The following is a 57,671-nucleotide window of genomic DNA, read 5'->3' as shown; positions in this document are numbered from 1 at the left end:
GCTGAAGAGGGTCTGCGCAGCCTGATTCAGCGGCCCCGCGGCATCTTCAATTTTCTTTAAATTTCCGGAGGCTTCATCCACCTCGGCCAGGTTGATTCCGGGGATGCTTTTCGCGCCGTTAATCAGCGTACGAAAATGCGCAATCGTATTGTCGCTGTTTGACTGCAGATCAAAAAACTGCGTTTTCACCTGCGGCTGCGTCTCTGGAGAAACGGACAATAAAAGTGCCGTCTGCTGCGTTAAGTTATCTTTAAGTGTCTGGAGCGTCTGAAGGTCGGTCAGTCGCGCACGCGTTAATTTCTGCTGATCGCTGGCCGTATTAAGTTTAAATCCGGCAAAGGCGGTCACAAAAACCCCCATCAGAATAACGGTCAGAAATGCGGCATTGAGCATGACGCTTAACTTCATTTTTTTGTGCTGTTTCATGGATAGCCCCGAAGTAAGAAAAAAGGATGCGTTCAGCGACATATCCCTGTCTCTGTTTCGCTGTTACCTGAATTTGTTATCGGCAGCCGAAGCGGGAAAAAGAGTGATTAAACACGCAGATGAAATAAATCTTTTTTATTTGTCAGCGCCGGCGTTAACGATCAGGCTTAATGCGCTGAAAAGACGCGTGATCAGAGGACAGACGCGGGCTGAGCAGCGGCTGTGAAGCGTTGCCCTGAACGGACGGTGCGCGCTGTGGTGTCGGGATCTTTTACAGCGAGGCTGCGAAGCCTCGCGGCATGAGTGTTTATCTGCGCAATGAATATCTGACACTTATGCGCCTTTTCATTTTCCCGAGAAAAAAGCCTTTTTCCGGCGGAATAATCATGCCGCGTATTATCAGGCCATTATCATCACGATTCGCCTTTAATTCAGACCGTGCCTCGCATTCCTCACCTCTCTCTTCCGGCGATTTACTGCCACCCGACTCTGTTTACTGACCCGGCCCTGGTATAAAAACGCCAGACCGCTGATTTATCACATTAAAGAAGAGGCGAATCCTTTCTGATGATGGCGAGAAAAAAGGCATAAAAATTTTCTGAGGCTGTTTTGCTTAAGGTAATCCTAATATCCGGCCGCGATAATTCATTCCATACTGACCTGGAGTGAAAAAAATGCTTAAGACTTTACTCAGATCTCTGCCGCATGATTACGCCCCTTTTTTTCGTGGCCTTCATATTTCCATTGCGCTGTTGATCGCACTGCAGATCATCAATTCAGACTTTATCGACGCCGATGCTCTGAGCGAATCGGGCTGGCCGGCGCTGATGACCTGGTGGCATGCCCTCTCCGGTGCACTGCTGCTGATCCTGGGCCTGATCCTGCTGGCCTGGATGATCGGGCAGCGAGGCATCAGATGGTACTTCAGCTGGGCGTTCGTCGATTTCAGGCAGATCAACGCCGATATCCGTCAGCTGATGCAGTTCACTTTACCGGAATCCTCCCGCGGCAGTATCGCCGCCACGGTACAGGGACTGGGCGTCGCCGCCCTGCTGTTGGTTGCGGCGTCAGGCAGCGCATGGTTTGCCGCAGAAAGGTTGCTGCCCTCGCTGGCGCTCTATTCGGGGCTGTTTCTGCACTGGCATAAATTCCTGACCACCTTCATTGAAACGTACTTTTATGCACATGGGCTGATGGGCGTTGCGCATATGTTCCTGCGCAATAAAAAACAGACCGCTGATTTACGCTCCGCAGAGTAAAGGTGACGCAATGAGAATCACGCCGGAATGTTCGCTGAAATGGGTCGCAGGTGCGTCACAGGTCAATATCGCCACCGATTTTATACGCGACCACTATTCACACCATTTTGATGCCCGACTGACGGTTCTGATGCCGTGGATTCTGATGCTCTGTGACGGAGAGGATAATCTGCTGGCCGCCTGTGGCGTGATGCCAGCGTCCCAGGGCCCGATGTTTCTTGAGCAGTATCTGGACAAACCGGCGGAGGCGAGCCTGCCTGAACACGGGTTCACCAGCGTCCATCGCAACAGCATCGTCGAAGCCGGCAACTTTGCGGCGGTTGATGGGGCGGCTGCCCGCGTCATGTATGCCGCCGTCTGCCTGCTGCTTAACGCCTATCGCTATCAGTACATCATGTTCACGGGCACCCAGAAGATCCGCAACATCTTCGCCAGGCTCCATCTGTCACCCGTGTGCATTTCGATGGCCGACCACGCCAGAGTGGCAGGCGGAGAAGCCACATGGGGGCGCTACTACCAGCACCGGCCTCAGGTCATGGCGGGCGATCTCGCTGGCGGACAGAAAGCGCTGGCAGGCAGTTCGCTGCTTCTCAATCTTTTTGGTGAATTACCCCCGGCCCCCTGGGACGTGCAGCAGGAGAACCTTCGTCATGCTCATTGAAACCCTTGATCGTCATGCTAACAGCCAGCCCGATGCCGTGGCGCTGGTCAGCACCGCGCGAAGCTGGACGTGGCGCGAATATGAACAGGCTGTTTCTCTTCTGGCTGCTGAGCTGCAGCAGGCGGGCGTTCAGCGACTCGGTCTGGCGCTGGAAAACGGACCGCGCTGGATCATCGCCGATCTCGCCTGTTTAAAGGCGGGCATTGTCTGCGTGCCCATTCCGGCATTCTTTTCGCCGCAGCAGCGCTCGTGGGTGATCGGCTCAGCGGGCCTCGACGCCATTCTGAGTGAGGCGTCACCGGCTGAGGGTGAATCCGTCCCCGTTTCCGCTGGCCAGTTGCAGCGCTTACCCTGCACGCACCAGCCTGAACTGCACCGGGACACGGTCAAGATTACCTACACCTCCGGCACCACCGGCCAGCCAAAAGGCGTCTGTCTGCGGCAGCGCGGGATTGAGTGGACCGCCTCGGCGCTGGCAACGGCGATGGCCCCGCTGGCGCTGGCGCGTCATCTGGTCGTCCTGCCTCTGAGCACGCTGCTGGAGAATATCTGCGGCGGTTATGTGCCGCTGCTGCTGGGCGTCACCACGGTGATCCCCGCCGCCTCCGAGGTTGGCTTTACCGGTTCGAGCCAGTTCAGCCATGAGGTGTTCGCCGGCGCGCTGCTGCGCTGGCAGCCGCAGAGCCTGGTGCTGGTGCCCGAACTGCTGCGCGTGCTGAGCTTCCTGCACAGCCGGATGCCGTCCGTCACTGCCGCGCTGAAGTTTGTGGCGGCGGGCGGCGGCAAAGTGGCCGTCGGTCTGCTGAACGCAGCCAGAGAGGCGGGCCTGCCGGTCTACGAAGGCTACGGTCTTTCCGAGTGTGGTTCGGTCGTCACCCTGAATCTGCCCGACAATGTCCAGGCGGGCAGCACCGGCCGCCCTCTGCCCGGCGTGGATATCAGCTTCGACGCCAGCGGCAGCCTGCTGGTGGCAAGCCCCGGTAATGCCGCGGGCTATCTGGGCGAAGCGCCGTTCGGCACGCGGGTTAACACCGGCGATCTGGCGGAGCGTGACGCCTCAGGCTTTATCCACATTAACGGACGCGCGCGCAACGTGCAGATCACCGCTTTTGGCCGCAACTTCTCGCCGGAGTGGATTGAGGCAGAGGCGATGAGCTGCGGTGCCGTCCGGCGCATCGTTATGTTCGGCGAAGGGCTGCAGCGCAACGTGGCCCTCATCCACGCGATGGAGGGCATGGAGTCCGCCGCCCGTGAACAGCTGCTGGCGTTGTCCGCCGCATTACCGGATTACGCACGCCCGCACCACCTGATTTTTACCCCGGTCATTTCATCACCTGAGCTGCTGACCGCCAACGGACGCCCGCGTCGCGATGCGATCTTGACGTTGATGAAGCATCAAATACTGAACTGTGAGGAGTACATCTGAATGGCCTTTTATCAGCAATTACAGGATCAAACAGAACAGGCACGCAACGCAATGTTAAGCAGCGTTGTCATCGAACAGAGCGCCCAGGGTAACGTGACGCGTGACATGTATATCGCCTTTCTCAGCCAGGCCTTTTATCACGTCAGCCATACCGTTCCCCTGCTGATGAGCGCAGGCAGCCGCCTGCCCGCCGAGAAAGAGTGGCTGCGGGCGGCGCTGGCTGAGTATATCGAAGAGGAATATGGGCATCACGAATGGATCCTGAACGACATCCGTGCCTGCGGGGGCGATGCGGAAGCGGTACGCAACGGCGCGCCCGGACGGGCCATTGAGCTGATGCTCGCCTATCTCTACTACCGTATTGAGCGCATTAACCCGCTGTGCATATTCGGGATGGTGCATGTGCTGGAAGGCACCAGCGTTAACATCGCTACGCCGATTGCGGAATCGCTGCAGCACGCGCTGAAGTTACCGGAAGAGGCGACAACTTATCTGCGGTCGCACGGTGCGCTGGATCTGGAGCATCTGAAGTTCTTTGCCAGCCTGATGGACAAAGTCACCGATGCGCGCGACCAGCAGGATATCGTCCATACCGCTAACGTCGTCTACGCGCTTTACGGCGACATGCTCCGTGCTCTTGCTGAGGTACCTGATGGAACTGCGCAATAAAAATGTGGTGCTGACCGGTGCCAACGGCGGGATTGGTCAGGCGCTGGCTCTGCGCCTGGCCGCGGCGGGAGCCTGCGTCTGGCTGGTGGGCCGCAACCACAGCGAACTGGAGAACCTGCGTCACCGGATGCAGGACCCCGATCGGCATACCGTGTTTGCCCTGTTTGACTACAGCGACGATGAGATCCTCTCCCTCGGCAGCTGTTTTGAGGGCGGGCGGCAGCTTGACGTACTGATTAATAACGCCGGCACCAGTCGTTTTGCGCGGCTGGAACAGCAGAGTTTTGCGGATATTCGTGAGCAGCTGCGCGTCAATGTGGAGATCCCCCTGATCCTTACGCGCGCGCTGATTCATCAGTTCAGTACCGGCGGCACCATTGTGAATGTGGGATCGATTCTGGGCGAGCTGGGTCATCCGGGCTACAGCGTCTACTGCGCCTCAAAGGCAGCGCTGCATCGCTTTTCGGAATCGCTGGGCCGCGAGCTTGCGGCAACCGGCGTGAAGGTGTTGTACGCCGCGCCCCGCGCCACGCGGACCGGGCTGAATTCGGCAGCGGTGAACGCCATGAATGCCGCGCTGGGTAACCAGAGCGACACGCCGGAAGAGGTCGCCCGGTTTATTACGGACACGCTGATCCAGGGTCGCCGCCGGGCCAGAATTGGCGTGATGGAGGGCATCTTTGTGCGTGTCAATGCGCTCTTTCCTGCGCTGGTTGACCGGGCGCTGCTTAAAAAACTGCCGGTTATCAATCGTTTTCTACAGTCGGACGCTTCAGCGGAGATAAAATAAATGAAACCTCTATTCGCACTGTTAACGCTGTCGCTGACAGCCCTGCCCGGCCTCGCGTCGGCGGAAACGCCACTCTCTTCTCTGCAGAAAGCGTGGTCAGTGTGCCAGTACCGCACGCTGGAAAACCAGAAACAGAGCTGCCTGAGCGATCTCAGCCAGCAGGCCCATCGCGTTCAGGGGCGTGACAGCGATCCTGAACTGCTGATCTGGAGCGCAATCATCGACAGTAGCTGGGCGGGCGCAAAAGGCGGCCTGGGCGCGCTGAGTCTGGTCAAACAGGCGAAGGCCGATCTGGAAAAGGCCATGGCGATTAATCCGCAGGCGCTGCAGGGCTCGGCCTACACCAGCCTCGGCGCGCTTTACTATCAGGTGCCGGGCTGGCCGGTAGGTTTCGGCGATAATAAAAAAGCCGAAGCGATGCTGCAGAAAGCCCTGGCGATCAACCCGGACGGCATCGATCCCAACTATTTCTATGGCGATTTCCAGCTCGAACAGGGCAATAAAGCGCTTGCCAGACGCTATCTGGATAAGGCGCTGAAAGCCGCTCCACGTCCCGGACGCGAAATTGCTGACAGCGGCCGACATGCCGACATCCAGCGCGATCTGAAAAAACTGGATTAACCGCTGACAACGCCCCTCTGTCGGCTATAGTAACGATCCTCATCCTGACGTTCCCGTACAGAAAACAGCGGCCGGGATGAGGTTCGCACAGTGCCAGCCCTGCGGCATTCCCTATCCGATCTGAAAGGAACAGGCTTTTGATACACGGAGAATCGCACAAGATTTCGCGCTCTGGCTGGCTGCGGGCCGCCGTGCTGGGTGCCAATGATGGCATTGTGTCCACCGCCAGCCTGCTTACGGGCGTGGCCGCCGCCAACAGTTCCCCGCACAGTATTTTACTGGCCGGGGTAGCGGGTGTCGTCGCCGGAGCTATGTCGATGGCGACCGGAGAGTATGTCTCCGTCTCGTCACAGGCAGATACCGAACGCGCGGCCATCGCCGAAGAGCAGGCCGAACTGGAAGAGAACTATCAGGCTGAAACCCATGAACTTGCGTCGATTTATGTTCATCGCGGCCTGAGCCGGGAGTTAGCCCACGAGGTCGCTACCGCCCTGATGAAACATGATGCGCTGGACGCCCATACCCGCGATGAACTCGGCATCTCAGATACTTCTAGTGCGCGGCCCCTTCAGGCGGCGCTTTTTTCGGCGGGGAGTTTTACGCTCGGCGCGGTGATTCCGTTTGCGGCGGCGCTGCTGCTTCAGGGCATCGCCGGGATCGTGATTGCGGCCCTGCTTGCCCTGATCATTCTGGGTGCCGTCGCCGCCCGGGCAGGAGGCGCGCCGGTGCTGCGCAGCGTTATCCGCGTCAGCTTCTGGAGCAGCCTGGCCATGGCCTTATCGGGCGTCACCGGCGCGCTGTTTGGGCATTTCGCGGGCTGATGCGCTGCGATAACGCAAGAGAAAATCAGCGCGAAAAGCGCTGAAATGGGCGGTGAAACAACCACTCAACAGATGATACCGGGCGTCTCTGCACGTCGATAAGCTCAGGCCGATGCAGGGCGCATCCAGCTAAGCGTGAGTGACTCGCTTCCCGCCTCCTGAAGGATGCAATTCTCCCCTTTATTGTCTTTTACGCGCTATTCCTTAAACGGAAATACTGCGGATTTTAAGCGATCTTCAGTCTGTGATATTGCGACGCTAACGATGCATAGAGGTATGCCGTTCGTTTATGGCAAATCCTGGTTTTATGGGGGTCCGCTTTGTGGCAGGAGCGGACGTTTCAGCTTACTCGAAAAAATAGTTTTTTTAAGCCATAGGATCTGTCGATTTAGCAAAATTCCTTTAATTGATGGTGGATACATTCTGGTGCTATAAAGAAGTTCAAACGCACCACTATCAGGTTAAAATGCGAATTAAAAATCTAATGGATCACCCTGATTATCTCCATGCAACAACGGAACTACTGTTTAATGAATGGTCACACCTGCCTTCCTGGGCAGGACTACAACAAATTCGTACCCGTCTTATTGAGCGTAATGCTACCGATAGTAGGCAATTCACCTTAGTGGCTTTAGATGCACAGAACACAGTGGCTGCTGCCGGTAGCCTCATCTGTTATGAGCTTAAAGATGTTCCGGCGCGCATTTACTGGTTGGGAGAGGTGATTACACGCTCAACTCATCGAGGTCAGGGGATAGGCTCTGGACTGATTAAACGCATTAGTGAGTTAGCTGCTCAGCAAGATATTACAGAACTTTGGCTTTACACTCCTGATAAGCAGTCTTTATACAAAAATTTAGGATGGGTAGAGCAAGAGCAACGTGTAGTTGCTGGTGAATTGGTAACAGTTATGGTTCGGAAACTGACGTGCCAATGACTCATTTCATCACATGATCTGTGAAATTAAGTAAACCACCCGCTTGAAGTTGCTACTTCAGCAAAATCGCTGTCTGCTGCAGAAATTGTCAAGGTTCGCCTCTCGCTCAAAGCGGACTGACATGTCTCAACACATTACCACTGCTTTTAACAAGCTGAACGACGTTGCCTGAACATGTTTTGGATATCGTCGTCAGCAGGCAAGCCACGCAGCAGTGCGACAGCAGAATTTAATAATTACAATATTCTAATACGATTTAATAACAGAATCAGAATAAGGCCGGCGAACCGGCCTAAGGCATTATCAGATAGCGCAATAAACGCGCGCTTCACGTGGTGTGTAGATACCAAACGTCACCACGCTCAATAAGCCATTAACAAACGTTTGTTGCACTTCAACCCGACTAACTTTTTCCTGGCCGCCGCACACCTGAGCCGCATCAATGCTCTTACGCTGACCGATACCTGAAACAAAGAATGGCTGACTGGTGGTTTTCGTAGCCGCGCCAACTTGATTCTGTTTCATTACGAAAGTTTGCTGCGCACAGCCGGTTAAACTCAGAGCTAACAACGCAGCAACACAAAGCTTGTTCATAAATATCCTTATCACCTAAAATAAAAAAATGCTGAGTGAATCATCACTAAGCCAGCAATCAGGTTATCGGCAACGAAAGCGGAAACATGAGAAAAATTTCAAGTAAGCCTGCCAGATACGTTTTGGTTATCAGATACGTTTTGCTTAATAGTACAGCAATAAAAAAACTCTATACAGCAGGCGCTTTTAATGCTTACCGCAGCGATTCAGCTAAGCTGAGTTAAATCGTCTATGACTTTTTTACGTCATTAAGAAAAGTTTTTTTGAATGCGGACTGTTCTTCTCGCCTGCCGCACGACCAAATCTCTATTCAAGCTTATGCAGCAGCGATTTATGCTGATCTGCTCCCTGTTAACTCACATAGCATGACCTGAGCAATGTCTTTTGTTCGCTCAAAGCCGGTCGTTAGTACTACCGTTCACTGTTTGCTAAAAGCGGAAATATCTTTCATATACTGAAAACCGTATACGCTATGCGTGGACACAAGCACCTGATATTTTATTGTAATAATCAGCCTGAATTATCATTTACTGGCAATATTTTTCGTTAAGTTCATTAAATGACCTCAATTGTAAATGATACTCATTAGCCAGGTATGCATTATCACTTGTATATATTATGGGTCGGCGTGAGTATTTGACATTCAATATCAAGTGATATGGCTCAGCAGAGATAAACCGGGCACCTAATTTTTTATTTATTTTTGTTCGACCAGAAATGATTCCGCATACATAACTAACCCCCTCAAATTCATGAGTACTCATTTCGGAGAATGATATTGGCTTCGAAAAATCAATATCGCTATCACAATAACCTAACATTATTTTTTTATTATTTTCATTTGAAGGGTTTTTAGCTAAAAGCTCCTTGAATAAATCACAACTTGCCGATGAAATCGCTACTCTTTCAAGGAAATTAATAACATTCTGTTGAATTTCATTGTATTCAATATTTTCCTGACCATATGAAACCTGAGTTATGGCTGTCAGAAATAACGCAGACAAAACCAAACTTCTCATGAGCCTTCCTCCGTGAATGGATATCCATGTTTACATCGGCAAAAACACCTGACTTTGATGGCCAGTTATTTCCTACCACATTAGACGCTAAGATTATCTTGTGTTGCAATCAATCTCAACCTGCCCGCTATTCGCTGTGGGTTCAACTGATGGAAACAATACACTGATTGAAACACGCTGCAAGTAATTCATAGTTTGGTATTTTCCCGGCCTCACGTTGAGCTGTCTGGCGACGATGTTAAGTCTTTGATGGCTGTAAACCGGTAAGTCAGCTCCTTTTTAAAAACACGGTCTAAAAAAACTTTTCGTACTTCCATCTGAGCCGCATTGCCTGGGATATCGAGTATGGCAGAAATAAACCTGAATGTTTGTGGCTACAGTAAAGGAATCGAAGAGAGAAATTTTGATGTGGCCTTGTTTCAGGGAAGGAACGCGACAGAATGTATTTCTTTATGCCCTGTCGGCAGCCCGCGACGGCACAGAGGGCTTATTAAAATAATCGCCCGTCACGGTGCATCATTTGTAGCGTCGCACTTTGAGTGATTGCCCTCGTCCTGTCCGGCCAAAACTCAATTGACAGGACGCTTGCAGCGACGTGACGTAGCTGCTTAAAAGAGGATCTCAGACCGTGCTGCCAAGCTCTTCTGAAATGGCGCGGGCGGTCGCGACTACTTTATCCATCAGGTTTTTCGCGCCAATCAGCTGCAGCTTCGCTGTGGGTAGTGAGACCGAAACGGCATAGGGCACGCGCTGCTGAATATCGAACACGGGCGCCGCGATACAGGTCACGCCCAGTTCATTTTCTTCACGATCCATCGCGGTGCGCTGGACAAGAATATCTTTCAGTTCCTGCTGCATCTCAGGCAGCGTGGTGATGGTGTTTCTGGTGAGCGGCTGAATAGTCTCCTGGTGGCTCTGCCAGTACTTCAGCAGGTAATCTTCGCTGCCCCAGGCCAGAAAGATTTTGCCCATGGCTGAACAGTAAAGGGGCATATGCTGACCAATATAGGCTCGGGTGCGCATCATGCCTGTCGTGGGTTCCAGCTTATTAATCAGCACAACATGGTCATCTTCACGGCTGGAGAAGTTTACGGTTTCGCCCACGTCCAGATTCAGTTTTTCCAGATGCGGACCCGCGACGTGAATAATATTGAGTGACGAAAGCGCCTTCTGACCCACCGAAATAAACTTGGTGGTTAAGCGATAACTGCCAGGCGAAGGGGCCTGAGTCACGTAACCACTGCTATGCAATCCCTGTAATAGCCGATGTACGGTGCTTTTGTTCATTCCGGACAGCTCAGCAAGCTGGGCCAGCGGACAACCGTTAGGATAATTACTCAGCAACTCAATTAAATGCAGACCACGAAATAGGCTCTGTGTCCCTGATGGCTTTTCGCTCTTCGTATCCTTTTCTTTATCCATTTTAACCGCCATCCACCTCTCCTCTCCGTTTCTTACAGCCTGAACGCGCTAAGGCGTGATGTTAACCCATGACCTGCATGCTGGGAATCTTAAGCTTTTTTAGTGTGGCTGGACACGCCTGTTACGTCATCGCAGAAGTGCGCCATCCATCACAAATTCAAAACAATATTTTAACCTGCTGTTTCTGTTGAATAAATAAACGGGTGCCTTCTTTGCTTTTCCTCTGCGGCAGGAATAGTATTTTTTGGAATGCTATTTCACATGTTGAAATCAGCGGTGAGCAGCCTCTGCTCCTGCTGCCAACAAACATCAGGCGTTACGGGAGGCAGGAATGCAACCTCATCCGGATAAACCGGTTCTTTCACTCAGCCACATCACGAAGCGCTTCGGCGGTAACGCTGCGGTCAATGATGTGAGCCTGGATGTCTACCCAGGCGAAGTGGTGGCGCTGTTAGGGGAAAACGGCGCAGGCAAATCCACGCTCATCAAGGTGCTGGCTGGCGTATACACCAGCGATGAAGGTCAGATTACCTTTCAGGGCAACGTCACAGCATCCGCCGCCGCGTTGAAAACGGCAACGACGCAGCCGATCGCCTTTATTCATCAGGATCTTGGACTGATTGAGTGGATGACCGTGGCGGAAAATATGGCGCTGGTGATGGGATTCAGCCGCCGTTTCGGTCTGGTTAACTGGCGTGCGGTGCGTGAACGTGCACGACTGGCGCTGGAAGAAGTCGGCATTCAGCTGGACCCCGATGCGCGCGTCTTTGAGCTGTCACGCACGGAGAAGTCGCTGCTGGCTATCGCCCGCGCCGTGGCGGTGAACGCCGAAGTGCTGGTGCTGGATGAACCGACCGCCTCGCTGCCCGCTAATGATGTGCGTCATCTGTTTGGGGTGATTGAACGCCTGAAAAGCCGCAACGTCGGCATGATTTATGTGACGCATCGCCTGGATGAGGTGATTGAAATTGCAGACCGCATCTGCGTAATGCGGGACGGTAAGCGCGTAGCGGAGGGCGTGACGGCAGATTACCGGCTGCACGATCTGGTCGAAATGATTGTGGGCGAAGCGCTGGAAAGCAACCAGCGCCTTGCCCTGCCCGAATCGCGACCGCCTGTTCTGACGCTGGACCAGGTGTGTATCGATGAGGTCGGCCCGGTCTCTTTCAGCCTGCAACCCGGCGAGATGCTGGCGCTTGCAGGGCTGCGCGGTGCCGGTCAGGAAGAGATTGGCCGGATGCTGTTCGGGCTGAAGCAGACCACCCGCGGTCAGGTGATCTTCCGCGACAAACCCTGCCACTCGCGCACCCCGCGCGAAGCGATGGCCGCAGGCATCTCATTTGTGGCGGGCGATCGCACCGGCGAAAGCCTGGTGATGTCGATGAGCGTGCGTGAAAACCTGTTTATCAATCCCTGCGCCAGCGGGCAGCGGCTGCTCTCTCATTACGGCCGCCGCGCGGAGACAGGCGCCAGCTGGTGGAAGGTCCAGCTGTTCGATGTGCGTCCCAAAGATGTGAACCTGGATATCAGCGCCCTCTCCGGCGGCAACCAGCAGAAAGTGGTCATGGCACGCTGGATGCATCTCAATGCGCCACTGCTGATTCTGGAAGATCCCACCGCGGGTGTCGATGTCGGCGCACGCGAAGAAATCTATCACCTGCTCAATAAGGCCCTGGCGGAAGGCGTAGCGGTGCTGGTGATTTCCAATGACCTTGAGGAAATCGCGCACATCTGCAACCGCGCCCTGGTGTTTAACCGGGGTCAGGTGGTCGGTGAACTGAAAAATGAACAGGTTACCTTTGCCGGTTTACTGGAGCTGGCCTCCGCCAGTTCTGCGGCTCCCTTAGCTACCGTCTGAACAGGCCGTCAGGAGAAACGATATGTCTAAAACCTCGGTGAAATCTACCGCACTCGAACAACGGGTCAGCCTTGCACAGCATGGCTTTGCGCCGTGGTCGATGCAGATCCTCACTCGTTACGGGTTACTGCTGTTGTGTGTGCTGCTGGCGTTAATTTTTTCGGCGCTTTCCCCGACCTTTGCCTCGATGCTGACCGTGCAGGCGATTCTGTCCAGTAAGGCGAAAATTGCCCTGCTGGCGCTGGCGGCCACCCTGCCGATGATCGTGGGCAAAATCGACCTGAACGTCGGCTTTGGTATCGTGCTGTGGCACATTCTGGCCATTACGCTGCAGGTGGAATACGGTTTTTCGTGGCAGATGGCGGTGCTGACGGTGCTGATCCTCTCAGCGCTATACGGCCTGCTGAACGGTATCCTGGTGGCACTGGCCGACATTGACAGTTTTGTCGCCACGCTGGGCTCCGGCACGGTGCTGTATGCGATTGCGCTGTGGCACTCCGGTGGCCGGCAAATCGTGGGCGATCTGCCGGACGCCTTCAGCGCGCTGCACAGCACGGAGCTTGCCAGTATCCCGATTGGTGCCTTCTATGTGCTGGGCCTGGCGTTGCTGTTATGGCTGATTACAGAGCATACGCCGCTGGGCAGATGCATGTACGCCGTGGGCGGCAACCCGGTGGCGGCCCGACTCAACGGTATTGCGGTTAACAAATATGTAATCGGCTCCTTTATCGCCTCCAGCGTCATTACCGGCTTCAGCGGCGTGCTGATCGCGGCTGAACAGGGCGTCGGTCAGGCCAGCGTCGGCATGGACTACCTCTTACCGGCCTTAGTCGGCGCCTTCCTTGGCAGCACCACCATCCGTCCGGGCCGGGTTAACGTCTGGGGCACGGTGGTCGGGATTGCGATCCTGGCAATCGGTATTGCCGGCATCCAGCAGTTCGGCGGCGCCTTCTGGGTCGAGCCTCTCTTTAACGGTGCCACGCTGCTGCTGTCGATTACGCTCGCCGGCTACGCTCAGCGTCGCCGCATGTTGAATCAGAAAGCCGTCGTGCGCAGTCAGAGCACGCCAGCGACCACCCCAGACCCCCAGCAAAAAACCATCACACCAGGGAATTCATTATGAAAAATACGGTATCTGGTCTTTCTCTCGTTGCCATGATGGTAGCCTCTCTGTCTGCCCATGCAGAGAGCTATCTGGAACAGGCCACGGCGGCCGTCGCGAAAGCGACCGCCAGCGCAACCACCTGGGACGGCCCCACCACGGGCCCCACGCTCCAGGCGAATAAGAAGTTGATTTTTATCGCCTCCGATATGAAAAACGGCGGTGTGCAGGGGGTTCAGCAGGGGCTGAGCGAGGCGGCCAAAGTGGCGGGCTGGCAGCTGGATACGCTGGACGGCGCGGGATCGGTGAAAGATCAGCTCTCCGCACTGAATCAGGCAATCGCCCGGCGTCCGGACGGCATCATCATTGGCGGCTGGAACCCTAACGTCGCTAAAATGCCGCTCAAAAAAGCGGTCCAGCAAAAGATTGTGCTGATGGCCTGGCATGCAGAACCCGCGCCGGGGCCGATCAGGCAGTATGGCATTACGGATAACATCACCTCGGACTCAAACGAGGTGGCCCGCCTGGCGGCACAGTACGCTGTAGTGAAGTCAGGCGGCAAAGCCCAGGTCATTATCTTTACCGACTCGCTGTATAAAATCGCGCTGGATAAGGCCAATGCGATGAAGCAGGAAATTGAAAAATGCAGCGAGTGTAAAGTCATCGATTTTATCGATACGCCGCTGGCCGATACCGCTAACCGTATGCCGTCGCTGACCTTCAGTCTGTTACAGAAGTATGGCGACCGCTGGCAGTATTCGCTGGCCATTAACGATCTCTATTTCGACTTTATGGCACCGGCGCTGAAAACCGCAGGAAAAGGGGGCAAAAACGCGCCTTACAATGTCTCGGCAGGCGATGGCTCAGTCTCGGCCTTCCAGCGTATTCGCAACGGAGAAAGCCAGGTCGCTACCGTGGCGGAACCGTTAAAACTGCACGGCTGGCAACTGCTGGATGAGTTCAACCGCGCCTTTGCCGGTCAGCCCTCCTCTGGCTATGTGACGCCCGCGCACCTCATTACCCAGGAAAATATCAGCCAGGATGGCGGACCGCAGAATAACTACGATCCTGCTAACGGTTATCAGGCGCATTACAAAACCATCTGGGGCGTGAAGTAAGGGAGGCCAGCAGCATGCAGGTTGAAAAATTGTGTTCCCCTGCCATCTGGGCAGAAGGCCCGGTCTGGCTTCCGCAGGATGATGCGGTGGTCTTCAGCGATGTAAAAGGTAACCGCATGTACTGCTGGCAGCGCAACGGTGAACTCAGCATCTGGCGTCACCACGCGAACTACGCCAACGGTAATGCCCGGGACAGTCAGGGACGCGTGGTCAGTTGCGAACATGGCCGCCGGGCGATCAGCCGGACCGAAGCCGACGGCTCGGTCAATGTCCTGATCGATAAAGTCGAGGGCAAACGCTTTAACTCGCCCAACGATCTGGCGATCCGTTCTGATGGCACGATCTGGTTCACCGACCCGCCCTACGGCATCGTCAACGATCATGAAGGCTACCTGGCCCCCAGCCAGGTGATCGGCTGCTATCTCTACTGTTATGACCCCGGCAGCGGGCAGCTCACCATTGCGGCAAGCGATCTGCAACGCCCTAACGGGCTGGCATTCTCTCCCGATGAAAGCCTGCTCTATGTGGCCGATATGTCCGTAGTGGATTTCCCGACGCTGGGACGCCATCAGCTCCGCGTTTACCGGGTTGAAGGACAGGAACTCTCCGCCGGGCAATTTTTTGCCGATGTGACACCCGGCTTTCCGGACGGATTCTGTGTGGACAGCAACGGCGACATCTACTGCAGCTGCGCCGACGGCGTGATTATTTTTGACGCTCACGGGGCGCGTAAAAGCAAAATCCCGATCCCGGAGACGGTTTCCAACTGCACCCTTGGCGGACCCGACAACAATGAACTTTATATTACAGCCAACACCTCGCTCTACCGGGTAATTCTGCGCTAAAGCGCCCGATCTGGCAGAGCAGTACCCCGTCGCTATCCTGTCAGCGCGTCCGGCGCTGACGGCTTTGCTGCGGGCAAAATCCGGCAAAAAAGCCTGAGATCACAAAAGCCACACATAAAAATATCTTACTGATTTATAACAAATAATTCTGAGGTCATTTCTTTGACTGGCTCTGCTTTTCCCCATAGCATTTAGTTGAAATGACATTCCACATTATGAAACAGGCGGCAACGCCGGGAGTATTAGTCGTATGAGAATCAGCCATCAGCAGTTGTATAGGGAGTTTCTCCGCGTTCTCACGAGTCGCAACGTGCCGCAGGATAAAGCTGAAGCCTGCGCACAGATGTTTGCCGAGACCAGTCTCAACGGCGTCTATTCCCACGGCGTAAACCGCTTTCCGCGTTTTATTCAGCAACTGGACGCAGGCCATATCGTCCCCGAAGCCGATGCACAACAGGTTCTGTCGCTGGGCGCGATCGAGCAGTGGGATGCGCAGCGTGCGATTGGCAACGTCACCGCGCACCGCATGATGGATCGCGCCATGCAGGTGGCCACTGAGCACGGTATCGGCCTGGTGGCGCTGCGCAATGCCAATCACTGGATGCGGGGCGGCAGTTACGGCTGGCAGGCGGCGGAAAGAGGCTTTGTGGGGATTTGCTGGACGAACTCAATTGCCGTGATGCCGCCCTGGGGCGCAAAAAGCGGCGCTATCGGCACGAACCCGCTGATCATCGCCGTACCCGGTGAACCGATCACCATGGTGGATATGTCGATGTCGATGTTCTCCTACGGCATGCTGGAGGTGAACCGTCTGGCCGGGAAAAGCCTGCCGGTGGACGGCGGATTTGATGATGACGGCCACTACACCCGCGACCCGGCCACGCTGGAGAAAAACCGCCGCATCCTGCCTATGGGTTACTGGAAAGGCTCCGCGCTGTCAGTCGTGCTGGATATGCTGGCCACCCTCCTCTCCAACGGTGCCTCCGTCACTGAAGTGACTCACGACAACGGCGATGAATTCGGCATCTCGCAGGTCTTTATCGCCATCGATGTAGACCGGCTGATTGATGGCGAGACGCGCCAGCACAAACTCGACCGCATCCGTGCCTCCGTTATTAACGCGGAGCGGGCGAATAGCGAGCAGGCAATCCGCCTGCCCGGCGATAAGTTTCCGCCGCTGCGTGCCGAAAACCAGCGCCTGGGTATTCCGGTCGATGAACGCATCTGGGCGCGTATTCAGGCGCTGTAAGGAGAAAAACATGATCACCGGACATCTTTCGAACACCGACCCGCGTCACTACCCTCCAGCGATTGCACGGGCGATCGCCTGTCTTTCCCGGCAGGACCTGAGCAGCCTGGCCGCCGGGCGTTATCAGGACAGCGAAACGGGCTGGGTGATGCAGGTTCTGGATCTGCATACCGCCCCGCCTGAAGAGAACTATCCGGAGGCGCATCGCCTGCATATCGATGTGCAGTATCTGGTGGCGGGTGAAGAAGTGATCGGGGTCGCCACGCAGCCCCTTACTCTGCCCGTCCACCAGCCTTACGACAGCGAGCGCGACATCATCTTCTATCAGCACGCGCCGGATGAAACCCAGGTGCGCATGCTGCCAGGCACGTTTGCCGTGTTTTTTCCGCAGGATATTCATCGCCCGAACGGCTCGGCAGGCACTCCGGGGCCGATTCGCAAGGTGGTGATCAAGATCCCCACCCACGAGCTGGTCTAGGCAAGGAGGAATGCCATGAGTCTGACATCGACCGTCGTTAACCGTGAGAAAATCCCCGCCCTGCGCTGGTTGCGGATCATTCCGCCGATTCTCATCACCTGCATCATCTCTTATATGGATCGGGTCAATATCGCCTTTGCCATGCCGGGCGGCATGGACGCCGAACTGGGTATCAGCGCCTCGATGGCCGGGCTGGCGGGCGGCATTTTCTTCCTTGGTTATCTGTTCCTGCAGGTGCCGGGCGGCAGACTGGCCGTCTATGGCAACGGTAAACGCTTTATCGGCTGGTCACTGCTGGCCTGGGCGGTCATCTCGATCCTCACCGGGTTGGCCACCAGCCAGTATCAGCTGCTGGCGCTGCGCTTCGCGTTAGGTATTGCCGAAGGCGGAATGCTGCCGGTGGTGCTGACGATGATTGGCAACTGGTTTCCCGATGCAGAACGCGGCCGTGCCAATGCCATTGTGATTATGTTTGTGCCAATCGCCGGGATCATTACCGCCCCGCTCTCTGGCTGGATCATCACGCAGTGGGACTGGCGCATGCTGTTTTACGTGGAAGGCGCCCTGTCGCTGGTTGTCATGGCCCTGTGGCATTTCACCATCAGTAACCGGCCGCAGGAAGCAACGTGGATCTCGCCGGTGGAAAAGCACTACCTGATCACCACCCTGCACAACGAACAGCTGATGATCAAAGGGCAGAACGTGCGGAATGCCTCCCTGCTTCGCGTAATGCGCGAGCCGGTGATGTGGCGGCTGATTCTGGTGAATTTTTTCTACCAGACGGGCATTTATGGCTACACCCTGTGGCTGCCGACCATCCTGAAAGAGCTGACCCACGGCAACGTCGAACAGGTCGGTATGCTGGCTATCCTCCCCTACGTCGGCGCTATCTTCGGCATGTTTCTGTTTTCGGTTCTCTCGGATGCAACCGGCCGACGCAAGCTGTTTGTGGCGCTGCCGCTGGCGGGGTTTGCGCTGTGCATGGCGCTGTCTGTGCTGCTTAAAGCCCATGTCTGGTGGTCTTACGCGGCGCTGGTGGGCTGTGGCGTGTTTATCCAGTCTGCGGCGGGCGTGTTCTGGAGTATTCCCCCGCGCCTGTTCAATGCTGAAGTCGCGGGCGGAGCCCGTGGGCTGATCAACGCGCTTGGCAACCTGGGCGGCTTCTGCGGGCCATATATGGTGGGGATGCTGATCGCCTTTTACAGCAAAGATGCCGGGGTTTACAGCCTTGCCATTTCGCTGGCGCTGGCTGCACTGCTGGCGATGACGCTGCCTGCCCGTTGTGACACGGCGAAACGGGAGGCCCTATGAAACGCTGGCTGGGACTGGACTGCGGCGGCACCTTTATTAAAGCCGGACTTTACGATATTGCGGGCCGCGAACTGGCCGTTGCGCGGCAAAACCTGCCCGTACAGGTGCCGGAGCCGGGTTATGCCGAACGGGATATGACGCTGCTCTGGCAGCAGGCGGCCGCGGTGATCCGCGAGGTGCTGACCACCAGCGGTCAGGATGCGGCCGACATCGCAGGCCTGGGCATCTCTGCTCAGGGTAAAGGGCTGTTCCTGCTGGACAAAGAGCATAACCCGCTGGGGAATGGCATCTTATCCTCCGATCGCCGCGCCCTGAGCCTGGTCCGGCAGTGGCAGCATGAAGGCATGCCGCAACAGCTCTATCCGCTGACGCGCCAGACGCTGTGGACCGGCCACCCGGTTTCACTGCTGCGCTGGCTGAAGCTGCATCAGCCCGCGCGTTATGCCGCAATTGGCAGCGTGCTGATGGCCCATGACTATCTGCGCTTCTGCCTTACCGATGAGCTGGCGTGTGAAGAGACCAATATCTCCGAATCCAACCTCTACGATATGCAGACGGCAAACTGGTCGCCCGCGCTGGCAGAGATGCTGGGGATCGGCGAGATCCTCTCCGCGCTGCCCCCGATTATCGGGCCGACGCAGATTGCAGGTTATGTGACGGCGCAGGCCGCAGCCGCCTGCGGTTTGCTGCCCGGCACGCCCGTGGTCGGCGGTCTGTTTGACGTGATGTCCACGGCCCTCTGCGCCGGGCTGAATGACGCAACGCGCCTCAACGCGGTGATGGGCACCTGGTCGGTGACCAGCGGCATCACCGACTGCATCAGCGATGAAGCCGGCTATCCCTACGTCTATGGCCGCTATGCCATTGAGGGACAGTACCTGATCCATGAAGCCAGCCCGACGTCGGCGGCCAACCTGGAGTGGTTCTGTGCGCAGTGGGGCATCAGCGACTACCACTCACTGAATCAGTGGGTCGCGGAGCTGGAACCCGCCAGCAGCACGCTGCTGTTTCTGCCTTTCCTGTACGGCACCAACGCCGGTGCCGATCTGCACGGCAGCTTCTTTGGCCTGCAGGCGGGCCATACGCGCGCCCATCTGGTGCAGGCCATTTACGAAGGCGTGGTCTTTTCACACCTGACCCATCTCAACCGTATCCTGCAGCGCTTCCCCCAGGTGACCGCCCTGCGTCTGAGCGGCGGCCCCACGCGATCCGCGCCCTGGATGCAGATGTTTGCCGACGCCAGCGGCCTGACGGTGGAAGTGCCACAGATCAGCGAAAGCGGCTGTCTGGGGGCGGCACTGGTGGCGCTGGCCGGCACCGGCGCTTACGCCTCGCTGCAACAGGCGCAGCAGGCCCTGGCACCCGAAATCGTGATCTGGCAGCCAGACAGCGCACGACACGCCCGCTTTCAGCAGAAATATCAGCGTTATCAGCATCTGATCCGCATCCTGAGTGATGCACAAGGAGCCACCTTATGAGCCTGCCCCTACTCCAGCTGGCGCTGGATCATACCGATCTGGATGCGGCGCTGCGTACCGCACAGCAGCTTCACCCGCATGTGGACATCATCGAAGCAGGCACCCTGCTGTGCCTGAGCTGTGGAGTCGACGCCGTTCGCCGTCTGCGCCAGCAGCATCCTGAGAAAACGCTGGTGGCTGACTATAAAGTGGCGGATGCCGGCGGCACGCTGGCAGACATGGCCTTCAGGGCGGGTGCAAGCTGGATGACGGTCATCTGCGCCGCTCCGCTGGCCACCTTTGCCAGCGCGCTGGAAGTCGCGCAGCAGCACCAGGGCGATATTCAGATCGAACTCTTTGGCAACTGGACACTGGACGATGCCCGAAAATGGCGGCAGCTGGGGCTGAAACAGGCCATTTATCACCGTGGCCGGGATGCGCAGGCCAGCGGGCAGCAGTGGACCCAGCATGACCTGGACACCATGAAGGCGTTGTCAGATCTGGGTTTCGCGCTCTCCATCACCGGCGGGATCATCCCTGAGGACCTTTCGCAGTTTAAAGAGGTTGACGTCAAGGCATTTATCGCCGGGCGCGCCCTCAGCGATCCCGCCAGCGGCATCCCGCGCGCAGCAGCATTCCATCAGGCCATTGCCAGCATCTGGGGAACCCTATGAAACGCCATCATCCGTTAGGTATTTACGAAAAAGCCCTGCCCGCCAACCTCACCTGGCCTGAACGGCTCGCGCTGGCCAAAGCCTGTGGGTTTGATTTTGTCGAGATGTCGGTGGATGAAACCGACGCCAGGCTGGCACGCCTGAACTGGAGAAAAGAGCAGCGGCTGTCGCTGGTAAACGCCATGATTGAAACCGGCGTTACCATTCCCTCGATGTGCCTGTCGGGACATCGCCGCTTTCCTTTTGGCAGTCACGATCCGGTTACCCGCCAGCGTGCGGACGATCTGATCGATCAGGCGATTCAGCTGGCTAAGGATGTGGGTATCCGCACGATTCAGCTGGCCGGTTACGACGTCTATTACGAACCTCACGATGAGGGCACCGTGGCACGCTTCGCCGATGGGCTATCCCGCGCGGTGCAGCGTGCTGCTGCCGCGCAGGTGATGCTGGCGGTTGAGATCATGGACACCGAATTCATGAATGCGATCAGCAAGTGGAAAGTCTGGGAGCAGCAGCAGGGTTCACCGTGGTTTTCGGTCTATCCCGACGTCGGCAATCTCAGCGCATGGGGTAACGATGTTGCCGCGGAGCTGACCCTGGGCATCGACCGCATCGCCGCCATTCATCTGAAAGACACGCAACCCGTAACCGAAAGCTCGCCGGGGCAGTTTCGTGACGTGCCCTTTGGACAGGGCTGCGTCGATTTTGTCGGGGTCTTCCGCACGCTAAAAGCACTCAACTATCGCGGATCGTTCCTGATCGAGATGTGGACAGAAAAAGCAGAGGAGCCGGTGGCCGAAATCGTTCATGCCCGGCGCTGGATTGAACAAAGAATGCAGGAAGGAGGTTTACTATGAGCATCGCCGCAATGAAAGAACAGGTGCTGGCCGCGAATCTGGCGCTGCCACACCATAAGCTGGTGACCTTTACCTGGGGCAACGTCAGCGCGATAGATCGCACGCAGGGGCTGGTCGCCATCAAACCGTCCGGTGTGGAGTATGAAAATATGACCGTGGATGACATCGTGGTGGTGGAACTGGAAAGCGGACGCGTGGTTGAAGGCCGTAAAAAACCTTCGTCGGACACCAGGACTCATCTGGCTCTCTATCGCGCTTTTGAGGATATCGGCGGTATCGTGCATACCCATTCACGGCACGCGACCATCTGGGCCCAGGCGGGTCAGGACCTCCCCGCCTGGGGGACTACCCATGCCGACTACTTTTACGGCACGATCCCCTGTACCCGACAGATGACAGAAGCCGAAATCACGTATGAGTATGAGCACAATACCGGCGAAGTGATTATCGAGACGTTTGCGCAGCGCGGGTTATCTCCTGCGGCGATACCTGCGGTGCTGGTCAATTCACATGGCCCCTTCGCCTGGGGAAAAGACGCCGAAACCGCTGTACACAATGCGGTCGTTCTGGAAGAGATTGCCTATATGGGTATTTTCTCCCGACATCTCTCTCCGGCGATCCCCCTTATGCAGCAGCCCTTGCTGGACAAGCATTTTCTCAGAAAGCATGGGCCGGATGCCTGGTACGGGCAGTAAGTGGGGGTCGGTCTTAGACACGAAACGCAGTGCGCGGGCTTTTCATTGAGCGGGAACGAGTGGATGCACAGCGGATAATAATGGCGTCGGGATTACCCTGATTCACAATCGCTGTCTGAGAACGCGGGATGAGTTAATGAAGGGTTGCCGCAGGACTATTCCCGTTCCTCTCAAACGCGGATGTCAGGTTGATGGCATCCGCGTTACTTTTTCAGGTCAGCGGGGGGGGGGTTATGGGAGCAGCGGCGTTCAGTCAGTGCAGCTCCAGACGCATCATTTGTGTACCCTCAGGGAAATAACAATCTGTCAGGCTGACAGTGATTTCGCAAAACATACTGCCTCTTCGCGATCTACGTAGGGTCCGTAATTATTTATACGTACGTATCCGTTTCTCTGATAAAACTTTACAGCCCTCAAATTAGCATGTCGGGTTTCAAGCCAGAGTTCGTTATATCCCATATTTTTTGCGGCCGTTTCCAAAAAAGTCAGTAAGGCAGTGCCAGTACCGGAATGGCTACGATCCGAAAACATTCTTTTCAGTTCAGCGATATTCTCCGTTAAAGGCCGAATAGCGCCACATCCTATCGCGTTCCCTTTGCTGTCCCTCGCCAGCACCCACAACGATCTCTCCACATTCATTGCGTCAATGGTGAAATTGCTTTTGCCACTATCGCCGGTGATAGAAGCGAGCTCTGCCGACAGCTTTTCAATTAAATGGCGAGAGTCCGCTGAACGGGGATCTGATTTCTCTACTGTCATCATGCCAGTACTCTTCAGTATTAAAGACCTCAGGTCAGAATCAGAAGATATCATGCTTCAGGTTACGATGTTCAGCATGCATCCTTGTCACCCGAATCGTGATGATTTCATGACCGCCTCTGACTTCTGACAGACCTCATTCTGCCTGGCTATTCATCTGTGTGGTTCCTACAGAGTCAGAGGCAGGATGGCTTATCTCACCGTTCACTTAAGACCTGAATGATTTTCATCTGAATAATCCTCATTCCGTCATCTCATCAGCTTTTCCATCCCCCAACCTGCTTCAGCAGGACCGGTAATTATTCCGCCCTCCTGCCGCGCCGGGTTACGGCTAACAGGCATAGCCTTGTCGTTGCCAGCAAGCGCAAAGCGACCCTTCACATGAGATGGTTGGTTATTTTTACAGCGGCCTGACAGCGGATTTCCTGCCGGGGCAGATGACCGGCCGCGAGTCACAGAATCCTACTGTTTCACCGGCGTCACAGCCCCCGGAAAAGAGAGTTTTCGGCCTGAGTTCTGCGTTCAGAACATGCACGCTGAATGCATCAACTGTAATAAATCGATACCAATTAAATTGTGCGCAATTTATTTTTTGCGAACTCTGGAGTTTCCCACTTTTGCCGCCGATAGAGCCTGATACGGATGTCATGTCCGGTGAAACGATGACGTCTGCGACATAGCGGAGGCCAGCGGCTTTGATGAGGTAATCCTTCTGGCAGGACGCCGTCAGTCAGAGGTTGCCCTCCGGCAGCAGGATACGGCTGACAGATCTGAAGCAGACCCGGCTGAACATCAGTTAAGACAACACCAACATATACGGCAGCATTTCTTCATAACGAGAAAAATATGAAAATATCAACCCGCCTGACCGCAGGCTTTGGCCTGCTTATTCTCCTGTTTATTATCTGCACGGGAACCGCACTGCATGCGCTTAACCGTGCCCGCGCAGGGATGGACGTGATCGTCAACATCAAAATGAAAAAGTATCAGATCGCAGAAGAGATGCTGGGTGAAATAAGACAGATGGCGATCGACGTGAGGACGATTGGGCTGCTGACCGATCCGGACGCAATGAAACCGCTGGCAGAGCGCATGCAGGCAACACAGGCGCAGTTTACGGCAAACCGGGAGGCTTTAGGCGACCTGCTGGACAAGGACTCCCTTCCGGCCGGACGTGAGGCATTCAAAAGGCTGACGGAGACAGAGACGGCTTTCTTTACCACTTTCTCGAAAGCCAGCCAGCTCGGGCTGGCCAATCGTGATAAAGAGTTTTTAGAGGCGCTGACCAGAGAAGTTCAGCCTGTGCAGGACACCATGCTGAACAACCTGCTGGTCGTCACCGGAATCCAGCAGAAAACCAGCAGTGCGGAGGTGGCGAAGAACAGCGCTTTAGCCTCACAGTCATCCCTGATCCTGATTTTACTGGCTGCGGCATCCATTATTGTCAGCATCGGGGCCTGCGTTGTCATTATCAGAGTGCTGATGCGCCAGTTGGGCGGAGAACCCGCGCAGGCTCAGGCGCTGGCCTCGGCTATTGCATCAGGTGACCTGACGAGCCAGGTGGTGCTCCGCTCCGGGGATACAACCAGTATGCTGGCCTCTCTTGATGGCATGCAGACAAACCTTCGTGGGCTGGTGTCACAGATTAAGGATACCTCTGCCTCCGTCGCGCTGGCTGCCGATGAGATCGCTCAGGGCAACAGCGAACTGTCGTCGCGGACAGAACAGCAGGCCGCCGCGCTGCAGGAGACGGCCGCCAGCATGGAACAGTTAACCGCCACCGTGAAGAGCAACACCGCCGGAGCCGAGCAGACCGCTCAGTCCGCCCGCGGAACGGCGCAGCTCGCGCTTAAGGGCGGCTCGGACGTTCAGTTGATGTCTGCGACCATGCAGGAGATTTCCGTGAGCGCCACTAAGGTCCGTGACATCACGTCTGTGATCGAAAGCATCGCTTTCCAGACCAACATCCTGGCGCTGAACGCAGCGGTAGAGGCGGCGCGGGCGGGCGAAGACGGTCGTGGGTTCGCCGTGGTCGCCGGTGAGGTCCGCACGCTGGCGCAGCGAAGTGCGACGGCGGCGAAAGACATCAAAGCGCTAATCGAACATGCGGTGGAGCAGATTGAAAGCGGCGTCAGCGTGGCCTCTTCCACCGGCCAGAGCATTGAGGCGGTTGTCAGCATGGTCGGGGAACTCGCGGAAGCGATGGACAACATCTCGCTGGCCTCTTCGGAGCAGATGCAGGGGATTTCGCAGGTCAGTATCGCCGTCAGCCAGATGGATGGCGTGACGCAGAATAACGCAGTGCTTGTGGAGGAGTCCTCTTCCGCGTCGCAGTCGCTTTCTCAGCAGGCGCATGCCCTGCGCGGAATGGTTGAGACCTTCAGCGTCTGACAGACAATCCAGAGAAACAGTAAGCGGCTGGCAGCCCTCCCTCCGGGCTGCTGGCCTCTTTGGTTAGTCTGGCGAGACTGATTGCAGCGCTGATAGCCTGCGTTTTTTTAATGGCCCGCTGCACTCATGCTGCGGCGGGAATGTCTGTTATTAGCGGAGAGCTCAACGGATTGATACAACAAATCGGCACAGGCCGCATCAGGCTACTGCTTCACTGAACAGACTATTGTGGCGTGATCCCACCATTCATTCTCATTCACTGTCAGCGCCTCCACACTGAACTGCGCGCTCTGAATTTCATCCGTTAAATCCGTGAGTGGCATCAGCGTTCGCCAGGGCCGACCCTCTTTCAGTAGATGATGCCGGCGGGGATCATACGTGCCCCTGTCCTCAGAATAACGGGGAGTTCCACACATAGAACCGATCACAAATCGTCCACCGGGTCTGAGCAATCTTTTTACCTCCGCATAAAAACGTCTGCGCGCGTCATCTATCAGGCAATGTAAACAGCTGCCATCAATAATCAGTTCAAACATCCAGTCTGCGCAGGAGTGAATGTTGCAGACATCACCCACAATAAATTTCCCGGTCAGTCCGGCCTGATCAAAACGTTCTTCTGCCCATCGGATAGCCGTTTCTGACCAGTCTACTCCCCACACAGCATATCCTGATTCAGCAAGAGACTGGGCCGCCATGGCTCCATTCCCACATCCCAGTTCAAGCACCGCTGAGCCCGGCTCCGGTAAATACCGCTGTGTGTGAAGCCACCCAAATACTTTCTCCTGCTGTGCTTTGGCTCTGGGAAACCCTTCGCCAGCCCAGGCCGCTGCACCCTCTGCCCGGAGTTGCCTGTAATGTTTTTCATAAGGATTCATCTCAGCGATACCTTAAGTTCATACCCAGCCCATCCCTCAGCGTCCTTTATGCAGTCCGGCATCCGCTAAACAGGAAGTATTTGTCTGTCAGTGAAGCAGTACAGCCATCCCTCACGGTTGATATTAAACCTTTAATCTCTGCGGCAGGATGCAGCATACGTTTTACTTTTTGCATTCTTTTACCGCAGTCCGTTTTGAAAAGCCGTTGCCACAGTAAGAATCTGCTGTTCCGGAGAGATTAAATAAAATGATAACTATCACAATCAGAGTCCGGCAGGTATAAAAGAGGAGGCATTATTCTTACAAGGAAAGGTTATGAGTATTAGCAGAGTCTTACTGGTCCTGGTTTTTGCCGCCTGCCTGGCATTGTTAATTAAAGCGGGCTCCGTTCATTTCACCGACTATCTGGATGGCAGGATTGATAATCAGATAACCAAATGGGCTGAGGGTAAGTAAAGCTTAATGTAATCTGCAAGAAGAGGTCGCACTGTGCGGCCTTTTTTTATTGCTAATGCGCGGATGATTCCGCAACATGCCGCCCTCTGAACGCCCTTCGCTTTCAGGTAGCGGAAGGATTCGTCTCTCTCTTTGGTTTTCACCGTCTAAGATCGGTGATGTGTGACGTTTTTTGAAAAGGACTCCCCTGATGACTCTGACCCTGCTCTATACCCTCTTTCCGGTCACCGCTGCGATAGCGGGTGCGGGTATCGCGCTGTTCCGCCAGCCGGGTGAAAAGGTGATGAGCCTGATCCACCATTTCACCGCAGGTGTCATATTCTGCGCGGCTGCGACAGAGGTGCTGCCCGGCCTCAAACAACATTCAATGATGGCCGTCATCGCGGGGGGTGTCACCGGTGTGGTGCTGATGATGCTCATCCAGCACTTTGGCGAAAAAGCCGCCAGCAGTAAAGGGATGCTGATCGCGATCGGACTGGATATTTTTATCGATGGGCTTGTTTTGGGGATCAGCTTCGCGGCCGGGGCGAAAACCGGCCTCATGCTGACACTGGCGCTGACGCTTGAGATCCTTTTCCTCGGATTGTCGGTAGTGGAGGATTTGCGCGCCATGCTGGGCAGCGCAATTAAAGTATTACTGGCGGTTGCCGCTATCGCCCTGCTTCTGCCTGCTGGTGCGATCGCGGGCGCGCCAGTCGCCGACCTGGGTGAATTCTGGCTGACCTACTTCCTCTCATTTGGCCTGGTGGCACTGCTCTACCTGGTGACCGAAGAGCTTCTGGTCGAGGCGCACAAAGGCGATCGTGACACTCCGCTGGGCACGGCGATGTTTTTTGCAGGCTTTATGATACTGATGCTGATCGAAGAGGGGCTGTGATGAGCGGCTATGCGGCTGCGGGCAATCCTCCGCGTTCGTACCGGCTGCCGCTTCACCGCTGGTAACCCGGTCAGCACGGAAAAGCGTCCTCAGGGACGCTTTTCCTTTTTTCGGCAGCCGTCACCACGATTCTGCCGGGCGCTATCATCCGGCGCAGCACCCCGCCTGCGACTCCCGCGTTTTACCGTTTCCCGTCTGCTTAGGCTGCGACCCTCCCGGAGTTAACCCAGCTCGATGACGATTTTCCCGAAGGGGCCGCGTTCAAGCGCCGCCAGCGCGTCCGGCAACGCCTCCAGGGGGAAGGTGGAATCAATAACCGGTTTCAGTCCGATCTGATCCACGGCCCGGGTCAGATCCTCCAGCGCTCGACGATGTCCCACACCGATACCCTGAACCGTGGGTGATTTGAGCAGCAGTAATCCGCCGGGCGCGGCGGTATCGTGCGCATCCATCATCCCAATCAGAGAGATGCGGCCCTGTGAGGCCACCACGCGAACAGCGTTCGCAAAGTTACGACCGCCCACGGTTTCCACAACATGATCGATGCCGCGATCGTCTGTCAGGCGGTGAATGGCCGCAACCCACTCCTCTTTATGGCGGTTTATCGCGTGATCGGCCCCGAGCGCCAGCGCCGCAGCCCCTTTTTCATCACTGGATGAAGTCACGAAGACTTTTGCGCCGAGGGATTTTGCAATCTGCAGCGCGAATAGCGACACACCACCGGTGCCCTGCACCAGCACGGTTTCACCCGGTCGCAGACCGCCGCGTTCAACCAGCGCAAACCAGGCCGTCAGACCGGCACAGACCAGGGTACTGGCCCCGGCATCGGTCAGCGTCACCGGAGCGCTGACCAGCCAGTTTTCATGCAGGACCACATATTCGGCCAGCACGCCCTGAATCCCGTAACCCAGGGTGTTGTAATGGGGTTCTCTGGCATTGTTCTGAAGCCTGCCGTCGATCCAGTCCGCATTGAATGAGGAAATAACGCGATCGCCGGTGCGGAAGCGGGTCGTGTCCGGTCCGACCGCCTCAACCACGCCGGCCATGTCGGAACCTGGCGTCAGGGGCATGACCATCCCTTGCCCCATCCCGCCCTCAATAATAGCGTTATCACGATAGTTAAGCGCGACGGCTTTCACCCGCACCAGCACCTCGTGGGGGCCGGGCTGCGGAATATCGGTGTCGATCAGTGTCAGGGCAGAACGGCCGATCTGGTTTAACGTCCAGCGTTTCATAGTACGATTCACAGGGAATTTCTCCGGGCTGATAACAGAAACCGCATCGTACCACTGCCATCCAGGCGACAGTGGCGATACTATCTCCCTCAATTGATTCCTGAATGGCGACAATATGAAAAGCGAGATGAACAGCCTTCCGATCTTTGTGGCTGCGGCAGAGTCGGTGAGTTTTTCACAGGCGGCCCAAAAACTTCACGTCACCCGCTCGGCGGTGGCTAAAACGATTGCCAGGCTCGAGGCGCGGCTGGGCGTCACGCTTTTTAACCGCACCACCCGCAGCCAGAGCCTGACGGATGAGGGCACGCTTTTTTATGAAGCCTGCCGCCGGGCGCTGACTGAAATCCGCAGCGCGGAAGAGATCCTGGAGAGCGGAAAACTGCGGGTCAGCGGAAAACTCAGCGTCTCAGTGCCGGTGCTGTTCGGGCATCTCTGCATTTCTCCCCTGCTCTTTGCGCTGGCGAAAACGCATCCCGGTCTGGAGCTGGAGCTCTCTTTCAGCGATCGCCCGGTGGATTTAATTGAAGAGGGATTTGATCTGGCCGTCCGCATCGGCACCCTCTCTGACAGCAGCCGTCTGGTTGCCCGTAAACTCGCCTCGCATAGCATGGTTCTCTGCGCGTCTCCCGACTATCTTCAGCGGGCCGGTACCCCGGCCTCACCGGATGAACTGGTGAAGCATGACGCGGTGGCCTATATCCGTTCAGGGCAGCTGCTCCGGTGGCGGATCAGAAACGAGCACGGCGGGATCACCGAGATCCTGCCGTCCGCCCGGTTCAGAATGGATGATATGCAGGCAGTGCGGGATATCACGCTGGCAGGGGGCGGGATCGCCTGGCTGCCCTACTGGCTGGTGCGGGATGCGCTCATCAGCGGCGATCTGACGCAGCTCTTTGAAGCGTGGCCCTCTGAAAACCAGAACGTCTATGCGGTCTGGCCGCACACGCCGCACCTCTCGCTGAAAGTCAGGCTGGCCGTGGATAAGCTGGTCAGCGCGCTGCCGGCCATGATGAGCGCAGCGGAAAGCCGCCACTGATCGCGCTCTGCGGTCAGCGGCGTGTAAGAAGCACATCCCAGCACGCAGGATAATCATCCGCTAACCGCGGGCGCTGAGGGTTCAGCCGGTGATGCCAGCCAGCGTCACCGAGGCACCGCCGCAGACAATGACCAGAACATTCGCGTCCGGATTAAAGGTTACTTTGCGATCGTACAGCAGCGACAGCGACACACCGCAGGCAGGCTCGGTCAGTACCCGATGATCGTCAAGAAAGCGGCGGCTGGCCCTCAGCGCTTCGTCATCTGAGACGACTCTGCTTCTGACATCCAGCCGGGTAGCCACGTTAAATACGTTTTCACACACCTGACTGGCCGCCAGAGTAGTGGCGATACCGCTGACCTTATCCAGCCGCACAAGCTGACCGGCATTCAGAGAGGCGTTCAGCGAGGCCGTGCCCTCGGTTTCCACCGCATAGATCGGGATGTGGCTCAGCTGGTGATTTTCCAGCCCTTTCGCGATGCCGGATAACAGGCTGCCACCGCCTACGGAGAGAATGACCGCATCCGGTCTGACGCCTTCGCTGATAACCTCATCCACCAGCGTGCTGATCCCTTCCCATAAAAGAGGATGGTCAAACGGATGCACATAAATCTGCTCTTCTGTCGCCAGCGACAGGGCGTAATCGTTGGCTTCACTCCAGATTTTTCCATGAACGATAAGCCTGGCGCCTTCCTGTTCAATCAGCTCTCTGGCTCTGGCGGAGGTGGTTTCCGGCACCACGACGGTGACGGGTAATCCCAGCCTGCGGCCACTGTGCGCCACCGCGATACCTGCGTTACCGCCGGAGGAACTGATAAACCCTTTCGCGCCCTTCTCTGCATAATGACGGCATACATGCCCTGCGCTTCTGAGCTTAAACGAGCCGGTCGGCTGCGACGATTCCATCTTGAGCCAGACGTGAGCGCCGCAATGCTGACTTAACGGCAGAGAATGAATCAGAGGGGTCCGGATAGCGATGTCCATGAATTTTACCCTTATGTTTATACGCGTGACTGCGGGTTCAGGCCTGACCGAGCATTCCTGATCGGCGAGGAAAGCACAAGAGGCATTAACGTAATCGGCCTTTTCTCCCGGACTGTGCCCGGAAAACGGCCGGGGCAGTCGCCGGACACAGTTGCCTGCGGGCCTGCGGGACCAATGAACCGGCAACAGCTGATTCTCATTTGTTGGCGGTGTCAGCAGCGGGAAAATATCAGCGAAGGAATAGGGGGAGTATCCGGCGGCTGCAACGTTCAGGTCGCGTGCCGAGCGCGCCTCTCTGCCGCCAGGCGGGGCCGGAATAAGTGACATCCACACGAGGTGGATGTCATCTTCAGAAACAGACGTCACGCGGTGAGGCGGGCGTGACGATATCGTCACGCCGGGGTGATTATGCGTGCGCCACGTCGGCGTTGATTTTAAAGACGCTGACGCTGGAGAGCAGCATCTCAGCCTGACGCTGCAGCGCCTGCGCGGCGGCGGTTGACTCCTGAGAAAGCGCCGCGTTTTGCTGTGTTGCGGCGTCCATGTGCGTTACCGCCAGGTTAACCTGGTCGATACCGACACTCTGCTCATTACTGGCCGATGAGACGTTTTCAATCAGGTCGCTGACCTGATAGATCCGGGAGATGATCTCCTCCATCGTCGTTCCCGCATTCTTCACCAGTTCATGTCCGTGACCGACAGAGGTCACGGAACGTTCAATCAGCCCGCGGACATCCTTCGCAGCTTTCGCCGAACGCTGGGCCAGCGCGCGAACTTCTGCCGCCACGACCGCGAATCCACGCCCTTCACTGCCCGCCCGCGCCGCCTCTACCGCGGCGTTCAGCGCCAGGATATTGGTCTGGAAGGCGATGCCATCGATAACGGTAATGATCTGATTGATCTCGCTGGAGAACTGCTGGATTTCGCTCATGGTGTGGACCACCTTTTCCACCACGTCGCCGCCCTGTACGGCAAAGTGGCGGGCATCCTGGGCAATCCCGCTGGCATGCTGCGCGTTCTGCGCGTTGTTCTTCACAACCGAGGTCAGCTCCTCCATGGAGGCGGCGGTCTCTTCAAGGGCGCCAGCCTGCGCCTCATTACGCGCCGAAAGTTCCTGGCTGCCCTGTGCAATCTGAACAGAGGCCGACGCGATGGTTTCCGTGCCGCTACGCACACCGGCGACAATGGCCGTCAGGCTGCTGTTCATCTCACGCAGGGCGGTCATCAGCTCGGCCGTTTCGTCACGTCCGCTGGGGCGGATCACCGTCTGCAAATCGCCGGCGGCCACCGTACGTGCGATGCTGACCGCTTCGCGCAACGGATGCGTGATGCTGCGGATCAACCAGAACGTGATCACGATGCCGGAGAGCAGGATAGCGGCCATCGCCATCCACAAAGTCATGCGGGTTTCACGATACTGGGCCAGGTTCTGCGCCGCCATCTGCTGGTTGAGCTTCTGCGCATGCGCCAGGGTGCGGTGAACCACATCATCAATCATCCTGGTGGGCTCACGATCGATGCCGTTCACCTGACGGTCGACCAGCTGGGCGCTGGCGGCGTTATGGATATCGTAAGCCTGCAGCGCTGCCAGATATTTTTCTCTCAGTCCGGCATGCAGTGCGATAGTCTGCCTGACCGGAGCCGTATCCATGCCGAGTTCGGGCTGTAGCACCAGCAGACGCTGGAGCAGTGCCTGGGTTTTATCACTCTGCGCCAGAAAAGCGGTTTTGTACTTATTAAATTTCTCTTCTCCCTGCGCGCCGCGCAGCAGGGTGTTTTTCCACTCCTGCACCTGAATCTTGAACTGAACCTGTGCATTCCGCGCCGTATCGATACTTTCCGCCACGCGCGTTTCACTCGTCATAATGTCAATATTGTTCTGCAGCGCCTCAGCGTTCAGGTTGATCCCCCGCAGACCGACAAACATCGTTGCCAGCAGCAGGATGGCGGCCATCACGCTCAGTCTTTGCCCTATCGTAAAGTGATTAAGTCTCATAATTTTTCCATGATAAAAACAACCCTGCCCCGGTATATCCCGGTACGGCTGTTATCGTCATGCGGTTATGCGGACTTTACGCCGACAACGAGATTTAAAAAAACCTTCATAAAGCGGTCAATCCCCCGGCGGCAGCGCGCTGTATGCGCATTCTTATGAAGAAAAGAGGCGGACGCAGGCCGGTTTTCCGGCTGGCAACCCGGCCGATGATGATGAAGAGAGCAGCGTGAATCCCGCACCGGCAGATCTTCCCACGGGCAGGACGGTGACCGGTGAACTTTACGCACCTGTAAACCAGACTCGAAAAACAGAGTTTACATAAGGTATGATTGCGGGCTCTTTATCTTTCTATCTGTGTGTTATGCAACTTATTAAACTCAAGAGTGTGGACAGTACTAACACTGAAGCCAGACGCCGTGTTCACTCATCAGGCCGGATGAATTTTGCCGTTTCGGCTGAAATGCAGACGGCTGGCCGGGGACGCTTCAACCGGGTGTGGCAGACACCGGAAGGCAATATTGCCGTGACGCTGGTGGTTCCCCGTCCGGAACAGCGTCAGGATATCGCCTCACTGTCGCTGGTGGCGGGCCTCGCTATCCACGATGCACTGAGTCTCTACATCAGCAACGCCGATATCCGCATCAAATGGCCCAACGATATCCTCGTAAACGGCGCCAAAATCAGCGGCACGCTGATCGAAGCCGACAGCAAGGCGCTCTACATCGGTATCGGCATTAACCGCGTCGCCGCGCCCGCCGATGTCCCTTATGCCACCGCCACGCTTGAGCAGTTCAGCAAAAACAGTGCCGATCAGATTCTCGACATGCTTATCGCCCGCTGGCAGGACTACTTTGAACTCTGGTCCGGAATGGGTTTTGCCGCGCTGAAGAATGCCTATGAAACCCGCATGTATGGCCTTAATACGCAGCTCACGATCTCACTGGATGCCGAAAAATCGCTGACCCACACGGGCGTGTGTCGCGGTATTGATGAGCACGGCAATATCCTGCTAGAGGGCGGGAATAAGGGTGTTCAGCCCTACAGCTATGGCGACATACTGGTTCTGGATTAACCTTCACTGACTTCTGCTTCTGATCCCCTTTTTACCGATCAGAACTTCGGGTCAGCAGATACGCTGAATGCCGTTTCGGATGAACAGCGGGTGACCAGAAATAAACGGGCGGATAAGAGGGACAGGCTGGCACCGGGGTCACTGATGTTCGGACTATGAAGTGCAAACAGGCCGGGGCGAACCTCCGCCCCGGCCATCAGGATCACGCCAGTTGCTGATGCTGAATATGCGGGTTCAGGATATCCGCCAGGGTGCCCTGATGGCTGACAGCACCGTCGGGATAAAGATCGCCCTGCTGACCGTCCAGAGCACGCACGCCCTCCGGGTTCCAGACACCGCCTTCTGTGTCACTCAGCATGACCACGTTGCCATCCGCGTCTTTTACCGTCAGTGAATCGAGGGACAGCGCCGGCAGATCGGTCTGCCCCGGTGTGACGCTATGACTGCTGAAGGCTGTCAGATCGAGCGCCGGATGGTTTTCTGCTTTCAGCCCCAGCATGGCAAAGTCCAGCGCATCGTGCGACTCATTCAGCGGTAACCTGTCGTGACCCGCCACGTTCTCCTGTCGGGCGAGCAGATTCGTGAAGGAAAAGGCGTCACGGTTTTCTGTCCCGAAGAGGCGGTCGACGGCCTCCGTTGCGGGCTCCGGCGACAGAATATGCGCGATTTCCGCCTGGCTGCCGCTGTCCGGGCTCTCCAGGCCTGCCGCAGCGGGACGCAGTTGCGGGTTGGCGCTGTCCGAAACAACGTTAACGTGTCCGTCCGCCTCGCCAGCGCTCACCCTGCCCCCGCTCTGTGCAGACTTCTGCGCCTCAGCATTTTCCGGCTGAACGGCATGGGTTGACTGGCTGGTAACAGACGTCTGGCTCAGGTGTTCCCCGGGCTTCACCGTCAGGAGAGCCTCATTCTCAGTCGTTGCCGTCAGCCACTGATCGTGGCTGGCCTCCGCATGAATCGGGGGACTGTCGCTGAGATGTTTAGCCGCCGCTTTCGGCGCACAAGTCTCCACCTGGAAATGGGTCGTCATCACTGCCGTGTGGCCTGCTGCATCCGTCGCGGTGACGACGATATCGTGCTGGCCTTTGCCGAAACCGGTTTTCATCATCACCGGCGTCAGCGTCAGGCTCCAGTGACCATCGTCGCTGACCGTTGCCGCGTGATGCTTACCGCCAATACTGACCGTGACCGTCTGACCGCTGCCGCTGGTGCCCGTGGTGCCGGTCAGCGTCTCAACCTCTTTTTTCTCCGCGCGACTCAGCAGGCCATCGCCAAAGGGCGTATCCATCGCAGGCACGGGCTCGCCGCCGCTGCCTGTAACCGGGGTGGTCAGATCAGCCTTCACGTAACCATCCTGCTCGAACCAGTTGCCGGCACCGTCCAGCACGCCAAACATCAGGTTATTGCCGCCCTCAGAGAGTTCGGCGGCGCTGATCTCCGCCCGCCAGCTGCCGTCCGCCTGAATGACCGCCGTGTTCCAGTGGAAGGTATCGTTAATCTGCACCGAGAACGTTTTCAGTGGCAGCGGTGCCTCCAGCCTACCGCTGAGGACATACCACGTCTCACCATCATGCTGTACGGCATCCGCCAGCGTGACCGGATTAACGGTTACCTTCGGGTTGCTGCTGTTGTAATGGGTGATCAGCAGCAGGTCGTGGCTCAGGCTGGTACTGTTGCCGTTCGCGTCCGCTGCGCTGATCGTGATGCTGTAGTTACCATCCTTTATCGTCTTCAGCTCGCTGTCCGATATCTGAACCTGCCACTGGTCCTGCCAGGTGCTGCCCTGCCAGACCCGGCCATCCAGCGTCAGCTCAATGGTTGTGCCGGAGGGAAGATGGGCCGCGGTGCCGGTAAAGGTGATGCCGTAGATCCCCTCTTTATAGCTGACGGCGTTGTCACCGGTGACAGGATCCAGCGTCAGCGTCGGTAACGCGTCAGAGGCGTAGATTTCCACTCCCGACGAGGCGTAACCGCTGTTGCCCGCCGCGTCGGTGACGGTAGCCGTGGCACGGTAACTCCCTTCCCCCATCGCCTGCAGCGTTTCCGGCGGCACCGTGAACTGCCACTGCCCGCCCTGCCCGATGACGTCACTCCAGCGGAGATCGCCAAAGGTGACCTCAATGGTGCTGCCCGCTTCGCCGCTGCCCGCGATCACCAGCGGCTCACTGATTTCGCTGCGGTCGATCAGCCCGTCGCCCGACAGCGTCTTGATCGTGACAGCCGGATCCAGGGTGTCGGTGATAAACGTCGCCTCAGCGACCCCGGTACGGCCCCAGAGGTCGGTGGCGATCAGGGTCAGGCTATGGCTGCCCTCGCTCAGCTCCGCCTCTGCCAGCTGCTCGCGCGTCAGCGACACCTGCCAGTTGCCCCCGCTGTCCACGGTGCCCGCGTGGCCGACACCGTCCAGGGACAGCACGATGCGCTGACCCGCCCCGGTCACGCCCGTCGTGCCGCGCAGCGTGATCGGCTCATAGCGCTCGTGCGCGTTCATATAGCCGTCGCCGAACGGCGTGTCGAGGGTCGGCTGCGGCACAGGCGCACCCGGAGGCGGCGCGGACGCATCGACGACGATCGCTTTGCTGGCGGTGGTGGTGCCGCCCACGCTGTTTTCAAAGCTGACGCTGAAAGTGCCCGCGCCCACTGGCAGCACCTGCAGATCGGCAGCCGGCAGGGTGACGCTCCAGCTGCCGTCCGCCGCAAGCGCTGTGGTGTAGGTCTGGCCGTTCAGCAGCACGGTCACCGTGCTTCCGGCGGCCATGTTCTCCAGGGTGCCGCTGAAGGTCTGGGCCGAGAGCTTCTCCTCCGCGCTCAGTACGCCGTCCCCGGTGAAACTGTGAATGACGAGAACGGGCGCCGCGCCGACCGGCGTGTCGCCGCCGTCAGGCGGGGGGGTGCCGTCCGTCGGATTCTCCTCGTGAACCGGCGGCACCCGGGTGCCCTCGTCAACCGGCGTGGTCAGGTCGGCCCTGACGTAACCCCCCTGTTCGAACCAGTTTCCGGCGCCGTCCAGCACCCCGAACTCCAGGTTATTGCCGCCCTCAGAGAGTTCAGAGGCGCTGATTTCCGCCCGCCAGGTGCCGTCTGGCCGGATCACCGCCGTGTTCCAGTGGAAGGTGTCATACACCTGCACCATAAAGGATTTGACCGGCAGCGGGGCATCTATCGTGCCGCTGAGAACGTACCAGGTTTCCCCGCTGTACTCAAACGCATCCGCCAGCGTGACCGGATTAACGGTTACCTTCGGGTTGCTGCTGTTGTAGTGGGTGATCAGCAGCAGGTCGTGGCTCAGGCTGGTACTGTTGCCGTTTGCGTCCGCAGCCCGAACCGTGATGCTGTAGTTGCCATCCTTTATCGTCTTCAGCTCGCTGTCCGATATCTGGACCTGCCACTGATCCTGCCAGGTGCTGCCCTGCCAGACCCGGCCATCCAGCGTCAGCTCAATGGTTGTGCCGGAGGGAAGATGGGCCGCGGTGCCGGTGAAAATAACGCCGTAAATCCCCTCTTTATAGCTGACGGTGTTATCGCCATTGACGGGATCCAGGGTCAGGGCGGGTAACGCGTCAGAGGCGTAGATTTCCACTCCCGACGAGGCGTAACCGCTGTTGCCCGCCGCGTCAGTGACGGTAGCCGTGGCACGGTAACTCCCTTCCCCCATCGCCTGCAGCGTTTCCGGCGGCACCGTGAACTGCCACTGCCCGCCCTGCCCGATGACGTCACTCCAGCGGAGATCGCCAAAGGTGACCTCAATGGTGCTGCCCGCTTCGCCGCTGCCCGCGATCACCAGCGGCTGACTGATTTCGCTGCGGTCGATCAGCCCGTCGCCCGACAGCGTCTTGATCGTGACAGCCGGATCCCGAGTGTCGGTGATAAACGTCGTCTCAGCGACCCCGGTACGGCCCCAGAGGTCGGTGGCGGTCAGGGTCAGGCTATGGCTGCCCTCGCTCAGCTCCGCCTCTGCCAGCTGGTCGCGCGTGAGCGACACCTGCCAGTTGCCCCCGCTGTCCACGGTGCCCGCGTGGCCGACACCGTCCAGGGACAGCACGATGCGCTGACCCGCCCCGGTCACGCCCGTCGTGCCGCGCAGCGTGATCGGCTCATAGCGCTCGTGCGCGTTCATATAGCCGTCGCCGAACGGCGTGTCGAGGGTCGGCTGCGGCACAGGCGCACCCGGAGGCGGCGCGGACGCGTCGACGACGATCGCTTTGCTGGCGGTGGTGGTGCCGCCCACGCTGTTTTCAAAGCTGACGCTGAGGGTGCCCGCGCCCACTGGCAGCACCTGCAGATCGGCAGCCGGCAGGGTGACGCTCCAGCTGCCGTCCGCCGCAAGCGCTGTGGTGTAGGTCTGGCCGTTCAGCAGCACGGTCACCGTGCTTCCGGCGGCCATGTTCTCCAGGGTGCCGCTGAAGGTCTGGGCCGAGAGCTTCTCCTCCGCGCTCAGTACGCCGTCCCCGGTGAAACTGTGAATGACGAGAACGGGCGCCGCGCCGACCGGCGTGCCGCCGCCGTCAGGCGGGGGGGTGCCGTCCGTCGGATTCTCCTCGTGAACCGGCGGCACCCGGGTGCCCTCGTCAACCGGCGTGGTCAGGTCGGCCCTGACGTAACCCCCCTGTTCGAACCAGTTTCCGGCGCCGTCCAGCACCCCGAACTCCAGGTTATTGCCGCCCTCAGAGAGTTCAGAGGCGCTGATTTCCGCCCGCCAGGTGCCGTCTGGCCGGATCACCGCCGTGTTCCAGTGGAAGGTGTCATACACCTGCACCATAAAGGATTTGACCGGCAGCGGGGCATCTATCGTGCCGCTGAGAACGTACCAGGTTTCCCCGCTGTACTCAAACGCATCCGCCAGCGTGACCGGATTAACGGTTACCTTCGGGTTGCTGCTGTTGTAGTGGGTGATCAGCAGCAGGTCGTGGCTCAGGCTGGTACTGTTGCCGTTTGCGTCCGCAGCCCGAACCGTGATGCTGTAGTTGCCATCCTTTATCGTCTTCAGCTCGCTGTCCGATATCTGGACCTGCCACTGGTCCTGCCAGGTGCTGCCCTGCCAGACCCGGCCATCCAGCGTCAGCTCAATGGTTGTGCCTGAGGGAAGATGGGCCGCAGTGCCGGAGAAGATAACGCCGTAAATTCCCTCTTTATAACTCACGGTGTTGTCGCCGTTGACGGGATCCAGGGTCAGGGCTGGCAGGACAACCGCGTCGGTTTCAGCCGCCGTGGAGGTGCTCACTAATGTGGCTGTTTCCGCCGCGTGTGCGAACGTTAAGGTTGAGGCCGCATCGCCGGAAGTCCCTTCCGTGCCAGACGCCGTCTTCTCAGACGCCTGCGTCTGGTTTTCTGCAACAGAAACTCCAGATAACGCTGGCTCTGAGGCTGCTGTTACGTTGGCCGGGAAAGGGGTCAGCGCATTCGCCCGATCGACAGGCTGCAGGGCGGGCGTCAGCGTGATGACAGCCTGATCGTCGTCCATTGTTTCTGTACTGAATTGCGCCTGCTGGAGCAGACTGCCCTGCTGAAACAGTAATGTACTTCGCTCACCTGCCACCTCAGTAAAGAAGTGCTGATAGCGGAGCGTGTCGCTCTCCGGCAGATTGAGAATAAGGTCATCCCCCTGCTTCTGATAGGAAGCAATCTGAGACGGTAAGCCCTGCAGCGTAATAATGGCGGGTTCGCTCAGATTAAAAGATGACGAACTTTGTGCCTGCCGGAGCAGTGGCTGACCGCCTGTCAGCGAGACGACCGTGAAACGGTCCGTGCCTGAAAAAGCCATGGAGATTTCCTTATATACCAGGTAGTGAGTCGCAATGCCGTTAAAAATAAAGCGGCGCTTTACTGATTTCAGGCACGCAGATGCCAGCGACCAGATAAAGGTGCTGAGCCAGACCCGATACTCAACGGATTAATCGCAATCCGTAACAAGGATAATGGTTAAGAAGAACAGCCAGATTAAATAATCAGTTCCACGGACAGTTTCTGTCTGCCAATGAGATAAATCAGCACCATTCATTGCAAGAGTTCGAGCGCCGGCTCATTCAACCCCTATCAATCTCAATGACTTATTGCCATTAAAACAGGAATGGTTGACGCTGGATAGACATAAACTATCCTTCGCCCGCCTCTCTGACTACCAGGTAAAATCTGGAATTTCACCAGGTAAATAGTTGATGGTTTCTGTTGTTTTAAATATTTTTTGGCGTCTGAATATGATCCGCCCTCACGCCTCTTCTTCCTGTCCCACAGATTTATTAACGGACAAAATTTATCAGTTAATTTAAATAATAAGGTACAGATGGCATCGGCTCGTCACGGCAAGCGCCGCCTGTCGCGCAGCACTTTCCAGCCCCGGTTGATGCAGAACTGGCCCGTCAGTTGACGGAAAGTCAGCGTGGAGGGATGGACAGATTTCTTTGCAAAGAGGCGCGTGCGCGCAGCATGGCATTTATTTTTGTAACGTTAGCGGTCTGCGGCTGGCTCAAAAACAGACGTGTACGTTAAAACGCCGGTAATGATGGCTGATTTAAACCTGAACGAAACATTCTGTTTATAAATGGCAGCATGATTTAATGTTAACCGGAAAGTAATCATGCATTTAAATAAATATAAGCGTTTATTCAGGTCCGGGCTGACTATTCCTGTCAGTGTTCATGTTCTCAGGGATGTCCTGAATTAATCTGGTCTGCTCATCCCGTGACGTTATTCCCGGAATACCTGTTGTGCCGTTTGTAAGGCATGGCGACCGATGTTCACATTTTATCTGCCACGGACTATTTCGATTTGACCAGCCAGTAGCCGTGAACTGCGCAGAGATTATTCCCCATCGACTTCACTGACCACAAAGGCGTGAAGAGAGAGCCGTATTCGCGGCACATCAGATCGGTTGTGCAGGGAATGCCCCCGCTACGCCGTAAACGCATCAGCCGTCCGCAATCCGGCTCAGTCAGGTTTGATCTCTTCAATAAGCGTCTCGCCCTGATTACGGATGCTGCCTACTCTGGCTGACACAGGATGCCAGCATAAATCCTTTTCTGGCAGCGCCGCATCCTGAGCGATCTGCTGCGCGCGTTCAGGCGTGGTGTCTTCGCTTAACCATTCGCGTACCGCATCCGCTGTCAGAACCAGCGGGCGACGGTCGTGGATATCGACCATGCCCTTGTTACTCGCCGCTGTGACGATAACGAATCCTTCATGCCCGTGATCCTGACCGTAAGGCGCCCTGCCAATCGCCGCAAAAAACAGCGGCACGCGCGTTCGGTGGTAGATGAAATAGGGCTGCTTTTTATTGCCGTCCCGCTTCCACTCATACCAGCCATCGGCAGGCACGATCGCACGACCGTTCTCCCATAGCGGCCTGAACATGCGGCCGGTTGCCGCCGTCTCACCGCGGGCATTGATTAGCGGCTGCTTGTGCCACCACGCCGGGCCGTAGCCCCAGTAAACCGGGTCAAAATGCAACGCATCGTCCCGTTCGTTCAGCAACAGAACCTTAGTGCCTGGCGCAACATTAAAACGCCCGATCGGTTCCGGGTCATAAACAATTTCATCTGCCTTGAGTTCAAGAGCGTCAAAGTAGTCATCTCTGCTGCTGTACTGCGCAAACCGTCCACACATAGATACCTCCTCTGCTAAGGATAGTGTGATATGTGAACGTCAGGGATGTATCCGGCAACCGGCGGCGGGATTTCTGGATTTTGCAGAGATCCGGCATGGGTTTACCCTGAGATGTTTTTCAGATCGGCCGGACAGATTGTGTAATCGGCAATCACACCATAAGGTTAAATGACGTCATACAACAGCAGAGGTAGAGATGCCCGACGTAATGCTATTTGGTGAAGGCTGGAAAGGTGAAAAAAGGTCAGTGAGCGTGGCAGCGCCTGGTGATTACATCAGCTATTTATCGAAAACAGACTTTACCCAGAATCAGCTCGAGATTGTGGCGCCAGGCCCTGTGCGTTTCAATCAGGGTTTCCGGGTTTCAACCTTTCGCTCTCAATCCGGACAGGCCTATCTCATCGCAGTGTCAGGCGACAGGCCATCTGATGAGTGGGTGGAACAGGCTGTTGCGTCTCATCAGCCCGCACCACTTGAGGGATAGCCTCGCAGAAGAAGCCAGCATAAACAGCAACAGGCAGTCAGTGTTCTTTCAGGACAGACGGAAGCGCAGATTTTTTGGCAGTCTGCCTGAACAGAACGCGTAATCGGAAGGAGAAGTGAAAATGGCTTACAGACCGCGAACGTGCCCTTTCTGCAATTTCCGGGGGCCCCGAAAGTGCCCTGACGGCAAGTTTTCCTGTGACATGTGCGGCCTTGAATGGAAGCCCGAACAGGATAAGCGCGACAAAGACAAACCATGAAACCGGCGTCTGTGGCGTTATTTTCTGCCGGCATTCGACAGGTGAAACATGAACAGGGCTGACCTGATCGGGAAGGGGCTGCTCAGATTAGCGCGCTGTGTGATTGCTCAGACCAGACTGCTCCCCCTTCCCATCCGCATCCGGTGCTCACAGAAGCCGAACGTTTTTCACCGCAGACGCGATCCGGTGTGCTGGCAATTTCAGGACCGGACATCAGCAAGTCACTGCTTTTTGCTTCAGGGCGGCCCTGAACGTCATAAATCATCAGCCAGCCAAAAACAGTAACTGAATTGCGTTAACTGCCTACCCTTAAGCAAAACGGCTCACGACGCGTGAAATAAGGTTGCCCTGACATCATGCTGCTCTCAGCGCGTTCGCTTTTTCCATACAGGTTGCGCCCCCATTCAGCAGAGTGAATTGTTCCAGCTAAAGAATAATGAGATTAATGGGGGTGACGTTCACCTCTGCATTTACAATTTTAAGGCGGCTTTTCTGCATAAAAATGCAATCAGATGAAAAGAAAGTTAAAGTTGAGAATGGTAAGGCTTCAGCATGCCTTTTAATCTCAAACCGGATGAATTTGTGGTCTGAAAGCATATTGTGCTCACTTTTCGAAAATTCGACACTCACGCTACCTATCCAGACGGAATACTGTATAGTGCCCTGGTCAGCCCAGGCTGACACTGCGTTTTTTCCTTTTTTGTTCCAGTTTACGCCTGTGTAACGCGGGCTTTTTTACCATCGCTTTACCTCAATTCGAACCCGGAAATAAAAAAGTGTTACATAGCTCAACTTTCGCGATTTCCAGGTTTAATATGTCGAAGCGCCCTGAGTTTTAATCTGGCTATACCTCTTTATCAGCGGCCTGCTTATTGATGACTGTAAACCGGTATTCTGGCTTTATCATCGCCTGCGTTTGGGATTCAGACAAGCGTTGCGGATGCTGTGGCGATCTATTTATCATTCTGATGCTGACGTTATTAACAGAAACAGGTATATGGCACCTGAACAACCTGAAGGTTAAGCTAGCCTGGTGTCAGCGTTCACTTTCTTCATTCCGTCTGCCGAATAGTGTCAGACTTCTTTCGTTACCCAGCCATTTCAGGCTTCTCTGAATTTACCCGGCATAAAGCGACAGGCTTGGTAATCGTGTAGCGGGCTGCCTGGTTTTATCGCCATCTGCAGTCATAGCGCCTCTGGTCTGAATGAGTCAAACGTCTGACGATACTTCGCCTGCAGCGATAAGCATTAAAATAGCATCCTGAATGCAGATTAACGGACTCCTGAAAAGTTGAACGTTATAAATTCTCGTGAGGGATAAACAGCAGAGGCTTTAAATCTTTAAAAACAGTTAGTCTGATTTTATCCGCCCAGAGTGCTGTTATTTCAGAGAGTCAGATTATTCTGTCGCACACTGCCAGCGGTTGAGTATCTGCCATTCTTTAGGGACTTTTATTTTCAGAATTTTTGGGCTTTTCACTATCAGGAATAAAAGTTAAAATTTTGCGTTTTAACAGGGGGGTATATGAAAAACGTAGTGCTGAGCATGCTTGCCAAAATCTCAAACATCGATGCGAATATGAAACAGCTGACAGCGCGTGTTGAAGCACAGTCTCTGTTGATCAGCGCACTTGTACTGGCCGTCAGCAAACAGGGCGGCGTGACCGAAATGATCGAGAGCGCTAATAAAGCCATTAATACTGTCATTGATTCCGCTGAGTCGGATGAAATACTTAAGTCTGATGCTGCCATTCTGCTGAGTGAACTGCAGAGCCTGCTGACTATTTCAGCCGCTGTAGAGGGTGCCGATGAAGAAGTTAACCATGAAGGGCTACATGCGCTTCAGGGTGTAGCCCCTCTTAAAAATGACAGTTAACATCAGACGTTACTTTCTTCCCTGATCAGGATGCCAGCGCTATTTTCAGTGCTGGTATTATTCACATCAGGCCCGCCAATCCCGGATGCCTTACTTATTAAAACCCATGCCATCGCATCTGCATTAAGACCTGATTCACTTAAAGCCGACACTGTTGAATAAAAGACTGGTAAATACCTGACACGCGTCGCTGTATTTTATCAGCCAGCCAGTTTGCAAAATATAAACCTTAGACTAAAAAATAATAATAAAATACGCTTTCTTATCCAGCAGCGAACCGTAAATGCCCCCCTTTTTTGCAACGTGCTCTTCTGGCATACCCTGGCGCGTACAAACAAAGCGCTATCCATCACGATATATTTTCTCCCCTGCCTGCGTGCACGTGATGAAAATCACCTGACCCTCTGATTTTACTGCAAAATCCTGCTCAGCCATCGTCAGTCAGGACGGACGCATTCGTTTTTTTCTCGAATCTGAATCATGAGTTCTTCTTGATATATTGACATCAACCTGAATTTATTTTCTCTAACGGCGCGATTACCGCTTTGCTTACGCTATAATGAGTTCACCTTTCGTCGAGGGTGTAAGATTTGTTATTTAGCGTCCGGGTGGTTTCTCATCATCACGCTGAATCCCTTTTTACTTTGTCTGACGTCTGTTGCGCTGGTGTTCGCCTTCTGGCTGTTAAACTTCACAATACAAGGCAGAAAGCGTTTGTACGTGACAGGTAAAAAATTTACGCAGCATTATTGCTCACCCGCCAGAGCGGACATTTTACCGACAGACAAAAAGAAGAATGTATGTGCAGAAGTGAAGAAGAATTAGTGAATATCGTGATTGGTGAGGCCGTTTTATCACTCGCGGACGATTATCTTGATATCAGTGTCGTGACGATTGTTGATAAGCTTAAACAGATGCTGAAAGCAGAAACTGATGAAAATCGTCGTAAGAACATCATTGATGCTATTCAGAAGACCTGCCTGAGTCCTGCCCTTATCCGTAATGACACGGCCCTCCCCTTTGACGCTGAACAGAACACCGCCAGGATTGTTCAGGTCTGGCACTGAGTCGATTTACCGTGTCAGTGTTCCATGAGTACAGCGCAAAACGGACGGCGTGATGCACCCACGAAAGCCTGGCGAAGATAAATCAGAACGCAGGCCAGGGGCTCAGCAGGCCCCTTTTCGTCTGGGATCGTCAGCCTCTGTACAGCGTCGCCGGTTTTGCGCAGGCTGAGATAGCCTCTGAGGATTAAAATATCCAGGTCATCACTGTCAGGCATACGTTTTATCAGAAAGCCACTGAGGTTTCCGGCTGCCACTGACAGATTCACAGATCATGCTTCAGGCGTCTCACGCCAGCCGTAAAAAGAGTCCCCTTTTCCTTCAGCACCTTACAATCAGGGCGCGGCAATTTCACTCACCGCCATCTCACCTTCATGGGCTGCAACGCGATCCGCACGGTAATAGCGCACCACATCGCCCACAATCAGTAACGATGGCGAGACCGGTTTTTGCAGTTCAACAGTTTGAGGCAAGCCGGCGAGTGTGGTGATCAATACCCGCTGGTTCTGGCGCGTACCATTTTCAATAATTGCCACCGGCGTTGTCGCGCTGCGGCCATACTCCCGTAACCGCGTGCTTATCACGCTGCTCCAGCTTAACCCCATATAAAACACCAGCGTCTGATTGGTTGCGGTCAGGGCCGCCGCATCCAGTTGCGGTTCACCGCTGCGTCCGTGCCCGGTGATAAAACGTAATGACTGGGCGCAGTCACGGTGCGTCAGCGGAATGCCGCTGGCCGCCGCGCACCCCACGGCGGCAGTAATGCCGGGAACCACTTCGCAGACAATATTTGCCTGCTGCAGGCTGACCATCTCTTCCCCGCCACGGCCAAAGATAAAGGGATCGCCGCCTTTTAAACGCACGACATTGCGCCCACTGGCGGCCAGATCCACCAGCAGTTGATTGATCTGCGCCTGCTTCAGGCCGTGGTGGCCCGGCTGTTTCCCGACGTCGATACAGAGCGCGCTGCTGGCGACTTCCGCCATCACCGCTTCGCTGACCAGGCGATCGTAGACCACGACATCCGCGCGTTGCAGCAGACGCAGCGCCTTGACTGTCAACAGCTCCACATCCCCCGGCCCGGCGCCGACCAGCCAGACCTTACCCGGGCTGGACGCGTTTACCGGCGCCAGCAGTTTATCCAAAGCGTCAATCGCGATTGTCATTCTTCCTCCGGTACAGCAACGGAAAGCAAAAGGTGTTTTAGCTCCGGCAGGCAGGAGCCGCAGTTGGTACCACAGTTGAGCGCATGACCCAGTGCCTGGGTGCTGTGACAACCCTGTTTAATCGCCTGTAATATCGTGTTTTCTCCGACGCCAAAGCAGCTACAGATCGTCCGGCCTGCCTCAGCATGCAGTGCCGACTGTCCCGCCAGCAGAGCATGCCGTTCGGCCGCATTTGCCGGTGCCTGGCGAAAAGCCTGCGCGACCCAGGCATGATTGATTGCGGGTAGCGATTCACCGGCATAAAAGGCCAGTTGCAGTTCGCCGTCGCGCCAGGCCAGCAGGCGGTAATGCGGTTCCGCTGCATGGGCAGTTTGCAGTTGCAGCCCGTCGGGCGGAAGGATTGCCGTGATCCACTGGTCTGGCGAACCGTCGCCGGCCAGGCTGAAACGCTGCGCGCCCTCATAGGGTGTACGCGCCCAGTAGCGCAGTCCGTCAGGCGGGCTTACGTCGCGCTGCCAGAGCCAGCCCTGCCAGCGGGTGTTGAGCGGCTGAATACGTACGGCGGTTTGTTTGAAAGCAGGCTGTGACGAGACCGGACAGCGGGTAGAGGCCACCAGACTGCCGACCCTGCCCTGCAGGCTGAACTGCCGGTTCCAGTGCATAGGGACAAAGATCTCGCCGCGCCGCAGCCCGCTGTCAAACGTCACGCGCACGGTCATCCAGCCTGATTCGGACTGCACCCGTGCCAGTGCCCCTTCGCACAGGCCATAGCGTTGTGCGTCCTGCGGATGGAGGGCGGCAAACGGCTCATCACAATGCTGCATGAGTCGGGGAACCAGGCCGGTACGCGTCATGGTATGCCACTGATCGCGGATCCGTCCGCTGTTCATCAGTAACGGGTAAGCCGTTCCGGGGACCACTGGCTGTGGCGTGGCCGGTGGCAACAGGCGGGCTTTGCCATCCGGATGATAAAAGTGGCGGTCGCTGAACAGCCGGGCGCAGCCCTGGGGATAATGGGCGTTGATCGGCCACTGCACCGGCTTCATCGCCTCCCACTCTGCGTCGCTGATACCCGCCAGGCCGCTGATATCAAAGGCGCGCTCGCCGTTGTTTTCAAATCCTGACAACGCCGCATGTTCGCGGAAGATGGCGGCCGGATGGCTCCAGTTAAAACCTTCACCGAAGCCCAGACGCTGCGCGACCTGCGAGAGTAACCACCAGTCCGGCTTCGCTTCTCCGGCCGGGGGCATGAACGCGCGCTGACGAGAAATCCGGCGTTCAGAATTGGTCACGGTGCCGTTCTTTTCCCCCCAGCCCTGCGCGGGTAGCAAAATATGCGCAAAGGCAGTGGTATCCGTCTGCGCCAGGACATCGGACACAATCACCAGCGGACAGGCCGCCAGCGCACGGGCAATGCGGTTACCTTCCGGCATCGAAACCGCCGGATTGGTGCCCATAATCCACACGGCTTTGATGGTTCCGCGATCGATGGCTTCAAAGAGATCGACCGCCGTCAAACCGGGCTTCCGCGCCATACGCGGACTGCGCCAGAAACGCTGTAAACGGTCGCAATCGTCTGCGGTGAAATTCATATGTGCCGCCAGCTGATTGGCCAGCCCCCCGACTTCCCGTCCGCCCATCGCATTCGGCTGCCCGGTCAGCGAAAATGGCCCGCAGCCGGGTCGGCCAATTCTGCCGCTGAGCAGGTGCGCATTGAGAATGGCATTATTATTGTCACTGCCGCTTTGCGACTGGTTGATGCCCATACACCATAGGGTCAGCACGCGCTCATGCCGGGCGAACAACCGGTAGAAGGCGGTGATCAAGGCCTGGCTGAGATCGCAATGGGCGGCCACCGCTGCGCCATCCCACCGCCGCGCGGCCTGTAAGGTGGCGTCCACACCATCCAGGTGCGGCAGCATCGTAGCGTCAATGCCGCCATGCTGCTCCAGCCAGTGCAGCAGGCCCGAGAACAGCGCCGGATCGCTGCCCGGCCGGAGCGGTAAATGCAGATCGGCGAATTCACAACTGGCCGTACGGCGCGGATCGATGACCACAATCTGCATATCCGGGCGCTGTTCTTTTGCCTTTTTCAGCCGCTGAAACAGCACCGGATGGGCCCAGGCAGCATTTGATCCGACCAGGATAACCAGCTGGGCCTGATCCAGATCCTCGTAACAGCACGGTACGGCATCTGCCCCGAATGCCCGTTTGTAGCCTGTCACCGCTGAGGCCATACACAGACGTGAATTGGTATCGATGTTGGCGACGCCGAGAAAGCCTTTCATCAGCTTGTTCGCCACATAGTAATCTTCCGTGAGCAGCTGGCCGGACCCGTAAAATGCCACTGCCTCCGGGCCATGTGTATCGATAATCCTGCGCAGACCGTCAGCCGCGGCATCCAGCGCCGTCTCCATGCTGACCCGCTGGTGATGAAGCTCGGGATGCAGCAACCGTCCGGCCAGCGTCAGGGTTTCGCCCAGCGCCGCGCCCTTGACGCAGAGTCGCCCGGCGTTCGCCGGATGACCGGCATCGCCACTGACCCGGACCGGCGCACCCGGCGACTGCGTGACTTCGACGCCGCAGCCCACCCCGCAATAGGCGCATGTGGTTTTCATGATGCCTGCGCCATCAGGTTAAGCGGACGGTTCGCGACCCAGACCTGACCGTTCTCCAGTCTGACCGGCCAGCAGCGCAACTGATGCCGGGGATTATCAAGGCTCTGTCCGTCGCGCAGGCGCACGCGCTGTTTGTAAAGCGGCGAGATCACCACCGGCTCCCCGGCAACATCCCCCAGGATGCCGCGGGACAGCACGCTGGCTTCGCTGCCTGGCTCACGATCCTCCAGGGCATAGCAGTCATCCCCCATCCGGAATAATGCAATACGGACGCTGCCCAGACGGGCTCCGATGCCGGCTCCGGGCGGAATGGCCTCCAGTGGGCAGATTTCGCTCCAGGGCTCGGCGGGAAGATGCATCAGAGGGATACCGGTGGCCTTATGCGGCTGACGCTGCCCGCGCACGCGGGCATAGTGCAGTGTTTCATCCGGCTGATCGCTGTTCACTGTGGCGGTAAACAGCGCCCGGCGTGACGAATCGGCCAGCGTGGTCTGCCATTCGCACTGCCACGTGTCCACCACCTGTTGCATCTCCTGTTCCAGCGCAGCGGCGATGCCCAGGCTGTCATGAATGACCACCTCACGCAGGTAGTCCAGCCCGCCCTCCATGTTATCCATCCAGACGCTGGTGCGCTGCAGGCGATCCGCCGTGCGCACATAGAACATCAGAATCCGGTCAACGTACTGAATCAGCGTGTCATCATCCAGATCGCTGGCAAACAGTTCGGCATGACGTGGCTTCATGCCGCCATTGCCGCAGACATAAAGGTTCCAGCCATTTTCCGTGGCAATAACCCCGATATCTTTACTTTGTGCTTCCGCACACTCACGGGTACAGCCGGATACCGCCATCTTAATCTTGTGCGGTGCGCGCAGGCCCTTATAGCGGTTCTCCAGCGCGATGGCAAAAGCGGTGGAATCCTGCACGCCATAACGACACCAGGTCGATCCAACACAGGATTTCACCGTCCGCAGGGATTTTCCGTAGGCATGACCGGTTTCAAAACCGGCCTCCAGCAGGGTTTCCCAGATAGCAGGCAACTGATCCAGTCGCGCACCAAACAGATCGATACGCTGGCCGCCGGTAATTTTGGTATAGAGATCGTAATGCGCGGCCACTTCGCCAATGGCGATCAGGCCCTGTGGCGTGATCTCGCCCCCCGGCACGCGCGGGACGACCGAATAGGTACCATCTTTCTGGATATTGGCAAAGTAACGATCATTGGTGTCCTGTAAGGGTAAATGTGCCGGTTTCAGCAGGTAATCGTTCCAGCAGGAGGCCAGCAGCGACCCCACCAGCGGTTTACACACCTCGCACCCACAGCCCCGTCCGTGGCGGGTCAGCAGAGCATCAAAGCTTTTGATGCCATTGACACGGATCAGGTGATACAGCTCCTGACGGGACCAGGCGAAGTGCTCACAGATATCTTTTTTAACGGCGACGCCCAGATTTTCCAGCTGAAACTCCATCACCTGTCTGACCAGCGCGGCGCAGCCGCCGCAGCCCGTTGCGGCTTTGGTGCAGCTTTTTATAGTGGCCATGTCGCCACAGCCACTCTGCACCGCCTGACAGATATCGCTTTTACTGACGTTATGGCAGGAACAGACCTGAGCACTGTCCGGCAGCGCAGCCACGCCCAATCCTTTGGCCGGCGCGCCATTCATCACGGGAAGGATCAGTGCTTCCGGTGCCGCCGGCAGCGGCATCGCGTTTAGCATCATCTGCAGGAGCGTGGCATAGTCGCTGCTGTCTCCCACCAGCACGCCGCCCAGCAGGCGGCTGTTGTCGTCACTGACCACGATCTTCTTGTAAATGCCCTTTGGCCCGTTAGCCCAGTGGTAGCTGAGGCTGCCTGCAGTTTTGCCGTGCGCATCGCCAAAGGAGGCAACCTCCACGCCCAGCAGCTTCAGTTTGGTGCTCATGTCGGCACCGGTGAACTGCGTGGGTTCGGTCGCAAGATGCCCGGCCAGCACCCGCGCCATCTGGTAGCCTGGCGCCACCAGGCCAAAAATCTGCCCGTTCCACAGCGCGCATTCGCCGATGGCATAAATGTCACTGTCACTGGTCTGGCAATGATCATTGATCGTAATGCCGCCGCGCGGCCCCACGCTGATGTCGGCGAGCCGGGCCAGCTCGTCACGCGGACGAATACCGGCAGAGAACAGCACCAGATCGGTGGCCAGCTCGCCGCCATCGGCAAAGTGCAGCACCAGACTGCCGTCGGGCCGGGTGGCAATCTGTTCGGTCTGTTTCGAGGTATGCACCGTGACGCCCAGCGAGTCGATTTTCTGCCGCAGCATCAGCGCTCCGCCTTCGTCCAGCTGCACGGCCATCAGGCGCGGCGCAAACTCAACCACGTGTGTCTCCAGCCCCAGCTGCTTCAGCGCATTGGCGGCTTCCAGACCCAGCAGTCCGCCGCCGATGACCACGCCGCGCTGACTCTGGCGGGCGCAGGCGGCGATGGCATCCAGGTCCTCCAGGGTGCGATAGACGAAGCAGCGTTCGCCATCATGGCCTGGCACCGGTGGGATAAAGGCACGGGATCCGGTAGCCAGCACCAGCTTATCCCAGGCCAGCTCACGGCCCGAACTGTCACGCAGGCTGCGCTGCTGGCGATCGATCGCCTCTACCCGGCAACCACTGCGCAGTTCAATCGCGTTCCGGGCAAAAAAATCCTCGCTCACCAGCGACAGCTGCGTGGCTGTTTTACCCGTGAAATATTCAGAGAGGTGAACCCGATCGTAAGCCTGATACTGCTCTTCACCGTAGACCACAATGTGATAGTGCTGATGCAGGTTACGGGCAACCAGCTGCTCCAGAAAATGGTGGCTGACCATGCCGTGACCCACCACGGCTAATACAGGTTTCATTTGGCTCATCACAGGAGTTCCTGCAGCCAGCGGCTGCGTTTCAGGTTCATCAAGGCCGAACAGCGTATTCACAGAAACCGGTTCGGCGTTATGGAGTGCGTTCAGCAGCGCGCCGCTTTGCTGGCAGTCGCCATACAACAGCACGCCGTTGAGTCGGCCATTTTTCAGGAAAAGGCGGCGATAGTGCCCGGCGATGGGGTCAAAGCTGCTCACGGATGGGGCATCCTGAATGTCGCCAGCGCTGAACAGGGAAATGCCGCTGACTTTGAGACGGGTGCCCGTCGCCGCGCTGCAGAAATCTGCCTGTGGCCGGTCGGCCAGTTGCGCCGCGAGAATCTTCGCCTGGGCCAGACAGGGCGCAACCAGACCAAAGGTCTCGCCGCTGATTTCACAACATTCACCCACGGCATAAATGCCGGCGTGCGCACTGCGCAACTGGCGATCCACCAGAATGCCACGCTGGCAGGGAATACCGGCGGCCTGGGCGACGGCGATTGCCGGCTGGACACCGATAGCCATCACCACCTGCTGTGCCGCCAGCTCACGGCCATCCTGGAGGATCACGCTATCCGTCCGGATCGCAGCAAGGCTGACATTGAGTTCACAGCGAATGCCGCGCGCCTGAAGCTGCACCAGCAGTAACGCCGCCGCCCTGGCATCCAGCTGCTTGTCCAGCAACCGCGACTGCCGATGCATCAGCGTGACCTGGCGTCCCTGCGCCTGAAGTCCGGCGGCGGCTTCGATACCCAGAAAGCCCCCACCGACCACCACTACCGGACCCTGCCCCGCCAGCAAAGTGTCGACATCCTGCAGCGTACGAAAGAGGCTGACATGCGGCAGGTCGCTGCCCGGTATAGCGGGTCTGCAGGGCTGCGATCCGGTCGCCATGACCAGGCGGTCCCAGTGCAGCAGACGCTGGTCGGTGCGTAACGTCCGCTCAGCGACATTTACCTGCTCCACCGTCTCTCCCGCCAGCAAGGTAATGCCGTGACGGTGATACCAGTCAGGATCGTGGATCAGGGTGTGATCGACAGTGGTTTCCCCGGCCAGCAGCGGCGACAGCAGCACACGGTTGTAGTTGCCGTGCGGCTCACGACCAATCACCGTGATGTCGTAACGCGCGGGCGCCAGCTGCAACAGCGTTTCCACCATGTGCATGCCCGCCATCCCGTTACCCGCAACCAGCAGCCGTTGTTTCATGGTGTCGTCCTTATGCCGCCGAGGTCTGTTTTTCGTAGAGAAAATGCAGCACTTTCTGGCGCAGCTGGTGATAACGCACGTCATCCGCCAGCGCCACGCGTGAACGCGGCCGGGCAAGGTCAATCGTCAGGATATCGCCCACCTGCGCCGCCGGACCGTTAGTCATCATCAGCACCCGATCGGACAGCAACACGGCTTCATCCACATCATGCGTAATCAGGACGATGGTGGTGTTCAGCGCCTGCTGGATGCGCATGACGCTGTCCTGCAGATGCGCGCGCGTCAGGGCATCCAGTGCACCAAAGGGTTCATCGAGCAGCAACACGCGCGGTTTCATGGCCAGCGCACGGGCGATGCCGACGCGCTGCTTCATGCCGCCGGAGATCTCACCGGGGCGCTTATGCATGGCGTGACTCATTTGCACCTGGTTCAGGTTGTGCTCGATCCAGTCACGCCTTTCCGCCTTGTTCATCCTGCCTTTAAACACCTGCTCTACCGCCAGCTCAACGTTCTGATACGCCGTCAGCCAGGGCAACAGCGAGTGGTTCTGAAACACCACGGCGCGCTCAGGGCCGGGACCGGTGACTTCGCGGTTATCACATAACAGGACGCCGCTGGTGGGTCGGGTTAAACCGGCAATCAGGTTGAGCAGCGTGGATTTACCGCAGCCGGAGTGGCCGATCAGACTCAGGGTTTCCCCCTGATGGATATCGAAGCTGACAGTATCGAGCGCCAGGAAATCGCCGCCGGATGTGGTAAAACGCTGGCTGACCTGCTCTACGCGAATGATAGGTTGCATCGTGTTCCCCTTATTTATCCCAGCTAAAGCGGCGGGCCAGCAGCATCAGTCCCTGCTCCAGCAGCAGGCCGACGACGCCAATCAGAAAAATGGCAATCAGGATGTTTTCAACGTTGAGGTTGTTCCACTCGTTCCAGATCCAGAAGCCGATCCCCAGGCCCCCCGTCAGCATTTCCGCAGCCACGATCACCAGCCAGGCGATGCCAATCGACAGGCGAACCCCGGTCAGCACCGCAGGCAAGACGGCGGGAAACAGGATGCGGCGCAGGATGGTCCATTCCGACAGTTGCAGCACGCGCGCGACGTTCAGGTAATCCTGAGGAATGCGCTGTACGCCTTCTGCGGTATTAATGATCATCGGCCAGATAGAGCAGATAAAAATGGTCCAGCTGGAAGCCGGTTCGGCGCGCTGGAACAGCAGCAGGCCAATCGGCAGCCAGGCCAGCGGGCTGACCGGACGCAGTAACGCAATAACCGGATTGAACATGCGCGCCATAAAGGTAAAACGCCCCAGCAGAAAGCCTGCGGGAATCCCCACCAGCGCGGCCAGACCAAAGCCGATAGCAACGCGCTGCAGCGAGGCCAGCACATTCCAGCCGATGCCCTGATCGTTGGGGCCGTTGTTATAGAAGGGATCAGCGAAGAGGATTTTCGCCGCGTCCCAGGTGGCATACGGACCGGGAAAGCCTTTGCTGTAGAGGGCCGCGATCTGCCAGACCAGCAGCAGAAGCAGCACACCGCACAGCGCGGGAATGGCACGCTGCAAAAACGGACGCAGGCGCGCGGGTGATCGCATCTTTTTTGGCGTGACCTGAAGGGGCACGACTGTGGCGCGGGCGGGCAGCGTCTCAGGCTGGGTCAGGGAGCGAGTCTGGCTTTTCATCACGACCTCTCTTTGTGGCTAATGGCAAAGCTGGCGGCGTAAGCGGCAGGATTTGTACCATCCCAACTCTTGCCGTCCATCAGGGTGCTGCTGCGCATCTCACTGTCGGGCAGCGTGACGTTGCCGACGGCGCTGGCGGCCTGTTTATAGATATCGATGTGGTTGACCTGTTTTGCGACAGCCAGATAGTCCGGCTCCTGGGTCAGCATTCCCCAGCGTTTGAGCTGGGTAAGGAACCACATGCCATCGGAGAGATAGGGGAAACTGACGCTGCCGTCGTGGAAGAAGCGCATGGCGTGCGGGTCCTGCCATTTCTGTCCCAGCCCGTTTTCGTACTGGCCGAGCATGCGGCCTTGCAGAATCTCAGGTTTCGTATTGATCCAGGCGCGCCCGGCCAGCACCTGCGCCGTTTCGCGGCGGTTCTCATCGGAGGCGTCGATCCAGCGTGCCGCCTCCAGAACAGCCGCCGTCAGCGCACGCGCCGTATTGGGGTTCTCTTTCACCCACGCGGCGCGGGTACCCAGAATTTTTTCGGGATGATCGGGCCAGATCTGCTGACTGGTCGCGGCGGTAAAGCCAATATCGTCGCTGATTGCACGCTGGTTCCACGGCTCGCCCACACAGAAGCCGCTCATGTTGCCAATCTTCATATTCATCACCATCTGCGGCGGCGGCACGACAACCGTGCGCACGTCCTCAAACGGATTGATGCCGGCATTGGCCAGCCAGTAGTACAGCCACATCGCGTGAGTGCTGGTAGGAAAGGTATGAGCAAAGGTCAGACTGCCTTCAGGCTGACTGTCGATGTGCTTTTTCAGGCTGGCGGCATCGGTGACCTTCTGCGCTCTCAGCTGGTTCGACAGGGTGATCGCCTGACCATTGTTATTCAGCGTCATCAGGTTCGCCATGTCATGCTGCGGTCCGGCCACGCCCAGTTGCAGGCCGTAGATCATGCTGTAAAGCACATGTGCTGCGTCGAGTTCACCGGAGGTGAGTTTGTCGCGGACGGCCGCCCAGCTCGCTTCTTTGCTGGGTTGCAGCGTCAGGCCATATTTTTTGTCAAAGCCTTTGACTGACGCCATGATGACCGGCGCACAGTCGGTCAGCGGAATAAATCCTACCCGCACGGTGGCTTTTTCTGGCGCATCGGAACCCGCCGCCCATACGGCGTTGCGCAATCCCGGCAACAGCCACAGCCCGCCAACCGCGGCGCCGGATAACAACAGTTGACGACGAGACAGTGAAACTGGCGATTTGCTCATTTTTTGCCACCCTCAGGAAATAAAAAAAGGCGTCCTCTCCGCTGCTTTCACAGGGAGATGGACGCCTTTATCCAAAGCACTCGCTTTACCGCCGTTGGCAAAGCAAATACACATACTCAGTAAGGTAAAGCAAACCGCGTGCCAGATTTGAAAAGGTTCTGCGCACAGCGCTTCAGGGTTTTGTCTGGCCAGTTTCTGACCGTTTCTGCACGTTGGTGACGCAGATCACGCACAGGTATTGTGCAGCTAACACTTTAGAGTGACTTCTTCATCGTGGCAGCCACCGTGACGATCGCCTGGGCGATTTCCGGCAGCCGTTTATTCTGATCCATCGCGCTTTTACGCAGCCGTTGCCAGGCCTGCTCTTCACTCAGCCCATGCTGCTGCATCAGCCAGTTTTTGGCCTGGTCGAGCAGTTTGCGCTCTTCCAGCGTGGTGCGCAGGGTAGCCAGCTCACTGGCCTGATGCTGCAAACGCTGGGACTGCTCCGCGATCAACGACAGCAGTGAGCGACCAAGCTGGGGTGCCAGCCCGTCACTGTTCAGCGCACCGGACTCGGCAGGCAGCCAGTCCGCCCCGGAGACATATAACGTAAAATTGCAGCCCGGCTGCGCCACCTGCAGGGGTTCAGCCGCCTGATGCCGGGCCAGTGCGATGGCCTCGCGGCAGCGCGACATCAGCGTGGCTGACAGCTGATCTTCCAGCAATTTCATTTGATCGATGCGCTGTGACAGCAGCGAAAACCAGTGCAGTGCGCCGCTGTCCTCCCGCCGCCCGTCAGTACAGGCGATGCGCCGCAGGCGTTCAATTTCGCGACTGGCCTGCGCCAGCGGCTGCCAGTGCTGCAAAACCGCCTCATCGGCAAACTGCTGGAAGGTCAAAAAACTCTGTTCCTGTGCTTCAATTAAGGCCACCATGCCGCTGCGCTGCTCTGCGCTGAATTGTCCGGCCGCAAAGCCGGCCGCGCCGAGTGCACGCTCCTGCCCCGCCAGCTCTTTGCCCTGCATAAAGCTGAACAGTGCAATGAGCGCGCGGGTAATGTCAGGATGGCTGGCGGTGTCGGCGGCCTCAAACACCAGGTTCAGCAAGCTACGGATAATGGTGTTGAATGCCGCAACGGCTTGGGCGTGCGCAATCTGCTGTTGCGTAATCTGCTGGCGTAACGCCGGTAACCCGGCCAGGGCCTGCAGCGCGGCGGCGATCAGGTTGCAGAACCGGCTGTATCCCGGCTGGGCGTCGGCCTGGGGTAAGGCCTCGCAAAAATCCCGCTGGCAGCGCGTCACATCCTGCTCACTGGCGAGCCGCTGCTCGCCGTAAAGCCGGCCTTCTGAACATATCCACAGATTGCTCGCCCCCCGCTCACGCTGAAGCTGATGAACCAGCTCGCTGACGGTAGTAATGAGCTTACCGGTCTGACGAAGGCGCTGCAGGCTGGCAATATCGCTAAGCCGTGAGGCCTGTAACCAACTCAGTGCGTCATCCATTGCTGCCCCCTCTGATGCAAAAAGGGAGTCAAGCAAAAGCCGTGCCGTGTTCGACACATCTGAATCAGTGGGCGCGCAGATCGCTTTCGGGAATTACTGAGAACCGATGTTCTGAACCGGGGGGAATGAGGGGCCAGGCT

44 protein-coding genes (1 of these 44 cut by a window edge) are annotated in these 57,671 nt (G+C 57.1%); 26 read left to right on the top strand and 18 right to left on the bottom strand.

Features of this window, described 5'->3' with window-relative positions; translation table 11 throughout:
• Positions 1-426, bottom strand: the start of a protein-coding gene (locus J1C59_RS20080) for a methyl-accepting chemotaxis protein (protein WP_128084751.1). 1,137 nt of this gene lie to the left of the window's left edge; the window shows 426 of its 1,563 coding nt (coding positions 1-426); the start codon lies at positions 424-426; its stop codon lies off the left edge, out of view.
• 674 nt (positions 427-1,100) lie between these two features.
• Between J1C59_RS20080 and J1C59_RS20075 the strand changes: the two genes are divergently transcribed.
• The 8 genes from J1C59_RS20075 to J1C59_RS20040 all read left to right on the top strand — a co-directional run bounded on the left by J1C59_RS20075 (position 1,101) and on the right by J1C59_RS20040 (position 7,610).
• Positions 1,101-1,685: a cytochrome b/b6 domain-containing protein gene (locus J1C59_RS20075; protein ID WP_128084750.1), complete on the top strand. Its 585-nt coding sequence runs from the start codon at positions 1,101-1,103 to the stop codon at positions 1,683-1,685.
• 10 nt (positions 1,686-1,695) lie between these two features.
• The gene (locus J1C59_RS20070; protein ID WP_111140167.1) at positions 1,696-2,346 is read left to right on the top strand and encodes a thermostable hemolysin; all 651 of its coding nucleotides are present in this window, start codon (positions 1,696-1,698) and stop codon (positions 2,344-2,346) included.
• Complete coding sequence (locus J1C59_RS20065) at positions 2,336-3,772, top strand: AMP-binding protein (protein ID WP_140917100.1); 1,437 nt, start codon at positions 2,336-2,338, stop codon at positions 3,770-3,772. The genes J1C59_RS20070 and J1C59_RS20065 overlap by 11 nt, the downstream gene beginning before the upstream one ends.
• Positions 3,773-4,441 carry an iron-containing redox enzyme family protein gene (locus J1C59_RS20060; protein ID WP_128085359.1) on the top strand — a complete coding sequence of 223 codons (669 nt, stop codon included), beginning with the start codon at positions 3,773-3,775 and terminating at the stop codon, positions 4,439-4,441.
• On the top strand, positions 4,425-5,231 hold the full coding sequence (locus tag J1C59_RS20055) for an SDR family oxidoreductase (RefSeq protein WP_111140170.1): 807 nt from the start codon (positions 4,425-4,427) through the stop codon (positions 5,229-5,231). Before J1C59_RS20060 ends, J1C59_RS20055 begins: the two co-directional genes overlap by 17 nt.
• Positions 5,232-5,852 carry a tetratricopeptide repeat protein gene (locus tag J1C59_RS20050; protein WP_128085358.1) on the top strand — a complete coding sequence of 207 codons (621 nt, stop codon included), beginning with the start codon at positions 5,232-5,234 and terminating at the stop codon, positions 5,850-5,852.
• 137 nt (positions 5,853-5,989) lie between these two features.
• Positions 5,990-6,673 carry a VIT1/CCC1 transporter family protein gene (locus J1C59_RS20045; protein ID WP_128085357.1) on the top strand — a complete coding sequence of 228 codons (684 nt, stop codon included), beginning with the start codon at positions 5,990-5,992 and terminating at the stop codon, positions 6,671-6,673.
• A 409-nt stretch (positions 6,674-7,082) separates the two neighbouring features.
• The gene (locus J1C59_RS20040; protein WP_339329386.1) at positions 7,083-7,610 is read left to right on the top strand and encodes a GNAT family N-acetyltransferase; all 528 of its coding nucleotides are present in this window, start codon (positions 7,083-7,085) and stop codon (positions 7,608-7,610) included.
• A gap of 303 nt (positions 7,611-7,913) precedes the next feature.
• On the opposite strand, the gene J1C59_RS20035 is transcribed toward J1C59_RS20040, so the two are convergent.
• From J1C59_RS20035 to J1C59_RS20025, 3 genes are all read right to left on the bottom strand, one after another.
• Positions 7,914-8,204 carry a Bor family protein gene (locus J1C59_RS20035; RefSeq protein ID WP_009089453.1) on the bottom strand — a complete coding sequence of 97 codons (291 nt, stop codon included), beginning with the start codon at positions 8,202-8,204 and terminating at the stop codon, positions 7,914-7,916.
• A 527-nt stretch (positions 8,205-8,731) separates the two neighbouring features.
• Complete coding sequence (locus J1C59_RS20030; protein WP_128085356.1) at positions 8,732-9,223, bottom strand: hypothetical protein; 492 nt, start codon at positions 9,221-9,223, stop codon at positions 8,732-8,734.
• A 621-nt stretch (positions 9,224-9,844) separates the two neighbouring features.
• Positions 9,845-10,657, bottom strand: coding sequence for an IclR family transcriptional regulator (locus tag J1C59_RS20025; RefSeq protein ID WP_128085355.1), 813 nt, complete (start codon positions 10,655-10,657; stop codon positions 9,845-9,847).
• Between the two features lie 319 nt (positions 10,658-10,976).
• On the opposite strand from J1C59_RS20025, the gene J1C59_RS20020 reads away from it, so the two are divergent.
• From J1C59_RS20020 to araD, 11 genes are all read left to right on the top strand, one after another.
• Positions 10,977-12,503, top strand: a complete 1,527-nt coding sequence (locus J1C59_RS20020) for a sugar ABC transporter ATP-binding protein (RefSeq protein WP_128085354.1) — start codon at positions 10,977-10,979, stop codon at positions 12,501-12,503.
• Positions 12,504-12,525: 22 nt separating this feature from the next.
• A complete protein-coding gene (locus J1C59_RS20015) occupies positions 12,526-13,626 on the top strand; it encodes an ABC transporter permease (RefSeq protein ID WP_140917101.1) in 1,101 nt (366 codons plus the stop codon).
• A complete protein-coding gene (locus tag J1C59_RS20010; RefSeq protein ID WP_128085353.1) occupies positions 13,623-14,723 on the top strand; it encodes an ABC transporter substrate-binding protein in 1,101 nt (366 codons plus the stop codon). The genes J1C59_RS20015 and J1C59_RS20010 overlap by 4 nt, the downstream gene beginning before the upstream one ends.
• 14 nt (positions 14,724-14,737) lie before the next feature.
• Positions 14,738-15,568, top strand: a complete 831-nt coding sequence (locus J1C59_RS20005) for an SMP-30/gluconolactonase/LRE family protein (protein WP_128085352.1) — start codon at positions 14,738-14,740, stop codon at positions 15,566-15,568.
• Between the two features lie 250 nt (positions 15,569-15,818).
• The gene (gene yiaK / locus J1C59_RS20000) at positions 15,819-16,817 is read left to right on the top strand and encodes a 3-dehydro-L-gulonate 2-dehydrogenase (RefSeq protein ID WP_128085351.1); all 999 of its coding nucleotides are present in this window, start codon (positions 15,819-15,821) and stop codon (positions 16,815-16,817) included.
• A gap of 10 nt (positions 16,818-16,827) precedes the next feature.
• On the top strand, positions 16,828-17,295 hold the full coding sequence (locus J1C59_RS19995) for a NanQ anomerase/TabA/YiaL family protein (protein ID WP_128085350.1): 468 nt from the start codon (positions 16,828-16,830) through the stop codon (positions 17,293-17,295).
• Between the two features lie 15 nt (positions 17,296-17,310).
• Positions 17,311-18,606 (top strand): MFS transporter, encoded by a 1,296-nt coding sequence (locus tag J1C59_RS19990; RefSeq protein ID WP_128085349.1) that lies wholly within the window; start codon positions 17,311-17,313, stop codon positions 18,604-18,606.
• On the top strand, positions 18,603-20,084 hold the full coding sequence (locus J1C59_RS19985) for an FGGY-family carbohydrate kinase (protein ID WP_128085348.1): 1,482 nt from the start codon (positions 18,603-18,605) through the stop codon (positions 20,082-20,084). Before J1C59_RS19990 ends, J1C59_RS19985 begins: the two co-directional genes overlap by 4 nt.
• Positions 20,081-20,737, top strand: a complete 657-nt coding sequence (gene ulaD, locus J1C59_RS19980; RefSeq protein ID WP_128085347.1) for a 3-keto-L-gulonate-6-phosphate decarboxylase UlaD — start codon at positions 20,081-20,083, stop codon at positions 20,735-20,737. Before J1C59_RS19985 ends, ulaD begins: the two co-directional genes overlap by 4 nt.
• A complete protein-coding gene (locus J1C59_RS19975) occupies positions 20,734-21,594 on the top strand; it encodes an L-ribulose-5-phosphate 3-epimerase (protein ID WP_128085346.1) in 861 nt (286 codons plus the stop codon). Before ulaD ends, J1C59_RS19975 begins: the two co-directional genes overlap by 4 nt.
• On the top strand, positions 21,591-22,289 hold the full coding sequence (araD, locus tag J1C59_RS19970; RefSeq protein WP_128085345.1) for an L-ribulose-5-phosphate 4-epimerase: 699 nt from the start codon (positions 21,591-21,593) through the stop codon (positions 22,287-22,289). Before J1C59_RS19975 ends, araD begins: the two co-directional genes overlap by 4 nt.
• Positions 22,290-22,595: 306 nt before the next feature.
• Here araD and J1C59_RS19965 read toward each other — a convergent pair whose 3' ends face one another.
• Entirely contained in the window at positions 22,596-23,051 is a 456-nt protein-coding gene (locus tag J1C59_RS19965; RefSeq protein WP_128085344.1) for a GNAT family N-acetyltransferase, read from the bottom strand.
• A gap of 843 nt (positions 23,052-23,894) precedes the next feature.
• Here J1C59_RS19965 and J1C59_RS19960 point away from each other — a divergent pair.
• Entirely contained in the window at positions 23,895-25,439 is a 1,545-nt protein-coding gene (locus tag J1C59_RS19960) for a methyl-accepting chemotaxis protein (protein WP_128085343.1), read from the top strand.
• Positions 25,440-25,642: 203 nt separating this feature from the next.
• Here the strand turns inward: J1C59_RS19960 and J1C59_RS19955 are convergent, their stop codons facing one another.
• Complete coding sequence (locus J1C59_RS19955) at positions 25,643-26,314, bottom strand: class I SAM-dependent methyltransferase (RefSeq protein ID WP_128085342.1); 672 nt, start codon at positions 26,312-26,314, stop codon at positions 25,643-25,645.
• Between the two features lie 315 nt (positions 26,315-26,629).
• On the opposite strand from J1C59_RS19955, the gene J1C59_RS19950 reads away from it, so the two are divergent.
• Positions 26,630-26,770: a hypothetical protein gene (locus J1C59_RS19950; RefSeq protein WP_158086878.1), complete on the top strand. Its 141-nt coding sequence runs from the start codon at positions 26,630-26,632 to the stop codon at positions 26,768-26,770.
• Between the two features lie 190 nt (positions 26,771-26,960).
• Positions 26,961-27,647, top strand: coding sequence for a ZIP family metal transporter (locus tag J1C59_RS19945; protein WP_128085341.1), 687 nt, complete (start codon positions 26,961-26,963; stop codon positions 27,645-27,647).
• 221 nt (positions 27,648-27,868) lie between these two features.
• On the opposite strand, the gene J1C59_RS19940 is transcribed toward J1C59_RS19945, so the two are convergent.
• Positions 27,869-28,894: a zinc-dependent alcohol dehydrogenase family protein gene (locus J1C59_RS19940; RefSeq protein WP_128085340.1), complete on the bottom strand. Its 1,026-nt coding sequence runs from the start codon at positions 28,892-28,894 to the stop codon at positions 27,869-27,871.
• A gap of 103 nt (positions 28,895-28,997) precedes the next feature.
• On the opposite strand from J1C59_RS19940, the gene J1C59_RS19935 reads away from it, so the two are divergent.
• Positions 28,998-29,918, top strand: a complete 921-nt coding sequence (locus tag J1C59_RS19935) for a LysR family transcriptional regulator (protein ID WP_128085339.1) — start codon at positions 28,998-29,000, stop codon at positions 29,916-29,918.
• Positions 29,919-29,999: 81 nt separating this feature from the next.
• Here the strand turns inward: J1C59_RS19935 and J1C59_RS19930 are convergent, their stop codons facing one another.
• Both J1C59_RS19930 and J1C59_RS19925 read right to left on the bottom strand, forming a co-directional pair.
• A complete protein-coding gene (locus J1C59_RS19930) occupies positions 30,000-30,902 on the bottom strand; it encodes a pyridoxal-phosphate dependent enzyme (RefSeq protein ID WP_128085338.1) in 903 nt (300 codons plus the stop codon).
• Positions 30,903-31,308: 406 nt separating this feature from the next.
• Positions 31,309-32,898 (bottom strand): methyl-accepting chemotaxis protein, encoded by a 1,590-nt coding sequence (locus tag J1C59_RS19925; RefSeq protein ID WP_140917102.1) that lies wholly within the window; start codon positions 32,896-32,898, stop codon positions 31,309-31,311.
• Between the two features lie 325 nt (positions 32,899-33,223).
• Here J1C59_RS19925 and J1C59_RS19920 point away from each other — a divergent pair, with 325 nt between their 5' ends.
• Positions 33,224-33,970, top strand: a complete 747-nt coding sequence (locus J1C59_RS19920) for a biotin--[acetyl-CoA-carboxylase] ligase (RefSeq protein ID WP_128085337.1) — start codon at positions 33,224-33,226, stop codon at positions 33,968-33,970.
• 202 nt (positions 33,971-34,172) lie between these two features.
• Here J1C59_RS19920 and J1C59_RS19915 read toward each other — a convergent pair whose 3' ends face one another.
• Complete coding sequence (locus J1C59_RS19915) at positions 34,173-39,728, bottom strand: BapA prefix-like domain-containing protein (RefSeq protein ID WP_242281412.1); 5,556 nt, start codon at positions 39,726-39,728, stop codon at positions 34,173-34,175.
• A 1,163-nt stretch (positions 39,729-40,891) separates the two neighbouring features.
• The gene (locus tag J1C59_RS19910; RefSeq protein ID WP_128086484.1) at positions 40,892-41,566 is read right to left on the bottom strand and encodes an SOS response-associated peptidase family protein; all 675 of its coding nucleotides are present in this window, start codon (positions 41,564-41,566) and stop codon (positions 40,892-40,894) included.
• Between the two features lie 2,268 nt (positions 41,567-43,834).
• Between J1C59_RS19910 and iraP the strand changes: the two genes are divergently transcribed.
• Together iraP and J1C59_RS19900 are read left to right on the top strand one after the other, a co-directional pair.
• Positions 43,835-44,185, top strand: a complete 351-nt coding sequence (gene iraP, locus J1C59_RS19905; protein WP_128086485.1) for an anti-adapter protein IraP — start codon at positions 43,835-43,837, stop codon at positions 44,183-44,185.
• Positions 44,186-44,985: 800 nt separating this feature from the next.
• The gene (locus tag J1C59_RS19900; protein WP_140916852.1) at positions 44,986-45,252 is read left to right on the top strand and encodes a hypothetical protein; all 267 of its coding nucleotides are present in this window, start codon (positions 44,986-44,988) and stop codon (positions 45,250-45,252) included.
• Positions 45,253-45,584: 332 nt separating this feature from the next.
• On the opposite strand, the gene cobA is transcribed toward J1C59_RS19900, so the two are convergent.
• From cobA to J1C59_RS19865, 7 genes are all read right to left on the bottom strand, one after another.
• Entirely contained in the window at positions 45,585-46,415 is an 831-nt protein-coding gene (cobA, locus tag J1C59_RS19895; RefSeq protein ID WP_140916853.1) for a uroporphyrinogen-III C-methyltransferase, read from the bottom strand.
• Positions 46,412-49,033, bottom strand: coding sequence for a nitrate reductase (locus J1C59_RS19890; protein WP_140916854.1), 2,622 nt, complete (start codon positions 49,031-49,033; stop codon positions 46,412-46,414). The genes cobA and J1C59_RS19890 overlap by 4 nt, the downstream gene beginning before the upstream one ends.
• Positions 49,030-53,103 carry a nitrite reductase large subunit NirB gene (nirB, locus tag J1C59_RS19885; RefSeq protein WP_140916855.1) on the bottom strand — a complete coding sequence of 1,358 codons (4,074 nt, stop codon included), beginning with the start codon at positions 53,101-53,103 and terminating at the stop codon, positions 49,030-49,032. Before nirB ends, J1C59_RS19890 begins: the two co-directional genes overlap by 4 nt.
• A gap of 10 nt (positions 53,104-53,113) precedes the next feature.
• Entirely contained in the window at positions 53,114-53,902 is a 789-nt protein-coding gene (locus tag J1C59_RS19880; RefSeq protein ID WP_128085797.1) for an ABC transporter ATP-binding protein, read from the bottom strand.
• Positions 53,903-53,912: 10 nt separating this feature from the next.
• A complete protein-coding gene (gene ntrB, locus J1C59_RS19875) occupies positions 53,913-54,785 on the bottom strand; it encodes a nitrate ABC transporter permease (RefSeq protein WP_128085796.1) in 873 nt (290 codons plus the stop codon).
• Positions 54,785-56,047: a CmpA/NrtA family ABC transporter substrate-binding protein gene (locus J1C59_RS19870; protein WP_140916856.1), complete on the bottom strand. Its 1,263-nt coding sequence runs from the start codon at positions 56,045-56,047 to the stop codon at positions 54,785-54,787. The genes ntrB and J1C59_RS19870 overlap by 1 nt, the downstream gene beginning before the upstream one ends.
• 254 nt (positions 56,048-56,301) lie before the next feature.
• On the bottom strand, positions 56,302-57,531 hold the full coding sequence (locus tag J1C59_RS19865) for a nitrate regulatory protein (protein ID WP_128085795.1): 1,230 nt from the start codon (positions 57,529-57,531) through the stop codon (positions 56,302-56,304).
• Positions 57,532-57,671 lie beyond the last annotated feature (140 nt).

It is taken from the genome of Pantoea deleyi (assembly GCF_022647325.1).
In the GTDB taxonomy this organism is placed as follows: domain Bacteria; phylum Pseudomonadota; class Gammaproteobacteria; order Enterobacterales; family Enterobacteriaceae; genus Pantoea; species Pantoea deleyi.
Note: the sequence above shows the minus strand (reverse complement) of the source record. Positions and strands in the feature narration are given on the sequence as shown.

Excerpts from the sequence above, each read along its gene's own strand:
- J1C59_RS20075 (WP_128084750.1), top strand. The coding sequence starts at position 1,101 with ATGCTTAAGACTTTACTCAGATCTCTGCCGCATGATTACGCCCCTTTT.
- J1C59_RS20070 (WP_111140167.1), top strand. The coding sequence starts at position 1,696 with ATGAGAATCACGCCGGAATGTTCGCTGAAATGGGTCGCAGGTGCGTCA.
- J1C59_RS20065 (WP_140917100.1), top strand. The coding sequence starts at position 2,336 with ATGCTCATTGAAACCCTTGATCGTCATGCTAACAGCCAGCCCGATGCC.
- J1C59_RS20060 (WP_128085359.1), top strand. The coding sequence starts at position 3,773 with ATGGCCTTTTATCAGCAATTACAGGATCAAACAGAACAGGCACGCAAC.
- J1C59_RS20055 (WP_111140170.1), top strand. The coding sequence starts at position 4,425 with ATGGAACTGCGCAATAAAAATGTGGTGCTGACCGGTGCCAACGGCGGG.
- J1C59_RS20050 (WP_128085358.1), top strand. The coding sequence starts at position 5,232 with ATGAAACCTCTATTCGCACTGTTAACGCTGTCGCTGACAGCCCTGCCC.
- J1C59_RS20040 (WP_339329386.1), top strand. The coding sequence starts at position 7,083 with ATGGTGGATACATTCTGGTGCTATAAAGAAGTTCAAACGCACCACTAT.
- J1C59_RS20035 (WP_009089453.1), bottom strand. The coding sequence starts at position 8,204 with ATGAACAAGCTTTGTGTTGCTGCGTTGTTAGCTCTGAGTTTAACCGGC.
- J1C59_RS20030 (WP_128085356.1), bottom strand. The coding sequence starts at position 9,223 with ATGAGAAGTTTGGTTTTGTCTGCGTTATTTCTGACAGCCATAACTCAG.
- J1C59_RS20025 (WP_128085355.1), bottom strand. The coding sequence starts at position 10,657 with ATGGCGGTTAAAATGGATAAAGAAAAGGATACGAAGAGCGAAAAGCCA.
- J1C59_RS20020 (WP_128085354.1), top strand. The coding sequence starts at position 10,977 with ATGCAACCTCATCCGGATAAACCGGTTCTTTCACTCAGCCACATCACG.
- J1C59_RS20015 (WP_140917101.1), top strand. The coding sequence starts at position 12,526 with ATGTCTAAAACCTCGGTGAAATCTACCGCACTCGAACAACGGGTCAGC.
- J1C59_RS20010 (WP_128085353.1), top strand. The coding sequence starts at position 13,623 with ATGAAAAATACGGTATCTGGTCTTTCTCTCGTTGCCATGATGGTAGCC.
- J1C59_RS20005 (WP_128085352.1), top strand. The coding sequence starts at position 14,738 with ATGCAGGTTGAAAAATTGTGTTCCCCTGCCATCTGGGCAGAAGGCCCG.
- yiaK (WP_128085351.1), top strand. The coding sequence starts at position 15,819 with ATGAGAATCAGCCATCAGCAGTTGTATAGGGAGTTTCTCCGCGTTCTC.
- J1C59_RS19995 (WP_128085350.1), top strand. The coding sequence starts at position 16,828 with ATGATCACCGGACATCTTTCGAACACCGACCCGCGTCACTACCCTCCA.
- J1C59_RS19990 (WP_128085349.1), top strand. The coding sequence starts at position 17,311 with ATGAGTCTGACATCGACCGTCGTTAACCGTGAGAAAATCCCCGCCCTG.
- J1C59_RS19985 (WP_128085348.1), top strand. The coding sequence starts at position 18,603 with ATGAAACGCTGGCTGGGACTGGACTGCGGCGGCACCTTTATTAAAGCC.
- ulaD (WP_128085347.1), top strand. The coding sequence starts at position 20,081 with ATGAGCCTGCCCCTACTCCAGCTGGCGCTGGATCATACCGATCTGGAT.
- J1C59_RS19975 (WP_128085346.1), top strand. The coding sequence starts at position 20,734 with ATGAAACGCCATCATCCGTTAGGTATTTACGAAAAAGCCCTGCCCGCC.
- araD (WP_128085345.1), top strand. The coding sequence starts at position 21,591 with ATGAGCATCGCCGCAATGAAAGAACAGGTGCTGGCCGCGAATCTGGCG.
- J1C59_RS19965 (WP_128085344.1), bottom strand. The coding sequence starts at position 23,051 with ATGATGACAGTAGAGAAATCAGATCCCCGTTCAGCGGACTCTCGCCAT.
- J1C59_RS19960 (WP_128085343.1), top strand. The coding sequence starts at position 23,895 with ATGAAAATATCAACCCGCCTGACCGCAGGCTTTGGCCTGCTTATTCTC.
- J1C59_RS19955 (WP_128085342.1), bottom strand. The coding sequence starts at position 26,314 with ATGAATCCTTATGAAAAACATTACAGGCAACTCCGGGCAGAGGGTGCA.
- J1C59_RS19950 (WP_158086878.1), top strand. The coding sequence starts at position 26,630 with ATGAGTATTAGCAGAGTCTTACTGGTCCTGGTTTTTGCCGCCTGCCTG.
- J1C59_RS19945 (WP_128085341.1), top strand. The coding sequence starts at position 26,961 with ATGACTCTGACCCTGCTCTATACCCTCTTTCCGGTCACCGCTGCGATA.
- J1C59_RS19935 (WP_128085339.1), top strand. The coding sequence starts at position 28,998 with ATGAAAAGCGAGATGAACAGCCTTCCGATCTTTGTGGCTGCGGCAGAG.
- J1C59_RS19930 (WP_128085338.1), bottom strand. The coding sequence starts at position 30,902 with ATGGACATCGCTATCCGGACCCCTCTGATTCATTCTCTGCCGTTAAGT.
- J1C59_RS19925 (WP_140917102.1), bottom strand. The coding sequence starts at position 32,898 with ATGAGACTTAATCACTTTACGATAGGGCAAAGACTGAGCGTGATGGCC.
- J1C59_RS19920 (WP_128085337.1), top strand. The coding sequence starts at position 33,224 with ATGATTGCGGGCTCTTTATCTTTCTATCTGTGTGTTATGCAACTTATT.
- J1C59_RS19915 (WP_242281412.1), bottom strand. The coding sequence starts at position 39,728 with ATGGCTTTTTCAGGCACGGACCGTTTCACGGTCGTCTCGCTGACAGGC.
- J1C59_RS19910 (WP_128086484.1), bottom strand. The coding sequence starts at position 41,566 with ATGTGTGGACGGTTTGCGCAGTACAGCAGCAGAGATGACTACTTTGAC.
- iraP (WP_128086485.1), top strand. The coding sequence starts at position 43,835 with ATGAAAAACGTAGTGCTGAGCATGCTTGCCAAAATCTCAAACATCGAT.
- J1C59_RS19900 (WP_140916852.1), top strand. The coding sequence starts at position 44,986 with ATGTGCAGAAGTGAAGAAGAATTAGTGAATATCGTGATTGGTGAGGCC.
- cobA (WP_140916853.1), bottom strand. The coding sequence starts at position 46,415 with ATGACAATCGCGATTGACGCTTTGGATAAACTGCTGGCGCCGGTAAAC.
- J1C59_RS19890 (WP_140916854.1), bottom strand. The coding sequence starts at position 49,033 with ATGAAAACCACATGCGCCTATTGCGGGGTGGGCTGCGGCGTCGAAGTC.
- nirB (WP_140916855.1), bottom strand. The coding sequence starts at position 53,103 with ATGAAACAACGGCTGCTGGTTGCGGGTAACGGGATGGCGGGCATGCAC.
- J1C59_RS19880 (WP_128085797.1), bottom strand. The coding sequence starts at position 53,902 with ATGCAACCTATCATTCGCGTAGAGCAGGTCAGCCAGCGTTTTACCACA.
- ntrB (WP_128085796.1), bottom strand. The coding sequence starts at position 54,785 with ATGAAAAGCCAGACTCGCTCCCTGACCCAGCCTGAGACGCTGCCCGCC.
- J1C59_RS19870 (WP_140916856.1), bottom strand. The coding sequence starts at position 56,047 with ATGAGCAAATCGCCAGTTTCACTGTCTCGTCGTCAACTGTTGTTATCC.
- J1C59_RS19865 (WP_128085795.1), bottom strand. The coding sequence starts at position 57,531 with ATGGATGACGCACTGAGTTGGTTACAGGCCTCACGGCTTAGCGATATT.